This window comes from Streptomyces sp. NPDC049915, assembly GCF_040656475.1.
GTDB lineage: Bacteria > Actinomycetota > Actinomycetes > Streptomycetales > Streptomycetaceae > Streptomyces.
On sequence record NZ_JBFAMH010000018.1, the window covers coordinates 1 to 56,398 of the forward strand.

Below are 56,398 nucleotides of genomic sequence, written 5' to 3' on the forward strand. Positions count from 1 at the left end.
GCAAGACGCTCGGCTGGGATACACCAGCCGAGCGTCTGCGTGATCTACTCACCACCTGATCCAGGCAGTGTTGCGAGGACCGCTAGAACTGAAGGCCCAGCGGCGGGGGCCCGTCGTGCGGTGCGGGCGGGCGCTCAGCCTCCGTGCGCCGACCGTGCCTTGAAGGCGGCCTTCCGCGCCTCCTTGGCCACCTTCTTGTCGGGGTGCAGCCGCCCCATCGCCTCCAGTACGTCGGCGGTGGCGGGGTGGTCGACGCGCCAGGCCGTGGCGAAGAAGCCGTCGTGCTGGGCGGCCAACCCCTCCACCAGGCCCTGGAGTTCCTCGGAGTTGCCCTCGGCGGCGAGCTGGGCGGCCACGGTGTCGATGGTCAGCCAGAAGATCAGGTCCGGGGAGGGCGGGGGCACGTCCTGCGCGCCGTGCTCGGTGAGCCAGACCCGGGCCAGTCCGCCCAGTTCGGCGTCGTCCAGCACCTCGCGCAGGGCCGGCTCGGCGGCCGTACCGACGAGGGACAGCGCCTCCTGGCAGCGCAGCCGCCGCAGCGGTGCGCCGGCGTCACTGCCGCGGGCGGCGGCGAGCAACTCCCGTGCGGCGATGAGGGGTTGGCGCCGGACCAGCCACTGCTCGGTCTCCGCGCGGGCGGCCCGGGGGCCGTAGTGGGCGGTGCCGTCCAGCAGCGCGTCGGCGCCCTTGTCGGTGAGGTCGCCGACGGCCGGCGCCGTGAACCCGGCCTCCAGCAGCCGCGCCCGCAGCCCGTACAGGCCGAGCGGGGTGAGCCGGACCATGCCGTAGCGGGCGACGTCGGTGTCGTCGACGGGCGCGGCGGGCTCCTCGTCCGCGTCCGCCATCAGGGCCTCGTCGACCGGCTGGTAGTCGACCAGCCCGACCGGCTCCAGCAGCCGGAACTGGTCGTCGAGGCGCATCATCGCGTCCGAGACCTGCTCCAGCATGTCGTTGGTGGGCTCGCCCATGTCACCGGGCACGATCATCGACGCGGCGAGCGCGGGCAGCGGCACCGGCCCGTCGCCGGGGCCGTCCTCGGTCACGGTGAGCAGGTAGAGATTGCCGAGGACGCCGTCGAGGAACGCGGCCTCCGCCTCGGGGTCCCAGTCCAGCTGCGAGAAGTCGACCTCCCCGCCCTCACCGAGCGCGTCGACCAGGTCGTCGAGGTCGGGCACGCTCGCGTCCGCGATGACCGTCTCCAGGGCGCCGAGCCAGAGGCCGAGCACCTCCTGCGGCGAACCGGTGAGCAGCGCCAGGTCCGGGCCGGCGGCCACGGTGCCGGCCTCCTCGTCGGTGATCTCCACGAGCCCGGTGTCCACGGCGACCCGCCAGGCCTCGCTCGCGTACGCCGCCGCGTCGTCCCCGGTCAGCCCGAGCGCCTCGGCGGCACCCGACAGCTGCTCCTCCGGCAGGCCGCCCCCGGCGTCCACACGGGTGTCGGGCCCGGCCCAGCGGGCGACTTTCGCGGCCCGGGCGAGCAGCGGCGTGGACAGGGCGTCCCGCGCCAGCTCCGCTTCCGAGCTCAGCCGCACCGGGGGCAGGGGGGAGCTGTCTGACATGGGCTGGTTCTCCTAGGACGCGTTGTGCCTCTCTGCCCGTTCAGCCTAGACGGGTTTCGACCCATGCCGCCCGGTTCATCTCCCCGCCGCCGCCCGTACATGGCCGAAACCTTGACAACTACCCCGGCCAGGCTGGAAATTGACGCGCGTAGAAAGAAGGGAACGACCGTTCACTCGCTTCTACGCGCGTCACGCGCCGACCCTGCACCACCCTCGTCCCGGCGCTGCATTCACGTCCCCGGAGGGAATCCCTTGCCGAGCAAGTCGTCCGCGCGTCTCGCCGCGCTCACCGTCGCCGCCGTGTGCTCCGCGGCGTCCACCGTCGTCCTCAGCTCCACCGCGCACGCGGACTCGGTGCGCATCCACGACATCCAGGGCACGACCCGGACCTCCCCCTACGCGGGCCAGAAGGTCACGGATGTGGCCGGAATCATCACGGGCATACGCACCTACGGCTCGTCCAAGGGCTTCTGGATCCAGGACCCCGACCAGGACGACAACCCCGCGACCAGCGAGGGCGTCTTCGTCTTCACCAGCTCCACGCCCAAGGGTGTGGCCGTCGGCGACGCGGTGAAGGTGTCCGGCACGGTCTCGGAGTACGTTCCCGGCGGCACCTCCTCCGGCAACCAGTCGATCACGGAGATCACCAAGCCGGCGGTGACCGTCGTCTCCGGCGGCAACGCGGTCCCGGCCCCCGTGGTCGTGGACGCCGACTCCGTCCCGGACGCGTACGCGCCCGCCGGGGACGGCGCCGCGGGCAACTCGGTCAACGGCCTGGTGCTGCGGCCCGCGCAGTACGCCCTGGACCGCTACGAGTCCCTCGAGGGCATGAACGTCCAGGTCGCCGACGCCCGTGTGGTCGGCGCGAGCGACCCGTACGCCGAGCTGTGGGTGACGGTGAAGCCGGACGAGCACGCCGCTCGCCGTGGCGGCACGGTCTACGGCTCCTACGACTCCCAGAACACCGGCCGCCTGCAGATCCAGTCCCTGGGCTCGACGGCGGCGTTCCCCGTCGCGAACGTCGGCGACACCCTCACGGGCGCCACCACCGGCCCGCTCGACTACAACCAGTTCGGCGGCTACACCCTCGTCGCGAGCAGCCTCGGCACACTGCAGAGCGGTGGCCTGGAGCGCGAGACCACGCGGAAGCAGCACAACGGCGAACTGGCCGTCGCCACCTACAACGTGGAGAACCTCGACCCGTCGGACGGCACCTTCGCCGCGCACGCCTCCGCGATCGTGAACAACCTCGCCTCGCCCGACATCGTGTCCCTGGAGGAGATCCAGGACAACAACGGCGCCAAGGACGACGGCACGACCGCCGCGGACGTGACGGTGACCAAGCTGATCGACGCGATCGTCGCCGCCGGCGGCCCGCGCTACGACTGGCGCTCCGTCGACCCGGCCAACGACACCGACGGCGGTGAGCCCGGCGGCAACATCCGCCAGGTGTTCCTGTTCAACCCCGAGCGGGTGTCGTTCACCGACCGCCCCGGCGGCGACGCGACCACCGCCGTAGGCGTGACCCGCGAGCACGGCAAGGCGGCGCTGACCGTCTCCCCCGGCCGGATCGACCCGACGTCCGACGCCTGGAAGTCCAGCCGCAAGCCGCTGGCCGGTGAGTTCGTCTTCCGCGGCCGCACGGTGTTCGTGATCGCCAACCACTTCAACTCCAAGGGCGGCGACCAGGGGCTGACCTCCCAGTACCAGCCGCCGGTGCGCAGCTCCGAGACGCAGCGCCACCAGCAGGCGGCGGAGGTCAACACCTTCGTCAAGAGCCTGCTCGCGGTGCAGAAGAACGCGGACGTCATCGCGCTCGGCGACCTCAACGACTTCGAGTTCTCCGACACCGCGAAGATCCTCGAGGGCGACGGCGAGCTGTGGTCGGCGATCAAGTCGCTGCCCAGGAGCGAGCGGTACACGTACGACTACCAGGGCAACGCCCAGGTGCTGGACCAGATCCTGATCAGCCCGGCGATCCGGCGCGGCTGCGACTTCGAGTACGACAGCGTCCACCTGAACTCGGAGTTCCACGACCAGATCAGCGACCACGACCCGCAGGTGCTGCGCTTCCACCCGTAGGGACGGGCACCGGTCTCCTCCCCGGTCAGGAGGGGAGGAGACCGAGGGCGTGCTCGTAGCGGGCGGGGGTGAACCCCGTGACGGCCGGGTATGTCCGCACGCGCTCCCACTGCTCGGTGGGCGCGCCGATGCCCTCGCCGGGGGCCGCCAGCACCTCGTCGTAGGCGCGCTCGCTCTCCCACTCGGCGTAGTTGAGGACGTGGCCGCCGTCCGTGCTGAGGTGGAAGTGGGCGGAGATCAGGCCTCGGTGGCCGACCGGGTCGTCGTCGAGCGCCTTGAGGACCAGGTCGATCCAGTGGCGCCGCTCCTCGGCCGCGGCCGGCTCGAAGTCGATCCGCACGGCCACGATCAGGCCGGGCACGCGCGTGTCGCCGACCGCGCGTTCACGGCTGCGGTGATGCCGGTAGCGGTCGAGCCCCACCCGCTCGATGCCCGGCACGGCCGTGTCGATCTCGTCCACCCGCTCCTGGCGCCGGGTGCGCACGAACGCCTCGTACGCCTGCTCGCTCGCCCACTGCGAGTGGTGCATCAGCGTGGACCCGTCGCGGCCGGTGTAGACGTGGTAGCTCAGCAGGTCGCCGGTGGGCCAGGGCTGCCGCTCCCAGGTGCGCGCGATCGCCTCCACGGTCAGCTGCTGCCGCTCGGGCGTGCCGACCCGCCAGGTACTGAAGAAAGGCGCGCGGGCGCGCGGGTCGGTGAGAACGGGGTGGGCATCGGTACGACGGGTCATGACGACCTCCGGTGATCGGCAGCGGATGCGTGCGGAGATCACCTTCCAACCTCAAGCCCTGTTGAGGTCAACCCCGTCGGGACGGACGCGCCACGGCCCGGGCCGGACGTCCACCGGCCCGGGCCGCGACCCGTCACTGCTTGTTCTTCGGCTACTTGTTCCTCGGCTACTTCATGTGCCGGTACGCCCGCCAGGCCTGCCAGGCCCCGGCCGCGGTCAGTACCGCAAGGGTGGCCCAGGCCAGTCCCGGATGGCGCCGTCCGGTCACTACGACGATCTGCACCGGCTGCGGGAGCTGCCGCTCGGCGCTGTGCCGGCCGTGGGCCGTCCGCTCCTGTACGGCGTGCCCGGCGTGGGAGGCCCGGTCGTGCACGGTGTGGCCCACGTGGGAGGCCCGCTCCTGGACGGTATGGCCCGCGTGGGAGGCCCGCTCCTGGACGGCATGGCCCATGTGGGAGGCCCGCTCCTGGACCGTGTGGCCGACGTGTGACGCCTTGCCCTGGACCGCGTGCCCGACGTGGGACGCCTTGTCCTGTACCGCGTGCCCGGCCTGTGCGGCGCTGCTGCGCAGCTGGACCGTCATGGCGCCGGCCTTGTCCCGCAGATCGGCGGCGCGGGCCCGGGCCCGCCCCTTCACGTCCGCCTTCGCGGCCAGCTCCTCGACCGTGGCCCCGAGCCGGTTGCGTGTCTCGGCGATCTGCTGCCGCAGCTCGTCGGGGCCCTTGGCTCCCCCGGCGGCCTTGCCGGTGGAGCCGTTCCTCGCGTCCGTCATCGATGCGCCCTTTCCCTGATCTCCTCGACATCGGCCCTCACACTGCCGAGCGCCTCCTGAGGCGCGGGCGGCGCCGCACGGCGCAGCTGAGCACGGCCGGCGGCGGCCAGCAGGCCGGCGACCGCGAACAGCAGCGCCGTCACGATCAGCGCGGCGGCCCACACGGGCAGTGCCAGCGACAGCGCGGCGATCGCCGTGCCCGCGGCGGCGAGCAGCCCGGCGTAGGCGAAGGCCCCGGCGCCGCCCAGCAGTCCGCCGCCGCGTCCGGCGCGTCGGCCCTTCTCGGCCAGCTCCTGCTTGGCCAGGCCGATCTCCTGCCGTACCAGGCGGGAGAGCTGTTCGGTGGCCTGCGCGACGAGCTCGCCGACGGAGTGGTGTGCGGTGTCGTGCGGGGCCCGGCGCTTGTCGTGCACGGGCCGAGTGTCCAAGGTCCCGGTCACGGTGTTCCGCCTCCTCTCGGTCACGGAGACTCCCGGGTACCCTGACCGGCCGTCACTAGACGGGCCGCAGGACACCGCTCCCGGCAACCCGCGGGGCCCGGGCTGTGCGGTCGCCGCTACCCCTGCGGCGCGCTCCCGGTACCCCGGTCTCCGAGCCGGGCCAGCTGGGTCTGGAACCAGTCGAGCCGGGCCTGCAACAGGGCTGCCTCGGCGACGAGTTCGGGCACGTCGAGGCTCTCTCCGGACTCCTGACGGATCTCCCCGCCGGCCGCGGCCACCACCCGCAGCCCCTCCCCGGCCAGCCGGGCGAAGGCGGCGAGCGACAGGGACGTACGCGCCCGCACACAGCCCGCGCAGGACGGGACGAGCGCGCGCCACCCGGGCCGGCCCCAGCCGGCGTCGGCCAGCCCCACGCCGGGGGCGCCGCAGGCGCACGGTCCGACGGTCGCCGTACGCACCCGCTGGCGGGCGCTGCGGAAGCCACGCTCGAAGCGGATGTAGGCGCCCAGGACCGACACCCGGAGCAGCACGGCGTCCCGGTGCTCGGCGGTGCTGAGCAGGGCCTCGGCGTCGGCGCGCTCGTGCACGCTGTGGAAGCCGCAGTCGCACAGCCGGGCGGGCGGCCGGTGCCGGCGGCCGTAGACGCAGGACGCCTCGGCCAGGACGCCGTACGGGAGCGCCCCGCCGAGCGATACTCCGGTGAAGCCGGCCCGGGTGCCGTCCTGGGAGAGCACCGGGTGGGCGATCTTGTATCCGGTCGGCGGCTCGGACGGGCGCTCCTGCGGGAGCCGCAGCCTCATCGGGCGGCGGGCACCTCTTCGGGCACGGAGACCTCCACGTCCGTGATCTCCTGGGTGGGTTCGGGGTCCTCGTCGCGGATCTGCGGCTCTTCCTCCGCGACGCCGGTGGCCAGTGCCTTGCCGAGCTTCATGACGCCTCCATGAGCGGTGGGTGCATGACCGTTCTGACAGCCATGGTGACGCATGAGGGGCCGACTTGGACATAGGGCGATTGTCGGGCGTCCATGGCCGCCATACCGCAGCACCTCTTACCCATACCTCGTAGCAAATTTAAGTGGAGCTTCACGATCGGGCTGCCGACACTTCTCCCATGACCTACGCACCCTCCTCCGTCCCGCCCTTCGGCCGCGCCCTGTGCGCGATGATCACGCCCTTCACCGAGGAGGGCGCCCTCGACGTGGCCGGCGCGCGGCGGCTGGCCGCGCATCTGGTGGCGGAGGGCTGCGAGGGCCTGGTGCTCTCCGGAACGACGGGCGAGTCACCGACGACGAGCGACGCGGAGAAGGCGGAGCTGATCCGCGCGGTGCGCGAGGCGGTGGGCGAGCGGGTGCCGGTCGTCGCCGGGGTCGGCACCGCGGACACCCGGCACACCGTCGCCCTGGCGCTGGACGCGGAGAAGGCGGGCGCGGACGGCATCCTGCTGGTCACGCCGTACTACAGCCGACCGCCCCAGGACGCGATCGAGGCCCACTTCCTGGAGGTGGCGGACGCGACCGCCCTGCCGGTGATGCTGTACGACATCCCGGGCCGCACCGGCACCCGCATCGCACCGGAGACGCTGCTGCGCCTCGCCGAGCATCCCCGGATCGTCGCGGTGAAGGACTGCTCCTACGACTTCCTCGGCACCCAGAAGGTCCTCGCCGCGACGGACCTGGCGTACTACGCCGGCTGCGACGAGCACAACCTCGCGCTGTACGCGGTGGGCGCGGCGGGCTGCGTCAGCACGGTGGCGAACGTGGCCCCCCGCCACATCCGCGCGGTCCTGGACGCCTTCGACAGGGGCGACACGGCCCTGCCGACCCGGCTCCAGCACGGCCTGACGCCCCTGATCGACCGCATGATGTCCGCGGGCCTCCCCGGCACGGTCACGGCCAAGGCCCTGCTGACCGCCCTCCCGGCGGGCCCGGTCCGCCCACCACTGCGCCCGGCGGACACGGAGACGACGGCGGCCCTGCGGGCGACGTACGACCACCTCGTCACCGCCTGACACCTTCCGTAGGGTTCCCCTGCCGAGAGGACTGCGACGGTCCCCGAAATCCCCGGCGGCTGCTGGGCCCATTACGCCCACCTCCAGACGGAAGACTTCCGCGCTTACCGGGCGCTCCGCGTCAGGGAGGTGCCGAAAGCATCGCCGGCCTGGCGGCGAAGTTGAGCCAACAGCCCGTCAAGGGCGGCGAAGCGTGATCAGCTTGCATGGTGGAGTCCATCATCGCCAGCGCCATAGCCGTTGTCGGAGCCCTGCTCGGATCGGGGATCACCCTGGCGTTCCAGCAACGCACCACGGACAGGAGCCATCAGTTCGCTCGCCGCGAGAAGCTTCGGCAGGAACGACTCGATGCCTACTCCGCCTATGCCGGCGCATTGGTCAACTACCGCCGCTGCATGGTCCATCTCTGGTTCTGTGAGCACGAACAGCCACCACCGGAGGATCCCGACGCGGTGCGTATCCGCGCCTACGACCTGCGCTCCAGCACCCAGGAGGCCCTCTTCCGGCTGCAGATGCTGACGGACGACGGACGGCTGAGTCAGACCGCGGAAGACGTCCTGACGGACGTCACGAAGCTGGCCAAGGCGGACAACAGGGCCGAGCTGGACGAGTGGAGAGTGCGGACACGCGACGACATCAGCCAACTCGTCGGCTCAGCGAAACAGCACCTTTGAGGTCGCTCACGCGGACTGCTGCGCCGAACCCGAAGCCCACGGCATCCGAGCAAGGTCGCAGCCGTGGGCTTCGTCAGGTATCAGGACGCTGATGACGGCCTCAGAACCCGGCCGCCGGTGGTCAGTTGTGGCTGTGCAGAATGTCGTTCAGGCCGCCCCAGACCGCGTTGTTCGGGCGGGCCTCGACCGCGCCGGTGACCGAGTTGCGGCGGAAGAGGATGTTGGACGCGCCGTTCAGTTCGCGGGCCTTGACGATCTGGCCGTCGGGCATGGTGACGCGGGTGCCGGCGGTGACGTAGAGGCCCGCCTCGACCACGCACTCGTCGCCCAGCGCGATGCCGACGCCGGCCTCGGCGCCGATCAGGCAGCGCTCGCCGATGGAGATGATCACGTTGCCGCCGCCGGACAGCGTGCCCATGGTGGAGGCGCCGCCGCCGATGTCCGAGCCGTCGCCGACCACGACACCGGCGGAGATACGGCCCTCGACCATCGAGGTGCCGAGCGTGCCGGCGTTGAAGTTGACGAAGCCCTCGTGCATGACCGTGGTGCCCTCGGCGAGGTGCGCGCCGAGGCGGACCCGGTCGGCGTCGGCGATGCGCACGCCCTTGGGGGCGACGTAGTCCGTCATGCGCGGGAACTTGTCGATCGAGGTGACCTGGAGGTGCAGGCCCTCGGCGCGGGCGTTGAGGCGCACCTTCTCGACGTCGTCCACGGCGACCGGGCCGAGCGAGGTCCAGGCGACGTTGGCGAGGTGGCCGAAGATGCCGTCCAGGCTCTGGCCGTGCGGCTTGACCAGGCGGTGCGAGAGCAGGTGCAGGCGCAGGTAGACGTCGTGCGCGTCGATCGGCTTCTCGTCCAGGGAGGCGATGACCGTTCGGACCGCGACCACCTCGACGCCCCGGCGGGCGTCCGGGCCGATCGCCGCGGTCGCGCCGCCGCCCAGCAGCTGCGCGGCCTGCTCGGCGCCCAGCCGCTCGGTGCCGGCGGGGCCGGGCTGCTCGACCAGCTCGGGCGCGGGGAACCAGGTGTCGAGAACGGTGCCGTCGGCGGCGATGGTGGCAAGGCCGGCGGCGACGGCGCCGGTGGTGCGAGAAGCAGTCGAGTCGGTCATGAGGGCAACCTAACCGGCCGGGGGCCGCGGTGGCCAACCAGCGGGCCGTCGTCTCAGGTGGCGGGCGGTGGGAGGGGTCCGCACTCCCTGCCACCGGACCGTCGGCGCGCCCGCTCACAGCAAGGGGCCACGGCGCCGGCCCGCGCCGACCGGCGCCCCGGCGGCCGCCTCCCGCGCCCGCGCCCGACGGGCTTCGTCCACGCGGCCCCGCTCCAGTCGTCCCCCGGCCGCCACCGCGCACGCGGCCACCGCGGCGGCGCTCGCGCACAGCGGCCACAGCCACCCCGGTGCCGCCTGGTACAGCGCGCCACCGAGCGGGGCGGCCAGGACCACCCCCGTGATGGACGCCCCGGCGTACAGGGACTGGAAGCGGCCCTGGAGGTGCGCCGGGGCGCGGTCGGCGACGTAGGCCGTGGCGGGGGTCTTGTAGAGCAGCTCCCCGAGGGTCAGCAGGACCATCATCACCACCGCGGTGCCGGTTCCCGTGCCCCCGAGCAGCGCGCCGTAGCCCGCCGCCACCAGCAGCAGGCCCGTCGCCACGACCGGCAGCGGTGAGCGGCGGCGCAGGGCGAGCGCGGCGGGCAGTTCGAGGCAGAGCAGCACCCCGCCGTTGACGGCGAGCAGGGCGCCGTAGACGCCGGTGTCCACGCCGTGGTCGGCGAGGTGGACGGGGAGGGTCGTGTACTGCTGCCGGTAGACGACGTCCACGACCATGATCGCCCCGAGCAGCACCAGGACGGCCGGGCGCGCCCGCAGTGCCGCCCACAGACCCTCCCCGGCGGCCTGCGTCACCCGACGGCCCTCCCGGGTGGCCGCGTTGCGGGTCGCCGTCCCCGCACGCCCGCGCACACTCACACCCTTCGGAATCACCCGTGCCGTCCAGCAGGCCAGCCCCACACTGCCGAGTCCGTCGGCGACGTAGAGCCAGTCGTACGACAACCGGGTGGCGACCAGCGCGCCGAGCAGCGGGCCCACGGTGAAACCTCCGTTGCCCGCCGCCCGCATCACCGCGAACGCCTGCCGTCGCGCCCCCTCCGGCACGATCACCGCGACCAGCGCGGAACTCGCGGCGCGCTGCACCCCGGCCGCGTACTGGGCGAGCGGCAGGGCTGCGTACAGCGCGGGCGTCGGGAGCACGGGTACGGCGGCCAGCAGCAGCCCGCCCGTGGCGGCGGAGGCGAGGAGGGCCGGGCGGTGGCCGAACCGGTCCCCGAACCAGCCGCCCGTGAAGTTGCCGGCGAGCAGGCCCGATCCGCCGGCGCCTGCGAGCAGGCCCGCCTGGCCGGGGCCGAGGCCGCGCGGGCCGGTCAGGTAGAGGAAGAGGTAGGCGAAGGTCACGCTCACGGTCATGTTCGCGAAGGTCCCGCCGGCCAGCAGCCACACCGTGCGCGGAACGTCCCTCAGGCCTCGCACCGCCCCACCCCCCGATTAAGTTTCTTTTGGGAACTGACTATGTCAGCATGGCAGCCTCGGGTCAACGACGACCGGGGGACGAAGAGGTGGAGGGACATGGCCCGCAGAACGAGCCTGGAGGATTCCACCTGCGCCATCGCCCAGGCGCTGGACGTGGTCGGCGACTGGTGGACGCTGCTGATCGTGCGGGACACCGCCCGCGGCGTGCACCGCTTCGACGAGCTCCAGCGAGAGCTGGGCATGTCCCGCAAGGTGCTCACCGAGCGGCTGCGGCTGCTCGTGGAGGCGGACGTCCTCGCCCGCGTCCCCTATCAGGAGCGCCCGGTGCGCCACGAGTACCGGCTCACCCCGCGCGGCCGCGCCCTGCTGCCGGTGCTGGTCGCCCTGCAGGACTGGGGCGACGCCTGGGTGCTGGGGGACGGCACCACCTCGGCCACGGCGGCCGACGCGTCGGCCGAGGCCCGGCGGGTGCACGAACTCCTCGGCACGCACGTCCCCGAGCTGACCCTGCCCGACGACACCGGCGCACCCCGCGACCCGGTCGCCGCGGACACCGCGTTCACGGTCCTGTACTGCTTCCCCGGCGCCTACGCCCGCGCGGACGCCTATCCGCCGGGCTGGTCGCGGATCCCCGGTGCACCCGGCTGCACCCTGGAGTCCTGCACCTACCGCGACCGGCTCGCCGACTTCACCGCCGCCGGCGCCACGGTGTACGGCGTGTCCGTCCAGCGCCCGGACGAACAACGGGCGTTCGCCGAGAAGGAGCGGCTGGGCCAGCGCCTGCTGTCGGACGCCGACCTGGATCTGGTCACCGCGCTGCGCCTGCCGACGTTCCGCGCGGCGGGCGCGAGCCGGCTCAAGCGGCTGACGCTGGTGGTGGACCGGGAGCGGGTCGTCCGGCACGTCCAGTACCCGGTGAGCGACATCGCGGGCAGCGTGGAGGCCGCGCTGGCGGCCGTCAGGGGGCCGCAGGGCCCCCGGGAATGACGCGCGCCAGGATCTCGCGGGCGTAGCGCTCGTCGTACACCGCGTCCGTCAGCAGCACCTGCAGGCATATGCCGTCCATCAGTGCCACCAGCGCCCGCGCCGTGACCTCGTCGGCACGGCGGGCGAGCAGCTCGACGAGGCTTCCCACCCACTCGGCGGCGACCGGGCGCAGGGCGGGCCGGCGCAGGGCGGCGAGGTAGAGCTCGTACTCCAGCTCGACACCGGAGCGCTCGCCGGCCAGCCAGGTGCCGAGCAGGGCCGCCAGCTCGCCGGCCAGGTCGGTGCGGGCGTCCGTCAGTCCGCCGCGCGCCGCCAGCAGCCTGCCGAAGCCCTCCGTCGACTGCCGCAGCGCGGCCACCATCAGCTCGTCGAGGCCGGCGAAGTGGTAGGTCGTGGAGCCGAGCGGTACGTCCGCCTCGGCGGCGACGCTGCGGTGGCTCAGCCCGGCCAGCCCCTTGTCGGCCACGACCCTGAGAGCCGCGTCGATGATCCGCTGCCGGCGTTCGGGGTCGTACCGCCGGGCCATCAGCGGGCGCCTCCGAGATTGAGCACGGCCACGCCCAGGATGATCAGCACGATCCCGGCAATCTTCGCCGCGCCCAGTGCCTCTCCGAAGAAGACGAGCCCGATCACCGCGATGCTCGCGGTGCCGAGCCCCGACCAGATCGCGTAGGCGGTGCCGACCGACACCGACTTCAGGGTCTGGGCGAGCAGGACGAAGGAGAGGACGTACCCCACCGCGGTCAGCACGGAGGGCCACAGTCTGCTGAAGCCGTCGCTGTACTTCAGGGCCGTGGTCGCGGCCACCTCGGCGGCGATGGCGGCGACGAGCGTGAGGTATCCCATGTGTACGACCGTACACAACGGGGTGCGGCGGCACGAGAGCGGACACGGAAAAGGGCGACACCCCGAGGGTGTCGCCCTTCCGCGGCCGGTGACCGTCAGACGTTGAAGCCGAGCGCCCGCAGCTGGTCGCGGCCCTCGTCGGTGATCTTGTCGGGCCCCCACGGCGGCATCCAGACCCAGTTGATGCGCAGCTCGTTGACCAGGCCGTCCGTGGCGGACTTCGCCTGGTCCTCGATGACATCGGTCAGCGGGCAGGCCGCCGACGTCAGGGTCATGTCGATCGTCGCGATGTTCGCGTCGTCGATGTGGATGCCGTAGATCAGGCCGAGGTTGACGACGTCGATGCCCAGCTCGGGGTCGACGACGTCGTACAGCGCCTCGCGGAGTTCCTCCTCCGAGGCCGGCTTCATCTCAGCGGTCTCGCTCATGCCGTCTTCCTTTCGGCGTCGGCGCCACCCAGTGCCTGGGCCGTCGCGTCCTTCCACGCCATCCAGCTGAGGAGGGCGCACTTGACCCGGGCCGGGTACTTGGACACCCCGGCGAACGCGACCGCGTCCTCCAGGATGTCCTCCATCGCGTCGTCGGGCTCGATCTTGCCCTTGGACTGCATCAGCTCCAGGAAGGTCTCCTGGATCCTCTGCGCCTCGGACAGCTCCTTGCCGACCAGCAGCTCGTTCAGGACGGACGCGCTGGCCTGGCTGATCGAGCAGCCCTGACCCTCGTACGACACGTCCGCGACCTTGCCGCCGTCGTACTTCACGCGGAGCGTGATCTCGTCGCCGCACGTCGGGTTCACGTGGTGGACCTCGGCGTCGCCGTCCCGCAAGCCCCGCCCGTGCGGGTTCTTGTAGTGGTCCAGGATGACTTCCTGGTACATCGAGTCCAGCTTCACGGTCTTGAATTCACGCCCCTCAGCCGAAGAAGTTCCGTACGTGCTCCAGGCCGTCGACCAGAGCGTCGATCTCGGCCGGCGTGGAGTACAGATAGAACGACGCTCGCGTGGTCGCAGGAATTCCGTAGCGCAGGCACACGGGGCGCGCGCAGTGGTGACCGACGCGCACCGCGATGCCCTGCTCGTCGAGGACCTGGCCCACGTCGTGCGGGTGTATGTCACCGAGCGTGAAGGAGATCGCCGCGCCGCGGTCCTCGGCCGTGGTGGGGCCGATGATCCGCAGGTCGGGGACGTCCGCCAGCCGCTTCACCGCGTACTCGGTCAGGGCGTGCTCGTGGGCGAGGATCTTGTCCATGCCGATCGAGTTCAGGTAGTCGATGGCCGCGCCCAGACCGACCGCCTGCGCGATCGGCGGGGTGCCCGCCTCGAACTTGTGCGGCGCCGGGGCGTACGTCGAGGAGTGCATCGACACGGTCTCGATCATCTCGCCGCCGCCGAGGAACGGAGGCAGGTCCTCCAGCAGCTCCTGGCGGCCCCACAGCACACCGATGCCGGTCGGGCCGCACATCTTGTGGCCGGTGAAGGCCACGAAGTCGGCCTGCAGCGCCTGCACGTCCACCGGCATGTGCGGCGCGGCCTGGGAGGCGTCGATGCACACCAGTGCGCCGACCTCCTGGGCGCGGCGCACGATCGCCTCGACCGGGTTGAGCGTGCCCAGGATGTTGGAGACCAGCACGAAGGAGACGATCTTCGTCTTCTCGGTGATGACCTCATCGATGTTGGACAGGTCGAGGCGGCCGTCGTCGGTGAGGCCGAACCACTTCAGCTTCGCGCCCGTGCGCTGCGCCAGCAGCTGCCACGGCACGATGTTGGAGTGGTGCTCCATCTCCGTGATGACGATCTCGGTCTCGTGGTCCACCCGGTAGGGCTCGTCGGCCCAGCCAAGCATGTTCGCCACGAGGTTCAGCGACTCGGAGGCGTTCTTGGTGAAGATCACCTCGTCGCGGCTGGGCGCGTTGATGAAGTCCGCGACCTTGTCACGCGCGCCCTCGTAGAGCGCCGTGGCCTCCTCGGCGAGGACGTGCACGCCGCGGTGGACGTTGGCGTTGTGCTGCTCGTAGTACTCGGCGAGTACGTCGAGGACCTGGCGCGGCGTCTGCGAGGTCGCCGCGTTGTCCAGGTACACCAGCTTCTTGCCGTCGTGGATCACGCGGTCCAGGATCGGGAAGTCCTTGCGGATCGCCTCGGTGTCGAGGAGGCCCGGCATCTGTGTCACGCGGATGCGCCACCCTTCACGTACGACTCGTAGCCCTCGTTCTCCAGCTTGTCGGCGAGCTCGGCGCCGCCGGACTCGACGATGCGGCCCGCGGAGAACACGTGCACGAAGTCGGGCTTGATGTAGCGCAGGATGCGCGTGTAGTGCGTGATCAGCAGGGTGCCGACCTCGCCGGTCTCACGGACGCGGTTGACGCCCTCGGACACGATCCGCAGCGCGTCGACGTCCAGGCCGGAGTCGGTCTCGTCGAGGATCGCGACCTTCGGCTTGAGCAGCTCGAGCTGGAGGATCTCGTGGCGCTTCTTCTCACCGCCGGAGAAGCCCTCGTTGACGTTGCGCTCGGCGAAGGAGGGGTCCATGTTGAGGCGCTCCATGGCCTCCTTGACCTCCTTCACCCAGGTGCGCAGCTTCGGGGCCTCGCCGCGCACGGCGGTGGCGGAGGTGCGAAGGAAGTTGGAGACCGAGACGCCGGGGACCTCGACCGGGTACTGCATCGCCAGGAACAGGCCGGCGCGGGCGCGCTCGTCGACGGACATCTCCAGGACGTCCTCGCCGTCGAGCAGCACGGTGCCGCCGGTGATCGTGTACTTCGGGTGACCCGCCAGCGAGTAGGCGAGGGTCGACTTGCCCGAGCCGTTGGGGCCCATGATGGCGTGCGTCTCGCCCTGCTTCACGGTGAGGTCGACACCCTTGAGGATTTCCTTCGTGCCGTTCTCGACCTCGACGGTGACGTGCAGGTCTCGGATTTCAAGCGTTGCCATGGGTGCCTCAGGACTCCTGGGAGAGGGAGACGAGCACGTCGTCCCCTTCGATCTTTACGGGGTATACGGGGACGGGACGCGTCGCCGGAAGACTGTCGGGCTTTCCGGAGCGCAGGTCGAAGCGCGAGCCGTGCAGCCAGCACTCGATGTGGCAGTCGTCGACCTCGCCCTCGGAGAGGGAGACGTTCGCGTGCGAGCAGATGTCGTGGATCGCGTAGACCTCGCCCTCGGTCCGCACGATGGACAGGGGCGTGCCGTCGAGTTCCACCCGCTTCGGGGTGTCCTCCTCCAGCTCGCTGACGCCACAGGCGCGTACGAAGGTCATGCGACCGAGGCCTCCAGCTCCTGCTCGATCTTCGAGATCAGGCGCTCCTCGATGTCCGCGACGCCGATCTGCTGGACCAGCTCGGCGAAGAAGCCGCGCACGACCAGGCGGCGGGCCTCGTGCTCCGGGATGCCGCGGGCCATCAGGTAGAACAGCTGCTCGTCGTCGAAGCGGCCGGTGGCGGAGGCGTGGCCGGCGCCGACGATCTCGCCGGTCTCGATCTCCAGGTTGGGGACCGAGTCGACCCGGGCGCCGTCGGTGAGGACCAGGTTGCGGTTCATCTCGTACGTGTCCGTGCCCTCGGCCCTGGCCTCGATGAGCACGTCGCCGATCCAGACCGCGTGCGCTTGCTCGCCCTGCAGCGCGCCCTTGTAGACGGCGTTGGACTTGCAGTGCGGCACGTTGTGGTCGACCAGGAGGCGGTGCTCCTGGTGCTGGCCGGCGTCGGTGAAGTACAGGCCGAACAGCTCGGCCTCGCCGCCGGGGCCGGCGTAGGTCACGCGCGGGTGCAGACGGACGACGTCGCCGCCGAAGGTGACGACGACCGACTTGAAGGAGGCGTCGCGGCCGACGAGGGCGTTGTGCTGGGCCACGTGCACGGCCTTGTCGTCCCAGTCCTGCACGGAGACGACGGTCAGCTTGGCGCCGTCACCGAGGAGGTAGTCGACATTGGCGGCGAGCACCGCGTCACCGGTGTGGTCGATGACCACGACGGCCTCGGCGAACGCGCCCAGCTCGATGACCTGGTGGCCGTAGGCGGTACCGCCCTCGCCGTGCACCGCGATGCGGATCGGCTCGGTGAGGACGGTCTCCTTCGGCACGGTCACGACCGAGGCCTTCTCGAAGGCGGAGTACGCCTGGGCGGCGACGCGGTCCACCGGGGTGCCGGCCTTGCCGAGCCGCGCGTCGTCGCGGCCGACGGTCTCGACGATGACGCCCTCGGGGGCCTGCACGTCGACCTTCACGCCGTCGCCGGTGGCGGTGGCGGTGCCGTCGTGCAGCCCGCGCAGGCGCTCCAGCGGGGTGAACCGCCACTCCTCCTCACGGCCGTGCGGGACCGGGAAGTCCGCGACGTCGAAGGAGGGCGGGGCGCTCATGCGGGTGGCGACGGTGGACTCCCCGGCCACCGCGATGGCGCCGGAGGTCGTCGACCCCACGGGGATGTTCTGGGCCTCAGCCATGGCTGTCGTAGTGCTCGCTTTCCGTTACGTGTAGGGCTTGATGGGCAGGGGCGGCGGGCTGGGTCAGCCGACCGCGCCTTCCATCTGCAGCTCGATCAGCCGGTTGAGCTCCAGCGCGTACTCCATGGGCAGCTCCTTGGCGATCGGCTCGACGAAGCCGCGCACGATCATCGCCATCGCCTCGTCCTCGGCGAGACCGCGGCTCATCAGGTAGAAGAGCTGGTCCTCGGAGACCTTGGAGACGGTGGCCTCGTGGCCCATGGACACGTCGTCCTCGCGGACGTCGACGTAGGGGTAGGTGTCCGACCGGGAGATGGTGTCCACGAGCAGCGCGTCGCACAGCACGTTGGACTTCGATCCGGCGGCGCCCTCACCGATCTCGATCAGACCGCGGTAGGACGTACGGCCGCCACCGCGCGCCACCGACTTGGAGACGATGTTGGACGAGGTGTTCGGCGCCATGTGGACCATCTTGGCGCCGGCGTCCTGGTGCTGGCCCTCGCCCGCGAAGGCGATGGACAGGGTCTCGCCCTTGGCGTGCTCGCCCATGAGGTAGACGGCCGGGTACTTCATCGTCACCTTGGAGCCGATGTTGCCGTCGACCCACTCCATGGTCGCGCCCTCGTAGGCCACGGCACGCTTGGTGACCAGGTTGTAGACGTTGTTCGACCAGTTCTGGATGGTCGTGTAGCGGCAGCGGGCGTTCTTCTTGACGATGATCTCGACGACCGCGGAGTGCAGCGAGTCCGACTTGTAGATCGGGGCCGTACAACCCTCGACGTAGTGCACGTAGGCGCCCTCGTCGACGATGATCAGGGTCCGCTCGAACTGGCCCATGTTCTCGGTGTTGATCCGGAAGTAGGCCTGGAGCGGGATCTCGACGTGCACGCCCTTCGGCACGTAGATGAAGGAGCCGCCGGACCACACGGCGCTGTTGAGCGACGCGAACTTGTTGTCCCCGACCGGGATCACCGTGCCGAAGTACTCCTTGAAGAGCTCCGGGTGCTCCTTCAGCGCGGTGTCGGTGTCGAGGAAGATGACGCCCTGCTCCTCCAGGTCCTCGCGGATCTGGTGGTAGACGACCTCCGACTCGTACTGGGCGGCGACACCGGCGACGAGGCGCTTCTTCTCGGCCTCCGGGATGCCCAGCTTGTCGTAGGTGTTCTTGATGTCCTCGGGCAGGTCCTCCCAGGACTCCGCCTGCTTCTCCGTGGAGCGCACGAAGTACTTGATGTTGTCGAAGTCGATCCCCGACAGGTCCGAGCCCCAGTTCGGCATGGGCTTCTTCTCGAAGAGCCGCAGGCCCTTGAGACGAAGCTTCGTCATCCACTCCGGCTCGTCCTTCTTGGACGAGATGTCACGGACGACGTCCTCGTTCAGGCCACGCTTCGCCGACGCACCGGCCACGTCGCGGTCGGCCCAGCCGTATTCGTACTTGCCCAGGCCCTCGAGCTCAGGGTGGGCAGTCTCCGTGGGGAGAGTCATGCGGGGTTCCTCCCGGCCGTGCTTGCAGATGCGTTAGGGGAAATCTTGGGGTCGTTCGTGGGAATGAACGTCGTGCAGACGCCGTCGCCGTGGGCGATCGTCGCGAGCCGCTGCACATGCGTACCGAGGAGGTCGGCGAAAAATTCCGTCTCGGCCTCGCACAGCTGCGGGAACTGCTCGGCGACGTGGGCGACCGGGCAGTGGTGCTGACACAGCTGCTCACCGATGGGCGCGCTCCGCGCGGTAGCAGCGTACCCGTCGCCGCTCAGGGCCTTGGCCAGCGCTTCGGTCCGCTTCTCCGGGGGCGCGGCCTCGACCGCCTTGCGGTAGGCGCCGGCCTGCGCGGCGATCCGGGCGCGGGCGAAGGCGGCGACGGCGTCCGGGCCGCCCTCCTGCTGTGCGATCCAGCGCAGGGCATCGGCGGCGAGCTTGTCGTACGACTGGTCGAAGGCGTCCCGGCCGCAGTCGGTGAGCGCGAAGACCTTCGCGGGGCGCCCGCGCGTGCGCGTGCCGTACACCCGCTGCTCGCGCGCCTCCACCACGTCGTCCGTGACGAGGGCGTCCAGATGGCGTCGTACGGCCGCCTGGGTCAGGCCCAGTCGCGTGGCCAGCTCGGCGACGGTCGACGGGCCGTGGTCCAGGATCGACCGCGCGACCCGGTTGCGCGTCGAGCGCTCCCCGGTCGCGAACTCCTCCTGCGGGGTCCCCGTGGGGGTCTCCCGAGCCTCGCCGACGTTTTTCACAACGCCATTGTTGCGTAATTCCTCGGAGCGTGACAAGCGGTGCCCGAACGGGCCGGCGGTGCCCTGCGTCACTTAGGCCTACCTAATGTGACCTGCGGAAACGGTCGGTGATCGATCAAAAGGCCGGCGTTCGCGCAGGTCGCGGGCACGACGGCGGACCCTTGCCGGCAACGCCGCCGACCGGCCCATTTGTCCCACGGGACACTCCGGCCACACAGTTACGCCACTGGGCGTGGCGCCCTTCGCCCACGGGGAGAAACCGCGCCTGCCCGTCCGACCGGCAGTCCGGTACCCGGGGGTCGGAGACTGCCGGCGGCTCCCTAGACTCGGGTGTCATGCAAAGTGAGCCCGTGGTCCAGGTCCAGGCCCTGGTGAAGCGGTACGGCACGAAGACCGCGGTGGACGGCCTCGACCTGGTGGCCCGGGCGGGCGTGACCGCCGTCCTCGGTCCCAACGGCGCCGGCAAGACGACCACGGTCGAGACCTGCGAGGGGTACCGGAAGCCGGACGCCGGCACGGTGCGCGTCCTGGGCCTCGACCCGGTCGGGGACTCCGCCGCCCTGCGGCCCCGGATCGGCGTGATGCTCCAGTCCGGCGGCGTCTACTCCGGCGCGCGCGCCGACGAGATGCTGCGGCACATGGCCAAGCTGCACGCCCACCCGCTGGACGTGGACGCGCTCATCGAACGGCTCGGGCTCGGCTCGTGCGGCCGGACGGGTTACCGGCGTCTGTCCGGCGGCCAGCAGCAGCGGCTCGCGCTCGCCATGGCCGTCGTCGGCCGCCCCGAGCTGGTCTTCCTGGACGAGCCGACCGCCGGTCTCGACCCGCAGGCCCGCCGGGCCACCTGGGACCTCGTGCGCGATCTGCGCACCGACGGCGTCTCCGTGATCCTCACCACGCACCACATGGACGAGGCCGAGCAGCTCGCCGACGACGTCGCCATCATCGACGCCGGCAAGGTGATCGCGCAGGGCTCCCCCGAGGAGCTGTGCCGCGGCGGCGCCGAGAACACCCTGCGCTTCTCCGGCCGCCCGGGCCTCGACGTCGCCTCCCTCCTCAAGGCCCTCCCCGCCGACTGCTCGGCCGCCGAGCTGACCCCCGGCTCGTACCGGGTGAACGGCAAGGTCGACCCGCAACTGCTCTCGACGGTCGCCTCCTGGTGCGCCCAGCACGGTGTGATGCCGGACAAGATCTCCGTCGAGCGGCACACCCTCGAAGACGTCTTTCTGGAGCTCACCGGCAAGGAGCTGCGCTCGTGACCGCCACCGGCACCTACGCCCCGAACCCCGGGGCCGCGCCGCTGTCCCGCATGATCGCGGCCCAGGCGGCGCTCGAGACCCGCATGCTGCTGCGCAACGGCGAGCAGCTGCTGCTCACCGTGATCATCCCCACGCTGCTGCTGGCGCTCTTCAGCTCCGTCGACATCGTCGACACCGGCGCGGGCAAGGCCGTCGACTTCCTCGCCCCCGGCATCCTGGCCCTGGCCGTGATGTCGACGGCGTTCACCGGGCAGGCCATCGCGACGGGCTTCGAGCGGCGCTACGGCGTACTGAAGCGGCTGGCGTCCTCGCCGCTGCCCCGCTGGGCGCTGATGACCGCCAAGACGGCGTCCGTGCTGGTCACCGAGGTGCTCCAGGTGATCCTGCTGACGGTGATCGCCTTCGCTCTGGGCTGGTCGCCGCACGGCAACCCGTTCGCCGTGCTGCTCCTGCTGATCGTCGGTACGGCCGCCTTCTCCGGACTCGGCCTGCTGATGGCCGGCACGCTCAAGGCCGAGGCCACCCTGGCCGCCGCCAACCTCGTCTTCCTGCTGCTGCTCGTCGGCGGCGGCGTGATCGTGCCGCTGGACAAGTTCCCCTCCGGCGTCCAGGACGTACTGGGCCTGCTGCCCATCTCCGCCCTGTCCGACGGTCTGCGCGACGTGCTCCAGCACGGCGCCGGCATGCCCTGGGCCGACCTCGGGATCCTCGCCGCGTGGGCGGTCGTGGGGCTCGCGGCCGCGGGGAAGTTCTTCCGCTGGGAGTAGCTCGCGATGGACCCTCGTGAAAGCGTGCACAAGCAGGCGCCTACCATGGAGCCCGTGCCCAAGCTGACCCGCGCCGACGCCACCGCGGCCGTGCGCAACCCGCTCGCCTTCATCGCCGCACGCTGGACGCCGACCCCGAGAACGGTCCAGCGGGCGGCTCTGTCCGCCGTCGTGATGGCCGTGATCATCGTGGTCACCGGCGGTGCCGTCCGGCTGACCAGTTCCGGACTCGGCTGCCCGACCTGGCCCAAGTGCACCGACGACTCGCTCACCGCGACCAGCGCGATGGGCTTCCACGGCGCCATCGAGTTCGGCAACCGGATGCTGACCTACGTGCTGTGCGCCGCCGTCGGCTGGGCGATCATCGCCGCACGCGCCCAGAAGCCGTGGCGGCGTGGTCTGACCCGGCTGGGCTGGGCCCAGTTCTGGGTGGTCATGGGCAACGCCGTGCTCGGCGGCATCGTCGTGCTCGTCGGCCTCAACCCGTACACGGTCGCGGCGCACTTCCTGCTCTCCACCGCGCTGATCGCCGTGGCGACGCTGATGTGGCAGCGCAGCCGCGAGGGTGACGGGGAGCCCCGGCCGCTGGTCGGCAAGTCCGTCCAGCAGCTGGTGTGGTTCCTGGTGGTCGCCTCCGTGCTGCTGATCGCGATGGGCACCGTGGTGACCGGCGCGGGTCCCCACGCGGGTGACTCCAGCAAGGTGGACCGCATCCCCGTGGACTGGGAGGCCGTTGCCAAGCTGCACGCGGTCCTGGCGTGGATCGTGGTCACGCTGACCTTCGCGCTGTGGTTCGTGCTGAAGGCGGTCGACGCGCCCAAGGGTCCGCTCGCGCGGACGCGGGATCTGTTCCTGATCCTGCTGGCGCAGGGTGTGATCGGCTATGTCCAGTACTTCACCAAGCTCCCCGAGCTGCTGGTCGGACTGCACATGCTCGGCTCGGCGCTGGTGTGGATCGGGGTGCTGCGGGTCCTGCTGGCCCTGCGGGAGCGTCCCGAGGCCGCGAAGGCGGACCTGCCGGGGCCGTCGGCCGAGGCGAAGCTGGCGACGGCCTGAGATCTCCGGGACGGGCTGGTCATCCCAGCCCGTACACCCGCCGTGCGTTTCCCGACGCCAGCATGATCGCGACCCGTTGCGCGTCCTCCAGGGACCAGGAGCCCTCGGCCGCCCAGCCGCCCAGCACGTGGCCGAGGGCCTCGCGGAACAGGCGGGCCGCGACGACGTGCAGCTCCGGCAGCCCCCGGGCTCCGCTGGAGAAGAGGATCTTGCCGAAGGGGGCCAGTTCCAGCACCTCGGCGAGCACGGTCGCCGCGCGGGCGCCGGTGCGTACCAGCGCGGCGCCCACGTCGGCATACACATGCGGGAAGACACCCGCGAGGTGGGCGGCGTGCCGGTGGTAGGGGTAGCCGTGCAGCAGGACCAGGTCGGTGCCGAGCCCCGCGGTCGCCCGGACGAAGTCCGTCAGCAGCACCGGATCGGTGCGGTCGGTGCGCTGCCCCGGCTCCCCGAGCCCCGCGTGCAGCTGGAGCGGCAGCCCGGAGGCCACCGCGATCCACAGCAGGTGCCGTAAGAGCACCGGGTCGCTCAGCTCGCCCCCGACCCGGCGCCCGGCCAGCCAGCGCCCGGCTGCGCCGCGCACCTGTCCCGGCCCGGGCGGCTCCGGCGCGAGCGCCAGTCCGTGCCGTACGCCTGCCACGGAGGTGAAGGCGACCGCGTGCGCGGCGGCGCCGTGCACCGATTCGGCGAGGTTGGCGAGGAAGGACCCGACGGTCCCCGAGGTGTCGGCGACCTGCTCGGCGAGCAGTTCGAGGCGCACGATCTCGTGGGCGTCGGCGTCCCCTGCGGTGGCCATCTCGCCGGGCCCGGTGAGGCCGCCGGGCAGTCCCGTGTCGACGAGGTACGTGGTGATGCCGCTGCCGCGCAACAGCCTGCGGCCGGCCTCCAGGACGCCCAGTTCACGGCGGCGGGCGAGATAGCGGGCCGGCGCGCAGTGCGGTTCCAGGCCGAGCAGGGGCGGGCACCAGCGGCGTACGGCGAAGCCTGTCTGGGTGTCGAAGAGGGTGGTGCCGGGGGCGGGTGGTCCCTCGGTGCGGGCCAGCTGGGCCTCGAAGGTGCCGAGGCCCAGCTCCGTTCTCAGTACGCCGTGGCAGTACTGGTCCACGAGGGACGGCGTGTCGATCATCCGGGTTCCCCCTGACGGACGCGGTGCGCTACCCGTCCTAACGGGTGAACCGGGGATGAGGTGTTGCTCAGCCGCCGATCTGAATACCGGCCATCCGCTTCCACTCGTACGATCCGGTCTTCACCTTGGCCGCGAACTCGCCGTCGAAGGACTCGTGGGCGGTGATGCCGGACTTCTCGACGGCCTTCCCGGCGATCTCGTACGACGGGGCCACCAGGTCGCCCCAGCCGCCGTCCTCGCCGACGAGGACGATCCGCGCGCCCCGCTCGCCGATGTAGGACACCTGGCCCTCGGCTCCGCCGTGCGCCTTGGAGAAGGCGCTGATCCGCCGGGCGAGCTTGTCCGCCGCGCGCTCGGCCTTCGCGTCAACCTGCTGCGTGTCTGCCATGGGCAGGATGCTACCGATGGGTAGATCGAACGGCGACGGGCGGGGTGCGTGGGATAGCCCACACTCCCCGCCCGGAATGTCCAGAAATGAGCGTTACCGCAGGAACGGGTCCACGGCCACCGCCACGAACAGCAGCGACACGTAGGTGATGGACCAGTGGAACAGCCGCATCTCCTTCAGCTTCCCGCCCGTCACCTCGGCCTTCGCCCGGTTCTGCAGGGCGTGCGCCTCCCACAGCCACCAGCCGCCCGAGGCCAGCGCCACCGCCGTGTAGAACCAGCCGGTGTAGCCCAGCGGGGTCAGTAGCAGCGAGACGGCCACCATCACCCAGCTGTAGATCACGATCTGCTTGGCGACGACCTTGTTCGAGGCGATCACCGGCAGCATGGGCACGCCCACGCGCGCGTAGTCGTCCTTGACCTTCATCGACAGCGGCCAGTAGTGCGGCGGCGTCCAGAAGAAGATGACCAGGAAGAGGATGACCGGCGCCCAGGTCAGCGAGTCCTTCACCGCCGTCCAGCCGATCAGCACCGGCATGCAGCCGGCGATGCCGCCCCACACGATGTTCTGCGCGGTGCGGCGCTTGAGGATCATCGTGTAGACGACGACGTAGAAGAGGAGCGCGCCGAGGGAGAGCCAGGCGCTCAGCCAATTCACGGTGAGGCCGAACAGAAGCGTCGAGACCACCGCGAGGGTGATGCCGAAGGCCAGGCACTCCGGGGGGCTCACCATGCCGGTGACCAGCGGACGCTGCGAGGTGCGGTCCATCAGCGCGTCGATGTCGCGGTCGATGTACATGTTGAGCGCGTTGGCGCCGCCGGCCGACAGGTAGCCGCCCAGGCAGGTGAGCAGCACCAGCTTCAGATCCGGCACGCCCTGCTGCGCCAGGAACATCACCGGAACCGTGGTGATGAGCAGCAGCTCGATGATCCGCGGCTTGGTCAGCGCCACGAACGCCTTGACTCGGGCCCCGAACGGCCGGTGGGTCGGGCGCTCACCACTCCCAAGGACCCCCGCTGGACGGGATTCAACGGCCGTCACGCACACCCCTGACAGAGACATCCCAGCAAGCCTCCCCGTGTGAAGTGGCGGTAAAGGCTCGCGCGTACCACGCCACTTTAGACGTTGCCCATACCCCGGCCTTCGCGGGGGTCGGGTCGTGTTGGCAGGAGTGATCGTTGCGGACAGGCCGGCGCCCCGCCGGAGGGTGATCGTTCCCGACCCCGTCGGCGCGTTTACGGAATGCGTTCTTCCGGGCGAACCGAAGCTCGATTGAGCGGTCAGATGAGCGCCCCCGTATTCATGTGCTGAATGCCTTACGGCCCAGTCGGGAGGCGGATCGCACTCAGTCCCGGCAGTCTGTAATGACGGGGAAAAACGCACGTCTTCACGGGGGTAGGCTCGACAGCGGCCGGTGGGCGCCCAGTGCACCGGCGACCGGTGGGCACACGCCCGACCAGACCGGTATTCGACATGTGGAGAGGAGCCCTGAAAAGGGTGAGCACCAAGCCGACCACCACAGACTTCGAGTGGACCGAACTGGACCAGCGGGCCGTGGACACCGCCCGCGTCCTGGCCGCCGACGCCGTACAGAAGGTCGGCAACGGCCATCCCGGCACGGCGATGAGCCTGGCTCCGGCCGCCTACACCCTCTTTCAGAAGGTGATGCGGCACGACCCCGCCGACGCGGACTGGGTCGGGCGTGACCGCTTCGTGCTGTCCGCCGGACACTCCTCCCTGACCCTGTACACCCAGCTGTACCTGGCCGGCTTCGGCCTGGAGCTGAACGATCTGAAGTCGTTCCGCACCTGGGGCTCGAAGACCCCCGGTCACCCGGAGTACGGCCACACCACCGGCGTGGAGACCACCACGGGCCCGCTCGGACAGGGTGTCGCCAACGCGGTCGGCATGGCGATGGCGGCCCGCTACGAGCGCGGCCTGTTCGACCCGCAGGCGCCGGCCGGCGAGTCCCCCTTCGACCACTTCGTCTACTGCATCGCCGGTGACGGCTGCCTGCAGGAGGGCATCTCCGCGGAGGCGTCCTCGCTGGCCGGCCACCAGAAGCTCGGCAACCTGATCCTGCTGTGGGACGACAACCACATCTCGATCGAGGGCGACACCGAGACGGCCGTCTCCGAGGACACGGTCAAGCGGTACGAGGCGTACGGCTGGCACGTGCAGCGCGTGGACGCCAAGGAGAGCGGCGACCTGGACCCGGAGGCGATCTTCGCCGCGATCCAGGAGGCCAAGGCGGTCACCGACCGGCCGTCCTTCATCGCCATGCGCTCGATCATCGCCTGGCCCGCCCCGAACGCGCAGAACACCGAGGCCGCCCACGGCTCGGCGCTCGGCGAGGACGAGGTCGCCGCCACCAAGCGCGTCCTCGGCTTCGACCCGGAGAAGACCTTCGAGGTCGCCGACGAGGTCATCGAGCACACCCGGCAGGCGCTGGAGCGCGGCCGCCAGTTCAAGGCGGAGTGGGAGAAGTCCTTCCAGGAGTGGCGGGACGCCAACGCCGAGCGCGCGGCCGAGTTCGACCGCATCGCCAAGGGCGAGCTGCCCACCGGCTGGGAGGAGAAGCTCCCGGTCTTCGAGACGGGCAAGGGTGTCGCCACCCGGGCCGCCTCCGGCAAGGTGCTGCAGTCGCTCGGCGCGGTGATCCCGGAGCTGTGGGGCGGCTCGGCCGACCTCGCGGGCTCGAACAACACGACGATCGACAAGACGTCGTCGTTCCTGCCCGAGGGCAACCCGCTGCCGGAGGCCGACCCGTACGGCCGCACCATCCACTTCGGCATCCGCGAGCACGCGATGGCCGCGGAGATGAACGGCATCGCCCTGCACGGCAACACCCGCATCTACGGCGGCACCTTCCTGGTGTTCTCCGACTACATGCGCAACGCGGTGCGCCTGTCGGCCCTGATGCACCTGCCGGTGACGTACGTGTGGACGCACGACTCCATCGGTCTCGGCGAGGACGGCCCGACCCACCAGCCGGTCGAGCACCTCGCCTCGCTGCGCGCGATCCCGGGCCTGAACATCGTCCGCCCGGCCGACGCCAACGAGACCGCCATCGCCTGGCGCGAGATCCTCACCCGCTGGACGAAGGAGTTCGGCAAGGGCCAGCCGCACGGCCTGGTCCTCACCCGCCAGGGTGTGCCGACCTACGAGCCGAACGACGACGCGGCCCGTGGTGGCTACGTGCTGTTCGAGGCCGACGGCGGCGAGGCGCAGGTGCTGCTGATCGCGACCGGCTCCGAGGTGCACGTGGCCGTCGAGGCCCGTGAGCAGCTCCAGGCCGCGGGCATCCCCACGCGAGTCGTGTCCATGCCGTCGGTGGAGTGGTTCGAGCAGCAGGACCAGGGGTACCGGGACAGCGTGCTGCCCCCGTCCGTGAAGGCTCGTGTCGCCGTGGAGGCCGGTGTGGGTCTCACGTGGCACAAGTACGTCGGGGACGCCGGCCGCATCGTTTCCCTGGAGCACTTCGGTGCTTCCGCGGACGGCAAGCTGCTCTTCCGCGAGTTCGGCTTCACGGCCGAGAACGTGGCCGCCAAGGCCCGGGAATCCCTCGAAGCCGCTCAGCGCTGACGCTCATATACGACACGTAGGAGATGTAATTTCCATGACAGACGCACTCAAGCGCCTCTCCGACGAAGGCGTCGCGATCTGGCTGGACGACCTGTCGCGCAAGCGGATCACGTCCGGCAACCTGGCCGAGCTGATCGACGAGCAGCACGTCGTGGGCGTCACCACCAACCCGACGATCTTCCAGAAGGCGATCTCCGAGGGCGACGGCTACGACCAGCAGCTGTCCGACCTCGCCGCCCGCAAGGTGACCGTCGAAGAGGCCATCCGCATGATCACCACGGCGGACGTCCGGGACGCCGCCGACATCCTGCGCCCCGTCTTCGACGCCACCGACGGCCAGGACGGCCGGGTCTCCATCGAGGTCGACCCGCGCCTCGCGCACGACACCAAGGCGACCGTCGCCGAGGCCAAGCAGCTCGCCTGGCTGGTGGACCGCCCGAACGCCCTGATCAAGATCCCGGCCACCCGGGCCGGCATCCCGGCGATCACCGAGGTCATCGGCCTCGGCATCAGCGTCAACGTCACGCTGATCTTCTCGCTGGAGCGCTACCGCGAGGTCATGGACGCGTACCTGGCCGGCCTGGAGAAGGCCAAGGAGCGCGGCCTGGACCTGTCGCTGATCCGTTCCGTGGCGTCCTTCTTCGTGTCCCGCGTGGACACCGAGATCGACAAGCGGATCGACGCGCTGGGCACCGACGAGGCCAAGGCGCTGCGTGGCAAGGCCGCCATCGCCAACGCCCGCCTGGCCTACCAGGCGTACGAGGAGGTCTTCTCGTCCGAGCGCTGGCAGGCGCTGGAGAAGGCGGGCGCGCGCACGCAGCGTCCGCTGTGGGCCTCCACCGGTGTGAAGGACAAGGCGTACAAGTCCACCATGTACGTCGACCAGCTGGTCGCGCCGAACACCGTCAACACGATGCCGGAGGCCACTCTCTTCGCCACCGAGGAGAGCGGGGAGATCACCGGCAACACCGTCGCCGGCACCTACGAGCAGGCCCGCGCGGACCTCGACGGGCTGGAGAAGCTCGGCATCTCGTACGACGAGGTCGTGCGGCTGCTGGAGGACGAGGGCGTCGAGAAGTTCGAGGCGTCCTGGAACGACCTGCTCAAGTCGACGCAGGCGGAGCTCGAGCGCCTGGATCCCTCGGAGGGCTGACAACTTGTCAAGCAGCAACCCGCTGCGTGACCCCGCAGACCGACGGCTCCCGCGTATCGCGGGGCCGTCGGGTCTGGTCATTTTCGGCGTCACGGGCGATCTGTCGCGTAAAAAGCTGATGCCGGCCGTGTACGACCTCGCCAACCGGGGTCTGCTGCCGCCGGGTTTCTCGCTGGTCGGCTTCGCCCGCCGCGACTGGGAGCACGAGGACTTCGCCCAGGTCGTGCACGACGCCGTCAAGGAACACTCCCGCACGCCGTTCCGCGAGGAGGTCTGGCAGCAGCTCATCCAGGGCATGCGGTTCGTCCAGGGCACCTTCGACGACGACGACGCCTTCGAGCGGCTGCGCGGCACGATCGAGGAACTGGACAAGGCGCAGGGCACGGGCGGCAACTTCGCCTTCTACCTGTCGGTGCCGCCCAAGTCCTTCCCCGTCGTGATCCAGCAGCTCAAGAAGCACGGGCTCGCGGACCAGAAGCAGGGCTCCTGGCGGCGGGCGGTCATCGAGAAGCCCTTCGGCCACGACCTGAAGTCGGCCGAGGAGCTCAACGCGATCGTCCACGAGGTCTTCGCCTCCGACCAGGTCTTCCGCATCGACCACTATCTGGGCAAGGAGACCGTCCAGAACATCCTGGCACTGCGCTTCGCCAACCAGATGTTCGAGCCGATCTGGAACCGCTCCTACGTGGACCACGTGCAGATCACGATGGCCGAGGACATCGGCATCGGCGGCCGCGCCGGCTACTACGACGGCATCGGCGCCGCGCGGGACGTCATCCAGAACCACCTGCTGCAGCTGCTCGCGCTGACCGCGATGGAGGAGCCCGCCTCCTTCGGCGCCGACGCGCTGGCCGCGGAGAAGACCAAGGTGCTCGGCGCGGTCCGGCTGCCCAGGGACCTGGGCCGGGACACCGTGCGCGCCCAGTACACGGCCGGCTGGCAGGGCGGCGCGCAGGCGGTCGGTTATCTGGAGGAGGAGGGCATCGACCCCGGCTCCACGACCGACACCTACGCGGCGATCAAGCTCGGTATCGACAACCGCCGCTGGGCGGGCATCCCCTTCTATCTGCGCACCGGCAAGCGGCTCGGCCGCCGGGTCACCGAGATCGCGGTGGTCTTCCAGCGCGCTCCCCACTCCCCCTTCGACACCACGGCGACGGAGGAGCTCGGCCAGAACGCGGTCGTCATCCGGGTCCAGCCGGACGAGGGCGTGACGGTCCGCTTCGGGTCGAAGGTGCCGGGCACCTCGATGGAGATCCGGGACGTGTCCATGGACTTCGCCTACGGCGAGTCCTTCACCGAGTCCAGCCCGGAGGCGTACGAGCGTCTGATCCTGGACGTGCTGCTCGGCGACGCCAACCTCTTCCCGCGCACGGAGGAGGTCGAGCTGTCCTGGAAGATCCTCGACCCGATCGAGGAGTACTGGTCGGCCCACGGCCGGCCGGCGCAGTACGAGGCCGGGACCTGGGGTCCGGCCGAGGCCGAGGAGATGCTGGAGCGGGACGGACGGAGCTGGCGCCGGCCATGAGGATAGACCTGACGGACACCACGGCCAGCAAGGTCAACAAGGCACTGGTGCAGGGCCGCCGTGCCATCGGCACACCGGCCGTCGGCATGGTGCTGACCCTCGTCATCGTCACCGACGAGGAGAACGCCTACGACGCGCTGAAGGCCGCCAGCGACGCCTCGCGCGAGCACCCCTCGCGCACGCTGGTGGTCATCAAGCGGGTCTCGCGCACCCCGCGCGACCGCACCCAGTCCCGCCTGGACGCCGAGGTGCGGGTGGGCGCTGAGGCGGGCACCGGCGAGACGGTCGTGCTGCGTCTGTACGGCGAGGTCGTCGACCAGGCCCAGTCGGTGGTCCTGCCGCTGCTGCTGCCGGACGCGCCGGTCGTCGTGTGGTGGCCGGTGAGCGCGCCGCTCGACCCGGCGAACGACCCGCTCGGCGCGCTGGCGCAGCGCCGGGTGACGGACTCCTACGCGGCGGAGGAGCCGGTACGGGAGCTGGCGGCGCGCGCCCGGACCTACGCGCCCGGCGACACCGACCTGGCCTGGACCCGGCTCACGCCGTGGCGCTCGATGCTGGCGGCCGCGCTGGACCAGGTCACGTGCGAGGTCCAGGCGGTCGAGGTGGAGGGCGAGGAGTTCAACCCGAGCTGCGAGCTGCTGGCGATGTGGCTCGCGGACCGGCTGGACGTGCCGGTGAAGCGGTCGCCGTCGGCCGGCCCCGGCCTGACCGCGGTCCGTATGGAGACCGACTGCGGTCCGATCAAGCTGGACCGCGCGGACGGCACTCTCGCCACGCTGTCCATCGAGGGCCAGCCGGGCCGTGCGGTGGCGCTCAAGCGCCGGGAGACCTCCGAGCTGATCGCGGAGGAGCTGCGCAGGCTGGACCCGGACGACACGTACGCGTCCGCGCTGCGGTTCGGGGTGGAGAAGCTGAACGCCGCCCCGGCCTCCGACGAACCGGCTCCCGCCGAGGAAGCCACCGCCTCCGAGGAGCCCGCCGAGGCCGGCAAGGCCGCCGAGGACGCCGTCGCTGTCGAGACCCCCGTCGAGGAGGCCGCGAAGGCGCCGGCGAAGAAGGCTGCCGCCAAGTCGGCCCGGAAGTCCCCGACGAGGAAGGCGGCGGCGAAGTGAGCACTCCGCAGCTGGTCGTGCACCACGACAAGGAGCTGATGGCGCAGGCCGCCGCGGCCCGCCTCATCACGAAGATCGTGGACGCGCAGACGTCCCGCGGCTCGGCGTCGGTCGTCCTCACCGGCGGCCGCAACGGCAACGGCGTCCTCGCGGCGCTCGCCGCCGCGCCGGCCAGGGACGCCATCGACTGGGCCCGCCTCGACCTGTGGTGGGGCGACGAGCGGTTCCTGCCCGAGGGCGATCCGGAGCGCAACGTCACCCAGGCGCGCGAGGCCCTGCTGGACGCCGTGCCGCTGGATCCCAAGCGGATGCACGCCATGCCCGCCTCGGACGGGCCGTACGGCACCGACGCGGACGCGGCGGCCGCCGCCTACGCGGAGGAGCTGGCGCAGGCGGCGGGCCCGGAGAACCATGGCCCGGTCCCGGTGTTCGACGTGCTGCTGCTGGGCGTCGGCCCGGACGCGCACGTGGCGTCGCTGTTCCCGGAGCTGCCGGCGGTCCGGGAGACCGAGCGGACGGTGGTCGGGGTGCACGGTTCGCCCAAGCCGCCGCCGACCCGGATCTCCCTGACGCTGCCCGCGATCCGGGCGGCCCGGGAGGTGTGGCTGCTGGCGGCCGGCGAGGACAAGGCGCAGGCCGCGGCGATGGCGCTGTCGGGCGCGGGCGAGATCCAGGCACCGGCCGCGGGTGCCCGGGGCCGCTCCCGCACCCTGTGGCTGCTGGACACGGCGGCGGCCGCCCAGCTGCCGAGGTCGCTGTACCCGCCGGCGTCGCCGTGAGCGCGGGTCGTTGACGCGGGGCGCCGGGCGGACCGGAACATCGGTCCGCCCGGCGCCTTTTCCGCCCGGTCGGTTCGGGGTGGGGCCGGGGCTACTTCACCGACCCCGCCATCACGCCCTGCACGAAGTGCCGCTGGAAGGCGAAGAAGACCACCACCGGGACGATCAGGGACAGGAACGCGCCCGGTGCCAGGACGTCGATGTTGCTGCCGAACTGGCGGATCTGGGACTGGAGTTGCACGGTGAGCGGCTGGGAGGAGCTGTCGGCGAAGAGCAGCGCGACCAGCATGTCGTTCCACACCCACAGGAACTGGAAGATGGCCAGTGACGCGATCGCCGGGCGCCCCACCGGGAGCACCAGGCGGATGAAGATGCGCCACTCGCTGCCGCCGTCCATCCGGGCCGCCTCCAGCATCTCCTTCGGCATCTCGGCGAAGTAGTTGCGCAGCAGGAACACGGCGAACGGCAGCCCGTAGGCGACGTGGAAGAGGACGACGCCGGGGATCGTGCCGAACAGGCCCAGTTGGCCGAAGAGTTTGGCGACCGGCAGCAGGCCGATCTGCACGGGCACCACCAGCAGCGCCACCACGAGCAGGAACAGCGGCTCGCGCAGCGGGAAGTCCAGCCAGGCGAAGGCGTATCCGGCCAGTGCCGCCAGGACCACGACCAGGACGGTCGTCGGCACCGAGATCATGACGGTGTTCCAGAACGCCTGGGTGATGCCGGCGTTCTTCAGCAGTGCCGAGTAGTTGTCGAAGGAGAGCTCGCCGGGGCTGGCGAACACCGTCCACCAGCCGCCCTTGGCCGTGTCCGAGGCCGACCTGAGCGAGGACAGGAACAGTCCCGCGAGCGGGGTCACCCACATCAGGGCGATCACCACGAGGAAGGCCTGCACCACGGCGCTGCCGAGGCCCCGCCTGACCACGTTCATCGCTGACTCCTTCGGAAGCGGCGGACGTTGAAGACCATCGCGGGGATGACCAGGAGCAGCAGCAGGACGCCGAGGGCGCTGCCGAGGCCCTGGTTGTTGCCGCCGCCGAAGGACACCAGCCACATCTGGGTGGCGAGCACGGTCGCGTCCTCCTGCACCGGTCCGGGCGCGATGATGTAGACGAGGTCGAACACCTTCATCACGTTGATGACGAGGGTGACGAAGACGACCGTGAGGACCGGCGCGAGCAGCGGCACGGTGATCCGGCGGAAGATCTGCCACTCGTTCGCGCCGTCCATCCGCGCCGCCTCCAGGGCGTCGCGGGGCAGCGTGGACAGCCCGGCGCCGATGAGGACCATGGCGAAGCCGGTCCAGATCCACAGGTACGCCCCGATGATCGCCGGGGTGACCAGGGTCGGCCCGAGCCAGGAGACGCCCTGGTAGGGCGGGGCGAAGTTGGCCTTCGGCAGCTTCAGCCGGTAGGTGCCGTCGTCGAGCCCCGAGAAGCGGAAGGAGCCGTCGGATCCGGTCGTCGCGCTCGCGACCGTGCGGCCGTCGCGGACCGCCTCGACCTTCATCCCGGGCAGGCCGCTCTCCTTGGGGTCGACGCGGCCCTGCTGTCCTCCCCCGCCGGGGGTGAAGTCGAGGTAGACCACCCCGCGCACCTCGTCGGCGCCGGCCGTGTGCGCGGCGGCCCCGTAGGCGGGACGGACGTCCTTGGGCAGGTCCCCTGGCAGCACGCCGACCAGGCCGAGCGCCGCCGACTGTCCCGGCCGCACGCTCGCGGTCGTCAGGTAGGAGCCGTCGCGCCCCTGCTCGAGGCCCTGTCCGTCGCGGACGCGGGCCGTCGGGTAGGTCGAGGTGCCGGTGAACGCGTCGTGGACGGAGACGACGGCCGCGTTGAGGACGCCCTTGTCAGGGTCCTCGTCGTAGGCGAGGCGGAAGATGATGCCGGCGGCGAGGAAGGACACGGCCATCGGCATGAACAGCAGCAGCTTGAAGGCGGTGGCCCAGCGGACCTTCTCCACCAGCACGGCCAGGATCAGGCCGAGCCCGGTGAGCAGCGCGGGGGCCACCACCACCCAGATCGTGGTGTTGCGGATGGCTTTGAGGGTCGCCGGGTCGTGGAACATCTCGGTGTAGTTGTCGCCGCCGACGAAGCGGGTGCCGGAGGCGTCGAAGAAGCTGCGGCCGACGGAGAACAGCACCGGGTAGACGACGAGCGCGCCGAGCAGCAGCAGCGCCGGGAAGACGAACAGCAGGGCGATGACCCGCCCGCGCCGCTTCAGCCGCCGGGCGCGGGCGGCGGGCGGCGCGGTGCGGGGCGGCCCCGCCTCTGTGGTCAGGGTGGCGGTCATCGTCGATCAGCCCTGGTACGCCTTGGCCGCCGCGGCCTCCAGCTTGGCGGCGGTGCCCTGCGGGTCGGACGGGTCGCGCAGGAAGTCCTGGAGCAGCTTCCACTCGCCGACGCCCTTGGTGCCGCCGAAGGAGGCGGGCGCCTGGTCGGACATGTCGAAGCGGACCGAATCACCGGCGGTGATCAGCGACTTGGCGGTGGCGCGGGTGACGTCGTCGCCGTACTGGGCGAAGTCGAGCTTCTTGTTCGGGGACAGGAAGCCGCCCGCCTTCGCCCACACGGCCGCCGCCTCGGGGGTGGCCAGGTACTCCAGCAGCTTCATGCCGGCCTCGGCGTTCTTGCCGTCCTTGAGGACGACGGCCGCGTCGCCCCCGCTGACGACCGGGGCCTTGCCGCCGTCGACCGCGGGGAAGGGGAAGAAGTTCGCGTCCGTGCCGATGTTCTTGCCGAACTGGTCGTGTGCGACGCCGGCCACGAAGTCGCCCTCGTAGACCATGCCGGCCTGCGGCTTGGGCCCGAACACCTTCTCCACCGAGCCGGGGAAGTCGGTGTTCAGGGCCTCCTTCTGGCCGCCGGCGATGAGCTGCTTGTCCTTGAACAGCTTGCCGAGCGTCCCCAGCGCCTTGACCACGCTCGCGTCCGTCCACTTCAGCTTGTGAGCGGCGAGGGCGTCGTACTTCTCGGGTCCGGCCTGGGAGAGGTAGATGTTCTCGAACCAGTCGGTGAGGGTCCAGCCGTCCTGCCCGGCGACCGCGAACGCGGCGCGCCCGGAGTCGGAGACGGTGTGCCCGGCCTTGAGCATCTCGTCGTACGTCGTCGGCGGCTTGACGCCGGCCTGGGTGAGCGCGTCGGGGCTGTACCAGACGGTGGACTTGTGGGCGGCCTTGAAGTAGAGGCCGTACAGCGTGCCGTCGACGCTGCCGTACGTCTTCCACACGGGCGCGTAGTCGGCGCCGATCGTCTGCTGGGCGGTCGCCGACAGCGGCTTGAGCCAGCCCTTCTTCGCGAACTGCTGGAGCACGCCGACCTGCGGGACCATCACGACGTCGGGGGCGTTGCCGCCTTCGATCTTGCTGCCGACGACCGTGGAGACGTTGTCGCCGGTGGAGACGAACTGCGTCTTGGCGCCGGTCTTCTCGCTGAACGCGTCCAGCACCTTCTGGAAGTTCTTCTGCTCGCTGCCCGACCAGACACCGGCGACGGTGACGGTCTTGCCGCTGAGCGCCTTGTCGCCGCCGCCGGCGGAGACCGGCGTGCTGCCGCCGCAGGCGGTGGCGCCGAGCGCGAGAACGAGGGCGGTGCAGCCGGTGAGCAGGGTGGTACGTCGTCGCATCATCGTCGATGTCCTTCGAAGGGTGGGGAACGAACGGGCGGGTTCAGAGGTCGGCGATCCACCAGGCGGCCGTGGAGCCGGGCAGTTCGCCGGGGGTGGGGCAGGGGCCGCTGGACAGCAGCGGGGTGCCGGGGGCGGGTGCGGCGGCCGGGGCCGTGGTGAAGTTGACGGCGCAGACCAGGCCGTCGCCGCGGGTGAAGGCGAGCACGCCGGGCGGGGTGTCCAGCCAGCGCAGCTCCCCCTCGCCCAGTTGCGGGAGGTCCTTGCGCAGCTGGAGGCCGTCGCGGTAGAGGTGCCAGAAGGAGCGGGTGTCGGCGAGGGCCCGGTCGGTGGCGTACTCGGCGAAGTAGTCCGGCTGCGGCAGCCAGGGCTTGGCGCTCTCGGCCCCGGAGGTGAAGCCGAACGGGGACGCCTGTCCGGACCAGGGCAGCGGCACCCGGCAGCCGTCACGGATCCGGGCCCGGCTGCCGGTGCGGCGGAAGATCGGGTCGGTGAGCACGTCGTCGGGCAGGTCGACGACCTCGGGCAGGCCCAGCTCCTCCCCCTGGTAGATGTACGCCGCGCCGGGCAGGGCCAGCATCAGCAGGGCGGCGGCGCGGGCACGGGCGGCGCCGAGGCCGCTGCCGTGCGGGGTGGGTTCGCCGTAGCGGGTGACGGTGCGGACCTGATCGTGGTTGTTGAGGACCCAGGTGACCGTGGAGCCGGTGCCGGCGATGTCCTGCATGGCCTCGGAGATGACCTTGCGGAAGGCGTCGGCGTCCCAGGGGGCGCCGAGCAGGTCGAAGAAGAAGGCCTGGTGCAGTTCGTCGGGTCGCACGTACTGCGCGTGCTCGCGGGCGGTGGGCACGGAGACCTCGCCGACCAGGAGGCGTTCGCGCCCGTCGCGCCCGGCGTACTCCTCGCAGACCGAGCGCCAGTGCCGCCACACCTCGTGCACCTCGGGCTGGTTCCAGGCGAGCGGGTTGACCGAGTCGCGGGTGCGGGCGTCGGCCTCCGGGTCGTCGGAGTCGGGCAGCTCGGGGTGCTTGTACAGGCCGGCGGCGACATCGATGCGGAAGCCGTCGACGCCGCGGTCCAGCCAGAACCGCAGGACCCGGTCGAACTCGGCGGTGATCTCGGGGTTGCGCCAGTTCCAGTCGGGCTGCTCGGGCGTGAACATGTGCAGGTACCACTGGCCGTCGCCGACCCGGGTCCACGCGGGCCCGCCGAACATCGCGTGCCAGTTGTTGGGCGGCTCGCCGCCGTCGGGGCCGCGGCCGTCGGCGAAGTGGAAGCGGGCGCGGGCCGGGCTGCCGGGCGCGCTCGCCAGCGCCTCGCGGAACCACGGGTGCTCGCTGGAGCAGTGGTTCGGGACGATGTCCAGCAGGACCTTGATGCCGAGGCGCCGCGCGGCGGCGATCAGCAGGTCGAACTCGGCGAGGTCGCCGAAGAGCGGGTCGACGTCGCAGTAGTCGGCGACGTCGTAGCCGTGGTCGTGCTGCGGCGAGGGGTAGAAGGGGCTCAGCCAGATCCCGTCCACGCCGAGCTTCTTCAGGTACGGCAGTCCGGCGCGCACGCCCGCGAGATCGCCGATGCCGTCGCCGGTGCTGTCCAGGAAGCTGCGGACATACACCTGGTAGATCACCGCGTCACGCCACCAGCGGTACTTACTCAACATGCATGCATGTTATGTAACCATGTCGCGAGGGTGTCAATGAAAAGAACAGAAGCTACTGCCGAGTTGACGAGGCAAAGACGGACAGATCAGGGCATCCTGCGAGCAGATGAGATGTCCGCGTTACCTAACAGGTAACTATCGCCGGGAGGTGGCAGCCAGCTCCCGGGCCAGGCGGCGTACCGCTGCCGCGGGCGTCTGGCGCCCGGTCAGCGCGTCGTGCACGACCGCCTGCACCACCAGGCTGACCTGGTCGTAGTGCGGGCTCTTGGGGCGCGGCGCGGCGTTCAGCACGCTCTCGCGCAGGGTCGGCAGATACGGGAACTGCCGCGCCAGGGCCGGATCGTCGTAGAGATCGGCGCGTACGGGCGGCAGCGCGCCCCGCGTGAGGACCTGGCGCTGGACGCGCTCGCTGGTCAGGTACGCGATCAGGCGCTCGGCGGACTGCGGATGCCGGGCATGGGCGTTCACGGCCAGGTTCGACCCGCCGAGCACGCTGGTGCCGGGCCCGTCAGGACCCGGCAGCGGTACGACGCCGATCTTCCCGGCGACCTTGGAACCGGGGGCGGAGGCGACGGCGTAGGCGTAGGGCCAGTTGCGCAGGAAGAGCAGCCGGCCGTCCTGGAACGCCTGCTTGGACTCCTCCTCCTTGTAGGTCAGCGCCGCCTTCGGGATCCAGCCCTCGCGCAGGCCGCGCACCAGGAAACCGATGCCCTCGCGGGCGGCGGCGGAGTCCACGGTGACCCGGGCGCCCTCGTCGCCGAGGATGGTGCCGCCGGCCGAGTAGACCGCCTCGGCCGCGTTCACGGTCAGCCCCTCGTAGGGCAGGAGCTGGCCGGCGTACCCGTCGAGGCCGTACTTCGGTGCGATCGTCTTCGCGTCGCGCTCCAGCTCGGCCCAGGTACGCGGCGGGGGCAGACCCTCCTTGGCGAGGACGTCCTTGCGGTACAGCAGCAGGCCGGCGTTGGTGACGTACGGCACCGCGTACAGCCGGCCGTCGTAGGTGGCCGTGTCCACGACCGGCGGCAGGAAGGTGTGCAGCGGGAAACGGGCGCGCGGCAGCGGGGCGATCCAGCCGGCCGCGGCGAACTCCGAGGTCCAGTCGACGTCGATGTTGAGCACGTCGAACCGGCCGCGGTCGCCGCCGCGCAGGTCGGTGACCATCTGGGCGCGGGTCTCGTCGGCGGAGTCGGGCAGCTCGACGAGCGTGACCTTCTCGCCGGGGTGAGTGCGGTTCCAGCCCTGGAGAAGGGGGCCGAGGTAGCCGGTGAGATCCCCGGCCGTGGCCAGCGTGAGCGGCCCTCGGCCGGCCGCGGGCCCCTCGTCGGCGCGGGCTCCGGAGGCGACGTAACCGGTGAGTACGACGGCGAGAACGAGGAGGCCCCTACCGGCGGCGCGTATCCACCGCATAGGTTCCTCCCTGTACACCGGCCACGGGCATCTTTGCCCGGGGTCAGAGGCCATGTATACCTGTTAGGTAATGCGCGATACTAGGGCCTGGAGCACATTGGGCGAGACAGGAGGACTGACGGCGTGCGCCTGCCCCTCCTGGCACTCCTGGCCCGTGGTCCGGCCCACGGCTACGAGCTGAAGCAGGACCTTGAGCAACTGCTCGGCTCCGCGTACCCTCAGCCGAACATCGGCCAGATCTATGTGACCCTCGGCCGTCTCGAAAAGCAAGGGCTGATCGAGGGCGAGGAGGTCGAGCAGTCCAGTCGGCCGAACAAAAAGATCTACCACCTCACCGACGCCGGCCGGGAGGCGCTGAGCACCTGGTTCGAGGACACCGAGGACGAGCCTCGGGTGCGGGACGAGTTCTTCATGAAGCTCGCGCTCGCCCCGCAGACCGGTCTCGCCGACCAGATCGCCCTCATCAACCGCCAGCGGCGCCAGTACCTCAACACCATGCGGAGCCTGTCGAAGCTGGCGGCGGCGGAGAGCCGGGAGAACCGCGTAGCCCATCTGCTGATCGAGGGCGCGATGCTGCATCTGCAGGCCGACCTGGACTGGCTGGAGCGGTGTCAGGAAGAACTGGAGGAGCTGGAGTGAGCGAGAGCACGCAGACTTCGGCTCCCGTGCTGCGCGCCGAGGGGCTGGTCAAGACCCACCACGGCGAGGGTGCCCCCGCGCACGCCGTGCGCGGCGTCGACCTGAGCGTCGCGGCCGGTGAGTTCGTGGCCGTCACCGGCCCGTCCGGCGCCGGCAAGTCGACGCTGCTGCACCTGCTGGGCGGGTTGCAGCGGCCGGATCAGGGCAGCGTCTGGCTGGGCGAGGCCCGCACGGACACCTGGAGCGAGGCCCGCTGGGCGGTGGAGCGGCGCAAGCGCATCGGCATCGTCTTCCAGTTCTTCAACCTGGTGTCCAACCTGTCGGTCGCCGACAACGTGGAGCTGCCCGCGCTGCTCGCCGGAGTGCCGCCGAAGCGGGCCCGCGCCGAGCGGGAGGAGCTGCTGGGCGAGCTGGGTCTCGCCGGCAAGGAGCGCAGCATGCCGGGCGAGCTGTCCGGCGGCGAGCAGCAGCGCGTCGCCCTCGCCCGGGCCCTGGTCAACCACCCGCCGCTGCTGCTGGCCGACGAACCCGCCGGCAGCCTGGACAGCAAGGGCACCCGTGAGGTGATGCGGCTGCTGTCCCGCTTCCACCAGCGCGGCCAGACGATCGTGCTGGTCACCCATGACGCCCGGCTGGCGAGCGCCGCGGACCGGGTGATCAGCTTCTTCGACGGCCGGATCGTGGACGACGCGACCCTGGACGGCGCCCCGCCGGCCCGTGGGCGCGGCACCTCGGGCGTACTGGAGCTGACGGAATGATCCCGGTGAACGGACGTGCGCGACACGGCGCCGGGGCGCGGGCCGGGCTCGTCGGGGCAGGGAGCTGACGGCGGTGCGAGCGACTCTGCGCTGGGCGCACTCCGATCTGCGCGCGCACCGCGGCGAGGCCCTGTTCATCGTGCTGGCCACCGCGGGGATCGTCGCGTCGCTGCTGCTGGCCACGGCCCTGTTCGGGTACGCCACCAACCCCTGGCAGCGGGTCTTCACCCAGTCCCGCGGCGCCCACGTGTGGCTGCACACCACCGCCACGGCCGACACCCACCGGCTCCCCGCACTCGACGGTGTCGCCTCCGTCGCCGGCCCCTACGCCACCGAGCCGGTCACCGTCGCCGCCCGCGGCACCCGCGCCGCGGTCGAACTGCGCGCCACGGACGGCCGCCCCTCGGTGGGCCGCCCGCTGCTCACCTCCGGGCAGTGGCTGCGGCCGGCGGACCCCGACGGGGTGGTGCTGGAGAGCCGGCTCGCCCACGCGCTGCTGGCCGAGCCCGGGGACACGCTGACCGTGCCCGGCACCCGCCGCACGCTGACCGTCGTCGGCATCGCCGACAGCGCCGAGCCCGGCTACCGCCCCGGTGAGCGGCCCGGCCTGGTCTGGGCGCCACCGGCCGCACTCCACTCCCCGTACGGCCGGGTCGTCGGCCTGCGGCTGACCGACCCGGGCGACACGGACTACGCCGTGCAGCGGGCCGTGACCGCGCTCGGCGCCGGCACGGTCGGCGAGGTCGCCACCTGGCAGCAGGCGCGGGCCGAGGCGCAGGGCGACACCCGGCTGCTGGGCCAGGTGCTGGGGCTCTTCGGCCTCGGCGCGCTGCTCGCCGCGGGCCTGGCGGTGCACGGCGCGCTGGCCACGCGGATCCGCGGCCATCTGCGGGACATCTCGGTGCTGAAGGCGATCGGCTTCACCCCCGGCCAGGTGGTACGGATCTTCCTGCTCCAGCACGTGGCCTACGCCCTGCTCGGCGCGGTGGCCGCCGCCGTGCTGGTGCAGGGCGTCGGCAGTGGCGTGCCGGGCCGGCTGGGGGACGCGGTCGGCGTGTGGCAGGGCCTGCCCGGTCACACCGCGGCGCTGATCGGGGTGCCGGTCGCGGCGGTGCTGTTCATCGCCGCGGTCACCGGGCTCGCGGCCTGGCGGGCGGGGCGGGTCCCGCCGGTGCCGGTACCGCGCCCGGCGGCCCCGGCGGCCGGCCGGCTGACGGGCCCGGCCCGCCGGGCCCTGGGTCTCGGCATGCCGCCCGGCCTGGTCCTGGGCTGGCACCGCGCGTTCACCCGGGGCCCGCGCAGCGCCGCGACGATCGCCCGTCTGACGCTGCCGCTGCTGCTGATCGTGGTGGCGCTGGGTGCCTGGACGACCATCGACCGTTTCCACAGCGCACCCGAGCGGATGGGCCTGCCGGCGGCGCTGACCGTCCGCACGGACGCGAGCATGACCGACACCGCCACGCGGACCCTGCTCGCCCGCACCCCGCAGGTCGCCGCGGCCTACCCGGGGGTCGAGGTGGCGGCGCTGGTCCCCGGCCAGACGGCGACGATCGCGCTGCGCGGCCTGGGCACCCATGCCTCGCCCTACCCCTACACCCTCGCCGAGGGCCGCGCCGCGCACGGCCCGGACGAGGCGGTGGCCGGTCAGGGTCTGCTGGACCTGCTGGACGTCCGCGTCGGCGACTGGGTCCGTATGACCGTCGGCGACCAGCCGCAGATCCTGCACATCGTGGGCCGCAGCATCGAGCCGGAGAACGCCGGCCGGGTCATCTCCACGTCCCTGGACACCCTCCGCGAGAACGACCCGGACCTGCGCCCGAGCCTGTACCAGCTCCGGCTGCGCGAGGGCGCCGACCCCGGCGCGGTCGCCGCCTCGCTGACGACGGCGGCCCACGGCCACCTGGACGTCCACCGGGTGACGAACCCGGCGGACGGCCTGTCGCCGCTGCGCGGGGTGGTCGCGGGCCTGATCGCGATCCTGGCCCTCATCGGGGTCGTCGAACTCCTCACCGCGATCGGCGCCACGGTCCGCGAGAGCGAGCCGGACCTGCTCGCGCTGAAGGCGATCGGCCTCTCCCCGCGTCAGATCACGACGATCACCGTCACGGCGACGGCCCTCACCACCCTCACGGCGGTCGTGGCGGCGCTGGCGCTGGGCGTCCCCCTGTCCCACTGGCTGGTCGACACCCAGGGCACGACGAGCGGCATCGGCGCGGGCATCGCCCAGACCCCGTCGCCGACGGTCCTGCTCCTGCTGTCGGCGACCGCGACGGCGGGTGCCGTGGCCCTGGCCGCGCTTCCGGCGGCACGCGCGGCGCGCCGGCGCCTGGCGGACACGCTGAGCGCGGTGGCGTAGGGGCGTACGGCCTCCGCGCTCAGACGATCGGGGGTCAGCGCCGGCGCAGTGCGCGGTAGGCGGACACCAGGTTCTTCGTCGACGCGTCCAGGCCCGCCACGTCCGCTCCCCGCGTCAGCGCCGGCTCGATCCGCTTGGCCAGGACCTTGCCCAGCTCCACACCCCACTGGTCGAAGGAGTCGATGTTCCACACGGCGCCCTGCACGAACACCTTGTGCTCGTACAGCGCGACCAACTGGCCCAGCACCGACGGCGTCAGTTCGCGCGCGAGGATCGTGGTCGTCGGGTGGTTGCCCCGGAACGACTTGTGGGCGACCAGTTCCTCCGGCACCCCCTCCGCGCGCACCTCCTCGGGCGTCTTGCCGAAGGCCAGCGCCTGCGTCTGCGCGAAGAAGTTGGCCATCAGCAGGTCGTGCTGCACCTTGAGGCGGTCACTCAGCTCCGCCACCGGTTCGGCGAACCCGATGAAGTCCGCCGGGATCAGCTTGGTGCCCTGGTGGATCAACTGGTAGTACGCGTGCTGTCCGTTGGTGCCGGGCGTCCCCCACACCACAGGCCCGGTCTGCCACTGCACCGGCTGCCCGTCGCGCTGCACCGACTTGCCGTTGGACTCCATGTCCAGCTGCTGCAGATACGCCGTGAACTTGGACAGGTAGTGCGAGTACGGCAGCACCGCGTGCGACTCGGCCCCGTGGAAGTTGCCGTACCAGATGCCCAGCAGCCCGAGCAGGAGCGGCACGTTGGCCTCGGGCGGCGCCGTGCGGAAGTGGTCGTCGACGATGCGGAAACCGTCGAGCATCTCCCGGAAGCGGTCCGGGCCGATGGCGATCATCAGCGACAGGCCGATCGCGGAGTCGTAGGAGTACCGCCCGCCGACCCAGTCCCAGAACTCGAACATGTTGGCCGTGTCGATGCCGAACGCGGCGACCTTCCCGGCGTTCGTCGACAGCGCGACGAAGTGCCGGGCGACCGCGGCCTCGTCACCGAGCGCGTCCAGCAGCCAGGCCCGCGCGGACGTGGCGTTGGTGATCGTCTCGATCGTGGTGAACGTCTTGGACGCGACGATGAACAGCGTCTCGGCCGGGTCCAGGTCGCGGACGGCCTCGTGGAGATCGGCGCCGTCGACGTTGGACACGAAACGGAAGGTCAAGTCCCGCGCCGTGTAGGCGCGCAGCACCTCGTAGGCCATCGCGGGACCCAGGTCCGAGCCGCCGATGCCGATGTTGACGACATGACGGATGCGCCTGCCGGTGTGACCGGTCCACTCCCCGGAGCGCACCCGCTCGGCGAAGTCGCTCATCCGGTCGAGGACGGCGTGCACCTGCGGTACGACGTTCTCCCCGCCGACCTCGACGACGGCGTCCCGCGGGGCGCGCAGCGCGGTGTGCAGGACCGCCCGGCCCTCGGTGACGTTGATCTTCTCGCCGCGGAACATGGCGTCCCGCAGGGCGAACACGTCCGCCGCGGCGGCCAGCTCGCGCAGCAGGCGCAGGGTCTCGTCGGTGACCAGATGCTTGGAGTAGTCGATGTGGAGGTCACCGACGCGCAGCGTGTACCCGGTGCCGCGCCCGGGATCGGCGGCGAACAAGTCCCTCAGATGCGTCTTGGCCAGCTCTTCGCGGTGCTTGGCGAGCGCGGCCCATTCGGGTGTCCGGTGGAGCCTCGTGCGGCCGTCTGCGTTCATGTCCGACGTCAGCCTTCTTTCGTACCTGTCCCAGCGGTCCCAACCTATTCGATCACCGCGCGGCACGAGCCGTCGTGGCGTGGTCGTCCGGCGCAACAAGGGGTACGTCCGGATGGCGCGCCGGTGTCAGGGAGGCGACCGCCGGGGCGGCACACACGTCCGGCCGGGCGCCCCCGAGGCGCCCGGCCGGTCGTCAAGTCCTAGATTTCGCCCCGCAGTTTGGCGAGCGCCTCGGCGAGGATCGCCTCACCGTCCGCGTCGCTGCGCCGCTCGCGTACATACGCCAGGTGCGTCTTGTACGGCTCGGTGCGCGGCGGGTCAGGCGGGTTGTCCCGGTCCTGTCCGGCCGGGAAGCCGCAGCGCGGGCAGTCCCACGTGTCGGGCACCTGCGCGTCGCTGGCGAAGCTCGGCTGCGTCTCGTGCCCGTTGGAGCACCAGAAGGAGATGCGCAGCCGGGGCGCGGACTCGCCGCGCTCGGCTTCGCCCATCGGCCCAGCCCCGACCCGGCTACCTCGGATCGCGTTGCCACTTGCCACGGTCGTAACTCCCTGCGTGATGGTGCCGCGAAGCTAGTCGGCGTTTCGCTTCGCCGCGAGCGCCTCAGTTTACGTAAGGCCCAACGCGCGTCCAGTGAGGGGAGTTACAGCCCCCCGGCACGCAGACGCAAGCCCCATGATAGGCCGCGCTCCGCGGCGCGTACCGACCATGGGGCCTTACGTATCGGAATGTGCGTGATGCGCGTGATGCGTGCCGTCAGCTGTTCGACTTCATGACCATGCCGAGAACGATGATGCACGCGAGCCACAGCAGGCCGACCACGACGGTGATGCGGTCGAGGTTGCGCTCGGCGACCGAGGAGCCGCCGACGGAGGACTGCACGCCGCCGCCGAACATGTCGGAGAGGCCGCCGCCCTTGCCCTTGTGCATCAGCACCAGCAGCATCAGCAACAGGCTGAAGACGATCAGGGCGATCGAGAACCCCAGAACCACGGCTGGACCAACTTCCTCGGAATCGGATGGACGACGGGGGCCGGCGGACATCCTCCGGCCCCCGCAAGGGTACGACGAAACGCCGTCACCGCATACTCACAGCTCGCCTCACTGATCGCGGAAGCGCACGATCTTGACGAACTCGTCGGCGTCGAGCGAGGCGCCGCCGACCAGGGCGCCGTCGATGTCGGCCTGGGCCATGATCTCGGCGACGTTGCCGGCCTTGACGGAACCGCCGTACTGGATGCGGACCTTCTCGGCCAGCTCCTGCGAGTACAGCTCGGCGAGCTTGCCGCGGATCGCGGCGCAGACCTCCTGGGCGTCCTCGGCGCCGCAGACCTTGCCGGTGCCGATGGCCCACACGGGCTCGTAGGCGATCACGACGGACTCGGCCTGCTCGGCCGGGACGTCCTTCAGACCGCCCTCGACCTGGGCGAGGGTGTGGGAGACGTGGTTGCCCGCCTCGCGGACGTCCAGCTCCTCGCCGACGCACAGGATCGGGGTCAGGCCGTGCTTGAAGGCGGCCTTGACCTTGGTGTTCACGATCTCGTCGGTCTCGTGGTGGTACTGGCGGCGCTCGGAGTGGCCGGCGGCCACGTACGTGCACTTCAGCTTGGCCAGCATCGAGCCGGAGATCTCACCGGTGTAGGCGCCGGAGTCGTGCGCCGAGATGTCCTGGGCGCCGTACTTGATCTTCAGCTTGTCGCCGTCGACCAGAGTCTGCACGGAGCGCAGGTCGGTGAAGGGCGGCAGGACGGCGACCTCTACGGCCTCGTAGTCCTTGTCGGCCAGGGCGAAGGCGAGCTTCTGGACGTGCGCGATGGCCTCGAGGTGGTTGAGGTTCATCTTCCAGTTGCCCGCCATCAGCGGCGTGCGAGTGGTCATACGGGGTCAGTCCTCCAGTGCGGCGAGGCCGGGGAGCGTCTTGCCCTCGAGGTATTCGAGGGAGGCGCCACCGCCGGTCGAGATGTGGCCGAACGCGTTCTCGTCGAAGCCGAGCGTGCGCACGGCGGCGGCGGAGTCACCGCCGCCGACGACGGTGAAGCCCTTGGACTCGACGAGGGCCTGGGCGACGGCCCGGGTGCCTTCGGCGTAGTCGGGGTGCTCGAAGACGCCCATGGGACCGTTCCAGAAGACGGTCGCGGCGTCGGCGAGCTTCGAGGCGTACAGCTCTCGGGTCTTCGGGCCGATGTCCAGGCCCTCCTGGTCGGCCGGGATGGCGTCGGCGCCGACGGTGGTGAACGTCGCCGGGGCCTTGGTCTTCAGGTCCGGGAACTCCGTCGAGACCAGCACGTCGACCGGCAGGACCAGCTCGACGCCGCTCTTCTCGGCGCGCTCCATGTACTCCTTGACGACCGGAACCTGGTCCTCCTGAAGGAGGGAGATGCCGACCTCGTAGCCCTTGGCCTTGAGGAAGGTGTACGCCATGCCGCCGCCGATGAGGAGGCGGTCGGCCTTGCCGAGGAGCTGGTCGATGACGGCGAGCTTGTCGGAGACCTTGGCGCCGCCGAGGGCGACGACGTAGGGCCGCTTCACGTCCTCGGTGAGCTTCTTCAGGACGCCGACCTCGGTGGCGATGAGGTAGCCGGCGTAGTGCGGGAGCTGCTTCGGCAGGTCGAAGACGGAGGCGTGCTTGCGGTGCACGGCGCCGAAGCCGTCGCCCACGTAGACGTCGGCGAGCGCGGCGAGCTGCCCGGCGAAGGCGGCGCGCTCGGCGTCGTCCTTGGACGTCTCACCGGCGTTGAAGCGCAGGTTCTCGATGACCGCGACCTGGCCGTCGGTCAGGCCCGCGACGGTGGCCTCGGCGGAGTCGCCGACGGTGTCCGTGGCGAAGGCGACGTCGCCGCCGAGGAGCTCCCCGAGGCGAGTGGCGGCCGGGGCGAGGGAGAAGGCGGGGTCCGGCGTGCCCTTGGGGCGGCCGAGGTGGGAGGCGACGACCACCTTGGCGCCCGCGTCGGCCAGGGCCTTGACGGTGGGCAGTACGGCGCGGATACGGCCGTCGTCGGTGATGGTGCCGTCGGCGAGCGGCACGTTGAGGTCGGCGCGGACGAAGACCCGCTTGCCGCTCACGCCGTCGGCGAGAAGTTCGTCGATCGTCTTCATTGCTGGGGACTCTCCTGAGGAGGGCTCGTGGTGCTCCGTGATCGTAAAGGGGGCCGGTCCTGTACGTGCGTCAGGGCCCGGCCGGTGCGCGACGGTGCGCACCGACCGAGCCCTGCTGGCGCATCGAGATGCCTACAAAGAGGCGATCAGAGCTGGTTGCCGACGAAGACCGTGAGGTCGACGAGGCGGTTGGAGTAGCCCCACTCGTTGTCGTACCAGCCGATGACCTTCACGTTCTTGCCCTCCTGGACCATGGTCAGGGAGGAGTCGAAGGTGCAGGACGCCGGCTCGTTGACGATGTCGGAGGAGACGATCGCGTCCTCGGTGTACTCGAGGATGCCCTTGAGCTCGCCCTCGGCGGCCTTCTGGAAGGCGGCGTTGACCTCTTCCTTGGTGACCTCGCGGGACAGCTCGACGACGAGGTCGGTGACCGAGCCGGTCGGGACCGGGACGCGCATGGCCATGCCGTCCAGCTTGCCCTTGAGCTGCGGCAGCACCAGGGCGGTGGCCTTGGCGGCACCGGTGGTGGTGGGGATGATGTTCTCGGCAGCGGCACGGGCGCGGCGCAGGTCGCTGTGCGGGAAGTCCAGGATGCGCTGGTCGTTCGTGTACGCGTGCACCGTCGTCATCAGGCCCTTGACGATGCCGAAGTTCTCGTCGAGGACCTTGGCCATCGGCGCCACACAGTTGGTGGTGCAGGAGGCGTTGGAGATGACGTTGTGGTTCGCCGGGTCGTAGGTGTCCTGGTTGACACCCATGACGATGGTGACGTCCTCGTTCTTCGCCGGGGCGGAGATGATGACCTTCTTGGCACCGCCGGCGATGTGCTTCTCGGCGTCTTCCTTCTTGGTGAAGATGCCCGTCGACTCGATGACGATGTCGACACCCAGCTCGCCCCACGGGATGTCGGCGGGGTTGCGCTCGGACAGGACCTTGATGGTCTTGCCGCCGACGGTGATGGTGTCCTCGGTGTGCGTGACCTCCTGCTTGAGGCGGCCGAGGATGGTGTCGTACTTCAGCAGGTGTGCGGTGGTCGCGGTGTCACCCAGGTCATTGACAGCCACGATCTCGATGTCGGCGCCCTGCTCAAGCAGTGCGCGGAAGTAGTTCCGACCGATGCGGCCAAACCCGTTGATGCCTACGCGGATCGTCACGAACCGATCTCCTCGCTGGGTACGCCGGCCATGCGGAGCCGGCGAGCTCTGTTTGGGATGTCCCCGACCACCCCCGACCCTACCTCTCCGAGACCCCCGGAGTGACATCGAGATGCCACATACGCGGGCAGGCGGTCCGTACCCGCCGGTAGGGGTACGGACCACGTGGATCGGCGATGGATTCGCCCGGGTTTACTGCGAAATGCCTACCCTTGTTGACGCCGTTGTCACTCGTTCGTGAGCGGGTCGGCTCACCTGATGCGGCCCCTTTTCGTGCACCCCTGAGACGGGCTGCGCTCACCTGTGGAACAAAGGGAGCCGCATCTGTCAACGTTGCCTGCGTCACCCACTCGAAACATCAGCGCCGAAGGGCAGCGAACGCCCTTCCGAGGAGTGCCGCGCGGTCGGCCGCGGACGTCAGGTGCTCCAGTCCGAAGCCCAGCAGCACGGTGTCCCCGGTGGTGACCGCGCCATAGGTGCGGAACAGCACTCCGCTGCGGGTCCAGTCCTTCAGGACGGCCGGACTGCCCGCCGGCGGACCGGCGACCCTCCAGGCGCCGAGCGACGTCTCGAACCCCTCGGTCTCCCGCACGCTCCCCCCGGCGACCAGCTGCACGTCGTCGGCGAGCATGCCGTGCCCGCCGGTGCCCGGGTCGGTGACATAGGCGAGTGAGACCTCGACGCTGCGCCCGGCGTAGGCGCTGAGGTCGAAGCTCACCTGCTGCCAGCCGCTGGAGGCGCCGGTGAGGCTGTTCCAGGCCCCGGTGGTGCCGGTCGCGGTGCAGCCGTTCGCCGTCAGGGTCAGGTAGTGCTTCAGCCACGGGTGCTCACCGACGTAGAAGCCGCCCCCGCACTCCTCGGGCACGGCCCGGCTCGTCGCCCCGCCGGACTCCGGCAGCGTCGTCCAGTCGTCGGCGCCCACGCCGTGCGCCTCGAGCAGCGCGTGGTCGTAGCCCGGTTCGGTGTCCCACAGCAGGCGCATGCGCAGGGCGGGCTGCTCGGCGGCGGTCACACCGGTCAGGTCGATGGTGCGGGTGAGCCGCTTGTAGGCGTCGTCGGTGTGCACGGCGGCCGCCATCGACGCCCCCGCGTACGGCCCGTACGGATTGACGGTCCCGGCGAACTGGCCCGCCCCCGCGCTCGCGAACTGCGGATAGGTGCCGACGGGCAGCTCCTCGGAGGTCACGCTGTACGTCCCCGCCTTGTCCAGCGGGTTGCCCGGGGCCTCGGCCAGCGGGCCGGCGAACCCGTTCAATGCGCCGGAGCCGGTGAATCCGGTGGCGCCCAGGGTCGACGTACGCGAGTACGCGCCCAGGTAGTACTGGCTGAAGTCGTCGGACAGGGTGCCGCCACCGAGGTCGACGCTGCCGCCGGCCCGCTCCCCCGCCTCGATCAGCTTGCCGCCCTCGTTGAGGTAGGCGCGCAGCTGGAGCTGGGTGGCGTTGCCGGGGACGGCGGCGCCCGTGTAGTGCACGACGGTCCGGAAGTGCTTCAGCACGCCCAGCGCGTCGGGCGCGCCCGTGGTGGCCACGTCCCACACGACGGCCCGGTGCCCGGCGGCCTTGAGCGCGTCGGCGTACGTCTGCGCCTGCGTGGCCCTGGCGCCCTCCTCCGCGACGACGAGGGTGTCGGCGCGGGGCCGCTCGGCGACGGTGTAGGTGAAGTGCCCGCTCGACGTGGGTCTGCCGCTCTTCGTCTCGCCGGTGAACCACACCTCGACCTTGTCGCCCGGGTCGCCGTCCTTGATCGTGGCCCGGTACTCGTCGAAGTACAGGTTGTCGGCGCCGCCGTAGCGCTCACCGCCCTTCCACGGCCGCAGCGTCATGTCGTGCACCCGGCCGCCGTCGACGCGGTACTTCAGTTCCTTCTCCCGCACCGACTTGCGGACGACGACGGAGACCTCCTGGTCCGCGCCCCGGGAGTACGACGTGGTGAACGGCGCCGGGGTGAAGTCGGCGGCGCTCAGGCCGACCGAGGACGACGGGCGGTCGGGGTGGGCGGCCGTCTCGGCGACGGACAGCGCGAAGGGGACGTTCTTGGCGAACTCCTGCTGGATCAGCTTCTCGTCGTCCGGGAAGGTGAAGACCGAACGGCAGTCGGCCGCGTTCCAGGCGTCGTTCGGGTCGGCGTCCGACGCGGTCTGGCAGGTCGACATCTCCGGGGTGAACATCGCCGTGCCGTTGACGTTCCCCGCGTGGCCGTCCGCCTCGCCGTTGGTGGTGTACAGCTCCGAGGAGACCTGCGGGTGGTAGCCCGGGATCGCGGAACGCTCCGGCGTGCCCGCGAGCGCCTTGTACAGCACGTCGTCCGGGGTCGGGGTGGCGACCTGCCAGCCGACGCCGTAGAGCAGCAGCTCGGCGGCGGAGTGGTAGTTGATCGCGTACCGGAAGCCGACGCGTTTCTCGAAGGCGTCCAGCGCCCGGGTCTCGGGCTCGGAGGCCGGGGCGGCGCCGCGGTAGGTCTCGCTGGTGGGGTTGGGCGACGAACCCTCGTCGTCGTAGCCCCACTTGTAGGGGAAGTTGCGGTTGAGGTCGACGCCGTCGCCGGTGGAGATGACGCCGTCGCCGTTGACGTCCCGCAGGTTCTTGCGCCACAGGCGCGTGCTCGCGTCCTTGAAGGTGTAGTCGTAGCCGTCGGGGTTGGCCGAGATCACGAACCACAGCTCGGTGGAGTCGACGATCTTCCTGATGCGCCGGTCGGTGGCGTAGTGGTCCAGGTAGTGGTGGAGCAGCCGGCGCGTCATCTCCGGCGTGATCCACTCGCGCGCGTGCTGGTTGGACATGTAGAGCACGGCCGGCCTGGCGCCGTCCCTGGTCCTCTTCGCGTTCCTGGTGAGCTTGAGCGCGAGGATGTCCTGGCCGTTGACCGTCTTGCCGATGGAGACGACCTTGGTCAGGCCGGGGTGCTGCTGAGCGGTCCGGACGATCTCCTCCTTGAGGCCCCCGGGCCCGCTGTACGGCCGGAAAACGCCCTGAGCGGCGCTCTGGAGGCGTTGGTCGGAGCGGGCGGGCAGGGTGTGCTCGGTGAGCGCGACGCCCTGCTCGCGCAGCTTGTGGGCCTGCTCGTCGGTGAGGTAGACCTCGACGGCGGTCCTTGCGTGCCGCGGGGCGCGCGCGCCGAGTTCGTGGGCGTCCTGTCCGGCGGCCAGCAGCAGGGGTACCTGCTCGCTGGTCACGTCGGCGCGGAAGACCTTGACCTCGTCCGCGTCGTGGGCGGGTGAGGGCTGTGCCTGGGCGATGGGTGCGAGGCTCGCTCCGCCGAGCAGGAGCGCGCCGACAGCGAGGATCGATCTCGCTCTGGGTCTCATGAACCCCCCTAGCAGTGGTTCGCCACGGCGGCGAATGGTTGCCAGGCTCATGTCACCGGATGATCGAGTCAAGAGCGCCTCACGGACACGCAAACGCCGGTGTCTGGGACCTGAACGGCCCAAGCCACCGGCGTTTGTGAGGGACGGTCAGCCCACGAGGTTGTCGGCCAGCTCGTCGCTGAGGTTGGCCTCCGTGCCCGGGATGCCGAGGTCGGAGGCGCGCTTGTCGGCCATCGCGAGCAGCCGGCGGATACGGCCCGCCACGGCGTCCTTGGTCAGCGGCGGGTCGGCGAGCGCGCCCAGCTCCTCCAGGGAGGCCTGCTTGTGCTCCATGCGCAGCCGGCCCGCGGCCGCGAGGTGCTCGGGCACGTCGTCGCCGAGGATCTCCAGCGCGCGCTGCACCCGGGCGCCGGCGGCGACCGCGGCACGGGCGGAGCGGCGCAGGTTGGCGTCGTCGAAGTTGGCCAGCCGGTTCGCCGTGGCGCGCACCTCGCGGCGCATCCGGCGTTCCTCCCAGGCCAGCACCGACTCGTGCGCGCCGAGCCGGGTGAGCAGCGCGCCGATCGCGTCGCCGTCGCGGACCACCACCCGGTCCACTCCGCGCACCTCACGGGCCTTCGCCGCGATCGACAGCCGGCGGGCGGCGCCGACCAGGGCGAGCGCGGCCTCCGGACCGGGGCAGGTCACCTCCAGGGAGGAGGAGCGGCCGGGCTCGGTGAGCGAGCCGTGCGCGAGGAAGGCGCCCCGCCAGGCCGCCTCTGCGTCGCAGGTGGCCCCCGAGACCACCTGCGGGGGCAGCCCGCGGATCGGCCGGCCCCGGCCGTCCACCAGGCCCGTCTGGCGGGCCAGCTGGTCACCGCCCGCGACGACCCGCACCACGTACCGCGAGCCGCGCCGCAGCCCGCCCGGGGCCATCACGATCAGTTCCGAACTATGGCCGAAGATCTCCAGGATGTCCCGCTTGAGCCGGCGGGCCGCCATCGCGGTGTCCAGCTCCGCCTCGATCACAATGCGCCCGCTCACCAGGTGGAGGCCGCCGGCGAACCGCAGAATGGCGGAGACCTCCGCCTTCCTGCAGCAGGTCCGGGTGACGGGAAGCCGGGAGATTTCGTCCTTCACCGCTGCCGTCATCGCCATGGGCCGATCCTTCCATGCATCCGAAAAATACGGTCGTACGCGGCGGCCAGCAGCTCGGGGTCGTGCCGGGGAGTTCCGTCCGTCCGCGCCACCGGCGCCAGCTCGACCGCGGCGCCGAGCCGCTTGGCGGCCTCGGTGAGCGAGTCGCGGTCGGGCACGGCGGCCTCGTCGGCCAGCACCACGTCGAGGGCGAGTTTAGGGGCGTGTCGGCCCAAAACCTCCAAATGACGCTGCGGTGAGAAGCCTTCGGTTTCTCCGGGCTGCGGAGCGAGGTTCAGCGACAGCACCCGGCGTGCCTTGGTCTGGGTGAGCGCGTCCAGCAGTTCGGGCACCAGCAGATGCGGGATGACCGAGGAGAACCAGGAGCCCGGGCCGAGGACCACCCAGTCCGCGTCCAGGACCGCCGCGACGGCCTCGGGCACGGCCGGCGGGTCGTGCGGCACCAGATGCACCGACTGCACCTCGCCGGGCGTGAGCGCCACGGTGGCCTGCCCGCGCACGGTGTCCACGTCCTCGGGGCGCTGCGGGTCGTGCCCCTTGACCAACGCCTGCAGCTCCAGCGGCACGGCCGACATGGGCAGCACGCGGCCGTGCGCGCCGAGCAGCTTGCCGACCAGGTCGAGCGCCTTGACGTGGTCGCCGAGCTGCTCCCACAGGGCGACGATCAGCAGATTGCCGACCGCGTGCTCGTGCAGCTCGCCCTGGGACTGGAAGCGGTGCTGGATGACCCGGGCCCAGGTCTGCCCCCACTCGTCGTCACCGCACAGCGCGGCCAGGGCCTTGCGCAGGTCGCCGGGCGGCAGCACACCGAGCTCGTCGCGCAGGCGCCCGCTGGAACCGCCGTCGTCGGCGACGGTGACGACGGCCGTGAGGTCGCCGGTGATCCGGCGCAGTGCGGCGAGCGAGGCGGACAGGCCCATGCCGCCACCGAGGGCGACCACCTTGGGCTGGGCGCCCCGGCGGCGCGGGCGGGCGCCGCGGACCTCGACGGGCCGGCTCGCACGCCCTTCCGGCATGACCCGGCGCAGCCGGCTCAGCCGCGGAGTACGTCGCGTCATTCCCGTCCCATGTCCCGGTGTACGACCACCGTCTCCACACCCTCGGCCGCGAGCCGCGCGGCGAGCTTCTCCGACATGGCCACCGAGCGGTGCTTGCCGCCGGTACAGCCGACGGCGATGGTCACATAGCGCTTGCCCTCGCGCCGGTAGCCCGCGGCGACCATCTGCAGCAGCTCGGTGTAGCGGTCCAGGAACTCCTTGGCCCCGGGCTGGTTGAAGACGTAGGCGGCGACCTCCTCGTTGAGCCCGGTGAACGGGCGCAGCTCGGGCACCCAGTGCGGGTTGGGCAGGAACCGCATGTCCACGACCAGGTCGGCGTCGACCGGGAGGCCGTACTTGAAGCCGAAGGACATCACGGTGGCCCTCAGCTCGGGCTCCTCGTCGCCGGCGAACTGGGCGTCCATCTTGGCGCGCAGCTCGTGCACGTTGAGGCTGGAGGTGTCGATCACCAGGTCGGCGTCGCCGCGCAGCTCGCGCAGCAGCTCGCGCTCGGCGGCGATGCCGTCGACGATCCGGCCGTCGCCCTGCAGCGGGTGCGGGCGGCGCACGGACTCGAAGCGGCGCACCAGCGCCTCGTCGGAGGACTCCAGGAAGACGATCCGCCGGGTGACGCCCTTGCTGTCGAGGTCGGCGAGGGACTCGCGCAGGTTGTCGAAGAAGCGCCGGCCGCGTACGTCGACGACGACGGCGATCCTCGCGACGTTGCCCTGCGAGCGCGCGCCGAGCTCCACCATCGTGGGGATCAGCGCGGGCGGGAGGTTGTCCACGACGAACCAGCCGAGGTCCTCCAGACACTTGGCCGCGGTCGAGCGGCCCGCTCCGGACATGCCGGAGATGATCACCAGCTCGGGGATGGCCGCGTCGGGGACCCCGGGCGTCTCGCCATTCGTGCCCGTACTCACGTGTGCTCCGTCTCCGCCTTGGCCCTGTTGCTCGTCGTGCTTGTTCACGGTCATGTCTCCTGCCCCCGTCGTTCGTCCGGGGCGCCCGTCGTCACGGGTTCCCCGCCGGAACCCATGGTGCCGGGTTCCTCTTCAATGATCTCTCCGGTCGCCGTGTTCACGGCGGGTGCGGCCGGGGACGCCTGGGCGAGGGCCACGGCGACCGTCTCGGCCGTCTTGCGGCCTATGCCGGGGACCTCGCAGATCTGGTCGATGGTGGCGGAGCGCAGCTTCTTCAGCGAACCGAAGTGCTTCAGCAGGGCCTGCTTGCGCGTCTCGCCGAGGCCCGGCACGTCGTCCAGGGGGCTGGCGCGGAACCGCTTGGCCCGTTTGCTGCGCTGGTAGGTGATCGCGAAGCGGTGCGCCTCGTCACGGACGCGCTGCAGCAGGTAGAGGCCCTCGCTGGTGCGGGGCAGGACCACCGGATCGTCGTCGTCCGGCAGCCAGACCTCCTCCAGCCGCTTGGCGAGGCCGCACACGGCCACGTCGTCGATGCCCAGCTCGTCCAAGGCCCGCTTGGCGGCCGCGACCTGCGGCTGCCCGCCGTCGACGACGACGAGCTGGGGCGGGTAGGCGAACTTCCTGGGGCGGCCTTCCTCGTCCTTGAGGCCGTTCGCCTCACCGGGGCTCTCGGGGAGGCTGTCCGCCCCGTCGACGCCGCCGTCACCGTCGCCGTTCTCGTCGGCCCACTCACCGGTGCGCTCCTTCTCGGCGAGATAGCGCCGGAAGCGGCGGCTGATCACCTCGTGCATGGAGCGGACGTCGTCCTGGCCCTCGAAGCCCTTGATCTGGAAGCGGCGGTATTCACTCTTGCGGGCGAGTCCGTCCTCGAAGACGACCATGGAGGCCACGACGTCCTGCCCCTGCAGGTGCGAGATGTCGTAGCACTCGATCCGCAGCGGGGCGCTGTCGAGGGACAGCGCGTCGGCGATCTCCTCCAGCGCGCGCGAGCGCGTGGTGAGGTCTGAGGCGCGCTTGGTCTTGTGCAGCACGAGCGACTGCTGGGCGTTGCGCTGCACCGTCTCCATCAGCGCCTTCTTGTCGCCGCGCTGCGGGATGCGCAGCGACACGTTCGACCCTCGGCGGCCGGTCAGCCACTCCTGCACCGGTTCCAGCGGGTCGGGCAGCGCCGGGACGAGGACCTCCCTTGGTACGGCGTCCCCGCTCTCCTCGCCGTAGAGCTGCTGCAGGGCGTGCTCGACGAGGGCGCCGGTGGTGACCTCCTCCACCTTGTCGGTGACCCAGCCGCGCTGGCCGCGCACGCGTCCGCCGCGCACGTGGAAGATCTGCACGGCCGCCTCCAACTCGTCCTCGGCGACGGCGATGAGGTCGGCGTCGGTCGCGTCCGCGAGCACGACCGCGTTCTTCTCCATGGCCTTCTTCAGGGCCCCTATGTCGTCCCGCAGACGGGCGGCCCGCTCGTACTCCATCTCCTCGGCTGCCTCCATCATCTGCTTCTCCAGACGACGCAGGTAGGTGCCCGTGCGGCCGGCCATGAAGTCGCAGAACTCCTCGGCCAGCTCCTGGTGGTCCTCGGGGGCGATCCGGC

52 protein-coding genes (1 of these 52 cut by a window edge) are annotated in these 56,398 nt (G+C 71.1%); 15 read left to right on the forward strand and 37 right to left on the reverse strand.

From position 1 onward, the window contains the following. Positions 1 to 134: 134 nt before the first annotated feature. Positions 135 to 1,559, reverse strand: a complete 1,425-nt coding sequence (locus tag AB0J12_RS26730; RefSeq protein ID WP_363266959.1) for a hypothetical protein — start codon at positions 1,557 to 1,559, stop codon at positions 135 to 137. A 252-nt stretch (positions 1,560 to 1,811) separates the two neighbouring features. Here AB0J12_RS26730 and AB0J12_RS26735 point away from each other — a divergent pair, with 252 nt between their 5' ends. Then, positions 1,812 to 3,641, forward strand: coding sequence for an endonuclease/exonuclease/phosphatase family protein (locus AB0J12_RS26735; RefSeq protein WP_363266960.1), 1,830 nt, complete (start codon positions 1,812 to 1,814; stop codon positions 3,639 to 3,641). A 25-nt stretch (positions 3,642 to 3,666) separates the two neighbouring features. On the opposite strand, the gene AB0J12_RS26740 is transcribed toward AB0J12_RS26735, so the two are convergent. The 5 genes from AB0J12_RS26740 to AB0J12_RS26760 form a co-directional block, all read right to left on the reverse strand. Then, a complete protein-coding gene (locus AB0J12_RS26740) occupies positions 3,667 to 4,371 on the reverse strand; it encodes a hypothetical protein (RefSeq protein ID WP_363266961.1) in 705 nt (234 codons plus the stop codon). Between the two features lie 166 nt (positions 4,372 to 4,537). After that, positions 4,538 to 5,143, reverse strand: coding sequence for a DUF3618 domain-containing protein (locus tag AB0J12_RS26745; RefSeq protein ID WP_363266962.1), 606 nt, complete (start codon positions 5,141 to 5,143; stop codon positions 4,538 to 4,540). Further along, on the reverse strand, positions 5,140 to 5,556 hold the full coding sequence (locus AB0J12_RS26750; protein WP_363266963.1) for a phage holin family protein: 417 nt from the start codon (positions 5,554 to 5,556) through the stop codon (positions 5,140 to 5,142). Before AB0J12_RS26750 ends, AB0J12_RS26745 begins: the two co-directional genes overlap by 4 nt. Positions 5,557 to 5,699: 143 nt before the next feature. Further along, positions 5,700 to 6,383, reverse strand: coding sequence for a hypothetical protein (locus AB0J12_RS26755; protein WP_363266964.1), 684 nt, complete (start codon positions 6,381 to 6,383; stop codon positions 5,700 to 5,702). Further along, a complete protein-coding gene (locus tag AB0J12_RS26760) occupies positions 6,380 to 6,514 on the reverse strand; it encodes a hypothetical protein (protein WP_363266965.1) in 135 nt (44 codons plus the stop codon). Before AB0J12_RS26760 ends, AB0J12_RS26755 begins: the two co-directional genes overlap by 4 nt. Before the next feature lie 179 nt (positions 6,515 to 6,693). On the opposite strand from AB0J12_RS26760, the gene dapA reads away from it, so the two are divergent. Both dapA and AB0J12_RS26770 read left to right on the forward strand, forming a co-directional pair. Next, a complete protein-coding gene (gene dapA, locus AB0J12_RS26765) occupies positions 6,694 to 7,590 on the forward strand; it encodes a 4-hydroxy-tetrahydrodipicolinate synthase (protein WP_363266966.1) in 897 nt (298 codons plus the stop codon). A gap of 209 nt (positions 7,591 to 7,799) precedes the next feature. After that, positions 7,800 to 8,264 (forward strand): hypothetical protein, encoded by a 465-nt coding sequence (locus AB0J12_RS26770; RefSeq protein WP_363267090.1) that lies wholly within the window; start codon positions 7,800 to 7,802, stop codon positions 8,262 to 8,264. A gap of 121 nt (positions 8,265 to 8,385) precedes the next feature. Here AB0J12_RS26770 and dapD read toward each other — a convergent pair whose 3' ends face one another. Further along, on the reverse strand, positions 8,386 to 9,375 hold the full coding sequence (dapD, locus tag AB0J12_RS26775; protein ID WP_363266968.1) for a 2,3,4,5-tetrahydropyridine-2,6-dicarboxylate N-succinyltransferase: 990 nt from the start codon (positions 9,373 to 9,375) through the stop codon (positions 8,386 to 8,388). A 114-nt stretch (positions 9,376 to 9,489) separates the two neighbouring features. After that, positions 9,490 to 10,788 (reverse strand): MFS transporter, encoded by a 1,299-nt coding sequence (locus AB0J12_RS26780; protein WP_363266969.1) that lies wholly within the window; start codon positions 10,786 to 10,788, stop codon positions 9,490 to 9,492. A 96-nt stretch (positions 10,789 to 10,884) separates the two neighbouring features. Here AB0J12_RS26780 and AB0J12_RS26785 point away from each other — a divergent pair, with 96 nt between their 5' ends. Next, positions 10,885 to 11,775: a winged helix-turn-helix transcriptional regulator gene (locus AB0J12_RS26785; RefSeq protein ID WP_363266970.1), complete on the forward strand. Its 891-nt coding sequence runs from the start codon at positions 10,885 to 10,887 to the stop codon at positions 11,773 to 11,775. On the opposite strand, the gene AB0J12_RS26790 is transcribed toward AB0J12_RS26785, so the two are convergent. From AB0J12_RS26790 to AB0J12_RS26835, 10 genes are all read right to left on the reverse strand, one after another. Beyond that, a complete protein-coding gene (locus AB0J12_RS26790) occupies positions 11,747 to 12,301 on the reverse strand; it encodes a TetR family transcriptional regulator (RefSeq protein WP_363266971.1) in 555 nt (184 codons plus the stop codon). The genes AB0J12_RS26785 and AB0J12_RS26790 overlap by 29 nt on opposite strands. Beyond that, positions 12,301 to 12,621: a multidrug efflux SMR transporter gene (locus AB0J12_RS26795; protein WP_363266972.1), complete on the reverse strand. Its 321-nt coding sequence runs from the start codon at positions 12,619 to 12,621 to the stop codon at positions 12,301 to 12,303. Before AB0J12_RS26795 ends, AB0J12_RS26790 begins: the two co-directional genes overlap by 1 nt. Before the next feature lie 95 nt (positions 12,622 to 12,716). After that, on the reverse strand, positions 12,717 to 13,049 hold the full coding sequence (locus AB0J12_RS26800) for a metal-sulfur cluster assembly factor (RefSeq protein ID WP_363266973.1): 333 nt from the start codon (positions 13,047 to 13,049) through the stop codon (positions 12,717 to 12,719). After that, positions 13,046 to 13,513: a Fe-S cluster assembly sulfur transfer protein SufU gene (gene sufU / locus AB0J12_RS26805; protein WP_363266974.1), complete on the reverse strand. Its 468-nt coding sequence runs from the start codon at positions 13,511 to 13,513 to the stop codon at positions 13,046 to 13,048. The genes AB0J12_RS26800 and sufU overlap by 4 nt, the downstream gene beginning before the upstream one ends. Before the next feature lie 19 nt (positions 13,514 to 13,532). Next, complete coding sequence (locus AB0J12_RS26810) at positions 13,533 to 14,789, reverse strand: cysteine desulfurase (protein WP_363266975.1); 1,257 nt, start codon at positions 14,787 to 14,789, stop codon at positions 13,533 to 13,535. Next, positions 14,786 to 15,550 carry a Fe-S cluster assembly ATPase SufC gene (gene sufC, locus AB0J12_RS26815; protein ID WP_363266976.1) on the reverse strand — a complete coding sequence of 255 codons (765 nt, stop codon included), beginning with the start codon at positions 15,548 to 15,550 and terminating at the stop codon, positions 14,786 to 14,788. Before sufC ends, AB0J12_RS26810 begins: the two co-directional genes overlap by 4 nt. Positions 15,551 to 15,557: 7 nt before the next feature. Next, entirely contained in the window at positions 15,558 to 15,875 is a 318-nt protein-coding gene (locus AB0J12_RS26820) for a non-heme iron oxygenase ferredoxin subunit (protein WP_103784220.1), read from the reverse strand. Beyond that, on the reverse strand, positions 15,872 to 17,056 hold the full coding sequence (gene sufD, locus AB0J12_RS26825) for a Fe-S cluster assembly protein SufD (protein ID WP_363266977.1): 1,185 nt from the start codon (positions 17,054 to 17,056) through the stop codon (positions 15,872 to 15,874). The genes AB0J12_RS26820 and sufD overlap by 4 nt, the downstream gene beginning before the upstream one ends. 63 nt (positions 17,057 to 17,119) lie before the next feature. Next, complete coding sequence (gene sufB, locus AB0J12_RS26830; protein ID WP_363266978.1) at positions 17,120 to 18,541, reverse strand: Fe-S cluster assembly protein SufB; 1,422 nt, start codon at positions 18,539 to 18,541, stop codon at positions 17,120 to 17,122. Further along, the gene (locus AB0J12_RS26835) at positions 18,538 to 19,284 is read right to left on the reverse strand and encodes an ArsR family transcriptional regulator (RefSeq protein ID WP_363266979.1); all 747 of its coding nucleotides are present in this window, start codon (positions 19,282 to 19,284) and stop codon (positions 18,538 to 18,540) included. The genes sufB and AB0J12_RS26835 overlap by 4 nt, the downstream gene beginning before the upstream one ends. A 335-nt stretch (positions 19,285 to 19,619) precedes the next feature. On the opposite strand from AB0J12_RS26835, the gene AB0J12_RS26840 reads away from it, so the two are divergent. The 3 genes from AB0J12_RS26840 to AB0J12_RS26850 are packed head-to-tail and all read left to right on the forward strand — an operon-like array spanning position 19,620 to position 22,366. Next, complete coding sequence (locus AB0J12_RS26840) at positions 19,620 to 20,543, forward strand: ABC transporter ATP-binding protein (RefSeq protein ID WP_363266980.1); 924 nt, start codon at positions 19,620 to 19,622, stop codon at positions 20,541 to 20,543. Between the two features lie 50 nt (positions 20,544 to 20,593). Beyond that, positions 20,594 to 21,310 carry an ABC transporter permease gene (locus AB0J12_RS26845; RefSeq protein ID WP_363267091.1) on the forward strand — a complete coding sequence of 239 codons (717 nt, stop codon included), beginning with the start codon at positions 20,594 to 20,596 and terminating at the stop codon, positions 21,308 to 21,310. A 45-nt stretch (positions 21,311 to 21,355) separates the two neighbouring features. Then, positions 21,356 to 22,366 carry a COX15/CtaA family protein gene (locus AB0J12_RS26850; RefSeq protein ID WP_363267092.1) on the forward strand — a complete coding sequence of 337 codons (1,011 nt, stop codon included), beginning with the start codon at positions 21,356 to 21,358 and terminating at the stop codon, positions 22,364 to 22,366. A gap of 19 nt (positions 22,367 to 22,385) precedes the next feature. Here AB0J12_RS26850 and AB0J12_RS26855 read toward each other — a convergent pair whose 3' ends face one another. The 3 genes from AB0J12_RS26855 to AB0J12_RS26865 form a co-directional block, all read right to left on the reverse strand. Further along, positions 22,386 to 23,492 (reverse strand): amidohydrolase family protein, encoded by a 1,107-nt coding sequence (locus AB0J12_RS26855; RefSeq protein WP_363266981.1) that lies wholly within the window; start codon positions 23,490 to 23,492, stop codon positions 22,386 to 22,388. 67 nt (positions 23,493 to 23,559) lie between these two features. After that, a complete protein-coding gene (locus AB0J12_RS26860; RefSeq protein WP_363266982.1) occupies positions 23,560 to 23,880 on the reverse strand; it encodes a hypothetical protein in 321 nt (106 codons plus the stop codon). Positions 23,881 to 23,973: 93 nt separating this feature from the next. Then, positions 23,974 to 24,927 (reverse strand): heme o synthase, encoded by a 954-nt coding sequence (locus AB0J12_RS26865; protein ID WP_363267093.1) that lies wholly within the window; start codon positions 24,925 to 24,927, stop codon positions 23,974 to 23,976. Positions 24,928 to 25,377: 450 nt separating this feature from the next. Between AB0J12_RS26865 and tkt the strand changes: the two genes are divergently transcribed. The 5 genes from tkt to pgl are packed head-to-tail and all read left to right on the forward strand — an operon-like array spanning position 25,378 to position 32,037. Then, the gene (gene tkt / locus AB0J12_RS26870) at positions 25,378 to 27,465 is read left to right on the forward strand and encodes a transketolase (RefSeq protein ID WP_363266983.1); all 2,088 of its coding nucleotides are present in this window, start codon (positions 25,378 to 25,380) and stop codon (positions 27,463 to 27,465) included. Positions 27,466 to 27,499: 34 nt separating this feature from the next. Then, on the forward strand, positions 27,500 to 28,618 hold the full coding sequence (tal, locus tag AB0J12_RS26875; RefSeq protein WP_363266984.1) for a transaldolase: 1,119 nt from the start codon (positions 27,500 to 27,502) through the stop codon (positions 28,616 to 28,618). 4 nt (positions 28,619 to 28,622) lie between these two features. Next, positions 28,623 to 30,146, forward strand: coding sequence for a glucose-6-phosphate dehydrogenase (gene zwf / locus AB0J12_RS26880; protein ID WP_363266985.1), 1,524 nt, complete (start codon positions 28,623 to 28,625; stop codon positions 30,144 to 30,146). Next, complete coding sequence (gene opcA / locus AB0J12_RS26885) at positions 30,143 to 31,258, forward strand: glucose-6-phosphate dehydrogenase assembly protein OpcA (RefSeq protein WP_363266986.1); 1,116 nt, start codon at positions 30,143 to 30,145, stop codon at positions 31,256 to 31,258. Before zwf ends, opcA begins: the two co-directional genes overlap by 4 nt. Continuing rightward, positions 31,255 to 32,037 carry a 6-phosphogluconolactonase gene (pgl, locus tag AB0J12_RS26890; protein ID WP_363266988.1) on the forward strand — a complete coding sequence of 261 codons (783 nt, stop codon included), beginning with the start codon at positions 31,255 to 31,257 and terminating at the stop codon, positions 32,035 to 32,037. The genes opcA and pgl overlap by 4 nt, the downstream gene beginning before the upstream one ends. Before the next feature lie 91 nt (positions 32,038 to 32,128). Here the strand turns inward: pgl and AB0J12_RS26895 are convergent, their stop codons facing one another. The 5 genes from AB0J12_RS26895 to AB0J12_RS26915 all read right to left on the reverse strand — a co-directional run bounded on the left by AB0J12_RS26895 (position 32,129) and on the right by AB0J12_RS26915 (position 38,722). Next, entirely contained in the window at positions 32,129 to 32,968 is an 840-nt protein-coding gene (locus AB0J12_RS26895; protein WP_363266990.1) for a carbohydrate ABC transporter permease, read from the reverse strand. Then, a complete protein-coding gene (locus AB0J12_RS26900) occupies positions 32,965 to 34,326 on the reverse strand; it encodes an ABC transporter permease subunit (protein ID WP_363266992.1) in 1,362 nt (453 codons plus the stop codon). Before AB0J12_RS26900 ends, AB0J12_RS26895 begins: the two co-directional genes overlap by 4 nt. Positions 34,327 to 34,332: 6 nt before the next feature. Beyond that, positions 34,333 to 35,661 (reverse strand): ABC transporter substrate-binding protein, encoded by a 1,329-nt coding sequence (locus AB0J12_RS26905; protein ID WP_363266994.1) that lies wholly within the window; start codon positions 35,659 to 35,661, stop codon positions 34,333 to 34,335. 40 nt (positions 35,662 to 35,701) lie between these two features. Beyond that, complete coding sequence (locus AB0J12_RS26910; protein WP_363266995.1) at positions 35,702 to 37,315, reverse strand: glycoside hydrolase family 13 protein; 1,614 nt, start codon at positions 37,313 to 37,315, stop codon at positions 35,702 to 35,704. A gap of 135 nt (positions 37,316 to 37,450) precedes the next feature. Continuing rightward, entirely contained in the window at positions 37,451 to 38,722 is a 1,272-nt protein-coding gene (locus AB0J12_RS26915; RefSeq protein ID WP_363266996.1) for an ABC transporter substrate-binding protein, read from the reverse strand. A 123-nt stretch (positions 38,723 to 38,845) separates the two neighbouring features. On the opposite strand from AB0J12_RS26915, the gene AB0J12_RS26920 reads away from it, so the two are divergent. The 3 genes from AB0J12_RS26920 (at position 38,846) to AB0J12_RS26930 (ending at position 42,475) form a co-directional block, all read left to right on the forward strand. Beyond that, positions 38,846 to 39,361 (forward strand): PadR family transcriptional regulator, encoded by a 516-nt coding sequence (locus AB0J12_RS26920; protein ID WP_363266997.1) that lies wholly within the window; start codon positions 38,846 to 38,848, stop codon positions 39,359 to 39,361. Then, complete coding sequence (locus tag AB0J12_RS26925; protein ID WP_363266998.1) at positions 39,358 to 40,119, forward strand: ABC transporter ATP-binding protein; 762 nt, start codon at positions 39,358 to 39,360, stop codon at positions 40,117 to 40,119. The genes AB0J12_RS26920 and AB0J12_RS26925 overlap by 4 nt, the downstream gene beginning before the upstream one ends. Positions 40,120 to 40,192: 73 nt before the next feature. Next, positions 40,193 to 42,475 (forward strand): FtsX-like permease family protein, encoded by a 2,283-nt coding sequence (locus tag AB0J12_RS26930; RefSeq protein WP_363266999.1) that lies wholly within the window; start codon positions 40,193 to 40,195, stop codon positions 42,473 to 42,475. Positions 42,476 to 42,509: 34 nt separating this feature from the next. Here the strand turns inward: AB0J12_RS26930 and pgi are convergent, their stop codons facing one another. The 11 genes from pgi to uvrC all read right to left on the reverse strand — a co-directional run. Continuing rightward, on the reverse strand, positions 42,510 to 44,159 hold the full coding sequence (gene pgi, locus AB0J12_RS26935) for a glucose-6-phosphate isomerase (protein ID WP_363267000.1): 1,650 nt from the start codon (positions 44,157 to 44,159) through the stop codon (positions 42,510 to 42,512). Between the two features lie 200 nt (positions 44,160 to 44,359). Continuing rightward, positions 44,360 to 44,695: an RNA polymerase-binding protein RbpA gene (locus AB0J12_RS26940; RefSeq protein ID WP_003957010.1), complete on the reverse strand. Its 336-nt coding sequence runs from the start codon at positions 44,693 to 44,695 to the stop codon at positions 44,360 to 44,362. 217 nt (positions 44,696 to 44,912) lie between these two features. Continuing rightward, positions 44,913 to 45,149: a preprotein translocase subunit SecG gene (gene secG, locus AB0J12_RS26945; RefSeq protein WP_363267001.1), complete on the reverse strand. Its 237-nt coding sequence runs from the start codon at positions 45,147 to 45,149 to the stop codon at positions 44,913 to 44,915. Between the two features lie 108 nt (positions 45,150 to 45,257). Beyond that, the gene (tpiA, locus tag AB0J12_RS26950; RefSeq protein WP_363267003.1) at positions 45,258 to 46,034 is read right to left on the reverse strand and encodes a triose-phosphate isomerase; all 777 of its coding nucleotides are present in this window, start codon (positions 46,032 to 46,034) and stop codon (positions 45,258 to 45,260) included. A gap of 6 nt (positions 46,035 to 46,040) precedes the next feature. Beyond that, positions 46,041 to 47,252 (reverse strand): phosphoglycerate kinase, encoded by a 1,212-nt coding sequence (locus AB0J12_RS26955; RefSeq protein ID WP_363267004.1) that lies wholly within the window; start codon positions 47,250 to 47,252, stop codon positions 46,041 to 46,043. 146 nt (positions 47,253 to 47,398) lie between these two features. Next, a complete protein-coding gene (gap, locus tag AB0J12_RS26960) occupies positions 47,399 to 48,406 on the reverse strand; it encodes a type I glyceraldehyde-3-phosphate dehydrogenase (protein ID WP_363267005.1) in 1,008 nt (335 codons plus the stop codon). Positions 48,407 to 48,764: 358 nt separating this feature from the next. After that, on the reverse strand, positions 48,765 to 51,713 hold the full coding sequence (locus AB0J12_RS26965) for a M14 family zinc carboxypeptidase (RefSeq protein WP_363267006.1): 2,949 nt from the start codon (positions 51,711 to 51,713) through the stop codon (positions 48,765 to 48,767). A 147-nt stretch (positions 51,714 to 51,860) separates the two neighbouring features. Beyond that, on the reverse strand, positions 51,861 to 52,850 hold the full coding sequence (gene whiA / locus AB0J12_RS26970) for a DNA-binding protein WhiA (RefSeq protein ID WP_363267007.1): 990 nt from the start codon (positions 52,848 to 52,850) through the stop codon (positions 51,861 to 51,863). Beyond that, positions 52,841 to 53,908, reverse strand: a complete 1,068-nt coding sequence (gene yvcK / locus AB0J12_RS26975) for a uridine diphosphate-N-acetylglucosamine-binding protein YvcK (protein ID WP_363267008.1) — start codon at positions 53,906 to 53,908, stop codon at positions 52,841 to 52,843. Before yvcK ends, whiA begins: the two co-directional genes overlap by 10 nt. Continuing rightward, on the reverse strand, positions 53,905 to 54,864 hold the full coding sequence (gene rapZ / locus AB0J12_RS26980) for an RNase adapter RapZ (RefSeq protein ID WP_363267009.1): 960 nt from the start codon (positions 54,862 to 54,864) through the stop codon (positions 53,905 to 53,907). Before rapZ ends, yvcK begins: the two co-directional genes overlap by 4 nt. Further along, on the reverse strand, positions 54,861 to 56,398 hold the 3' portion of the coding sequence (gene uvrC, locus AB0J12_RS26985; RefSeq protein ID WP_363267010.1) for an excinuclease ABC subunit UvrC. The gene runs 553 nt beyond the window's last position; only the last 1,538 of its 2,091 coding nucleotides appear in the window; its start codon lies beyond the right edge, outside the window; the stop codon is at positions 54,861 to 54,863. Before uvrC ends, rapZ begins: the two co-directional genes overlap by 4 nt.

Coding starts and splice junctions, on each gene's coding strand:
- AB0J12_RS26740 (WP_363266961.1), bottom strand. CDS start 4,371: ATGACCCGTCGTACCGATGCCCACCCCGTTCTCACCGACCCGCGCGCC.
- AB0J12_RS26915 (WP_363266996.1), bottom strand. CDS start 38,722: ATGCGGTGGATACGCGCCGCCGGTAGGGGCCTCCTCGTTCTCGCCGTC.
- AB0J12_RS26855 (WP_363266981.1), bottom strand. CDS start 23,492: ATGATCGACACGCCGTCCCTCGTGGACCAGTACTGCCACGGCGTACTG.
- yvcK (WP_363267008.1), bottom strand. CDS start 53,908: ATGACGCGACGTACTCCGCGGCTGAGCCGGCTGCGCCGGGTCATGCCG.
- AB0J12_RS26845 (WP_363267091.1), top strand. CDS start 20,594: ATGATCGCGGCCCAGGCGGCGCTCGAGACCCGCATGCTGCTGCGCAAC.
- AB0J12_RS26795 (WP_363266972.1), bottom strand. CDS start 12,621: ATGGGATACCTCACGCTCGTCGCCGCCATCGCCGCCGAGGTGGCCGCG.
- rapZ (WP_363267009.1), bottom strand. CDS start 54,864: ATGACCGTGAACAAGCACGACGAGCAACAGGGCCAAGGCGGAGACGGA.
- pgi (WP_363267000.1), bottom strand. CDS start 44,159: ATGAACGCAGACGGCCGCACGAGGCTCCACCGGACACCCGAATGGGCC.
- AB0J12_RS26850 (WP_363267092.1), top strand. CDS start 21,356: ATGGAGCCCGTGCCCAAGCTGACCCGCGCCGACGCCACCGCGGCCGTG.
- AB0J12_RS26785 (WP_363266970.1), top strand. CDS start 10,885: ATGGCCCGCAGAACGAGCCTGGAGGATTCCACCTGCGCCATCGCCCAG.
- sufD (WP_363266977.1), bottom strand. CDS start 17,056: ATGGCTGAGGCCCAGAACATCCCCGTGGGGTCGACGACCTCCGGCGCC.
- AB0J12_RS26790 (WP_363266971.1), bottom strand. CDS start 12,301: ATGGCCCGGCGGTACGACCCCGAACGCCGGCAGCGGATCATCGACGCG.
- AB0J12_RS26905 (WP_363266994.1), bottom strand. CDS start 35,661: ATGATGCGACGACGTACCACCCTGCTCACCGGCTGCACCGCCCTCGTT.
- AB0J12_RS26820 (WP_103784220.1), bottom strand. CDS start 15,875: ATGACCTTCGTACGCGCCTGTGGCGTCAGCGAGCTGGAGGAGGACACC.
- AB0J12_RS26910 (WP_363266995.1), bottom strand. CDS start 37,315: ATGTTGAGTAAGTACCGCTGGTGGCGTGACGCGGTGATCTACCAGGTG.
- AB0J12_RS26800 (WP_363266973.1), bottom strand. CDS start 13,049: ATGAGCGAGACCGCTGAGATGAAGCCGGCCTCGGAGGAGGAACTCCGC.
- tpiA (WP_363267003.1), bottom strand. CDS start 46,034: ATGACCACTCGCACGCCGCTGATGGCGGGCAACTGGAAGATGAACCTC.
- AB0J12_RS26840 (WP_363266980.1), top strand. CDS start 19,620: ATGCAAAGTGAGCCCGTGGTCCAGGTCCAGGCCCTGGTGAAGCGGTAC.
- sufB (WP_363266978.1), bottom strand. CDS start 18,541: ATGACTCTCCCCACGGAGACTGCCCACCCTGAGCTCGAGGGCCTGGGC.
- tal (WP_363266984.1), top strand. CDS start 27,500: ATGACAGACGCACTCAAGCGCCTCTCCGACGAAGGCGTCGCGATCTGG.
- dapA (WP_363266966.1), top strand. CDS start 6,694: ATGACCTACGCACCCTCCTCCGTCCCGCCCTTCGGCCGCGCCCTGTGC.
- AB0J12_RS26860 (WP_363266982.1), bottom strand. CDS start 23,880: ATGGCAGACACGCAGCAGGTTGACGCGAAGGCCGAGCGCGCGGCGGAC.
- AB0J12_RS26755 (WP_363266964.1), bottom strand. CDS start 6,383: ATGAGGCTGCGGCTCCCGCAGGAGCGCCCGTCCGAGCCGCCGACCGGA.
- opcA (WP_363266986.1), top strand. CDS start 30,143: ATGAGGATAGACCTGACGGACACCACGGCCAGCAAGGTCAACAAGGCA.
- dapD (WP_363266968.1), bottom strand. CDS start 9,375: ATGACCGACTCGACTGCTTCTCGCACCACCGGCGCCGTCGCCGCCGGC.
- AB0J12_RS26745 (WP_363266962.1), bottom strand. CDS start 5,143: ATGACGGACGCGAGGAACGGCTCCACCGGCAAGGCCGCCGGGGGAGCC.
- whiA (WP_363267007.1), bottom strand. CDS start 52,850: ATGGCGATGACGGCAGCGGTGAAGGACGAAATCTCCCGGCTTCCCGTC.
- AB0J12_RS26900 (WP_363266992.1), bottom strand. CDS start 34,326: ATGACCGCCACCCTGACCACAGAGGCGGGGCCGCCCCGCACCGCGCCG.
- AB0J12_RS26965 (WP_363267006.1), bottom strand. CDS start 51,713: ATGAGACCCAGAGCGAGATCGATCCTCGCTGTCGGCGCGCTCCTGCTC.
- sufC (WP_363266976.1), bottom strand. CDS start 15,550: ATGGCAACGCTTGAAATCCGAGACCTGCACGTCACCGTCGAGGTCGAG.
- AB0J12_RS26955 (WP_363267004.1), bottom strand. CDS start 47,252: ATGAAGACGATCGACGAACTTCTCGCCGACGGCGTGAGCGGCAAGCGG.
- AB0J12_RS26895 (WP_363266990.1), bottom strand. CDS start 32,968: ATGAACGTGGTCAGGCGGGGCCTCGGCAGCGCCGTGGTGCAGGCCTTC.
- AB0J12_RS26730 (WP_363266959.1), bottom strand. CDS start 1,559: ATGTCAGACAGCTCCCCCCTGCCCCCGGTGCGGCTGAGCTCGGAAGCG.
- AB0J12_RS26760 (WP_363266965.1), bottom strand. CDS start 6,514: ATGAAGCTCGGCAAGGCACTGGCCACCGGCGTCGCGGAGGAAGAGCCG.